The organism is Actinomycetospora callitridis (genome assembly GCF_028737265.1).
GTDB lineage: Bacteria > Actinomycetota > Actinomycetes > Mycobacteriales > Pseudonocardiaceae > Actinomycetospora > Actinomycetospora callitridis.
In genome coordinates, this window is record NZ_JAQZAK010000007.1 from 57,672 (window position 1) to 115,342 (window position 57,671).

Sequence of the window (57,671 nt, forward strand, 5' to 3'; positions counted from 1 at the left end):
ACGCCGACGCCGCGGTCGAGCTCGCCGACCGGCTGACGAGGGTCACCGAGACCCTCGGGGGCGACGCGACGTGACCACCTACCCGTCCGACGGCCTCGGCTGGCAGCGCCTCGACCGCCGGATGCTCGTCGTCCACCCGGCCGTCGACCTCGCCAAGCTCCTCCCGGTCCTGCTCGTCATCGCGATCACCGGCGGCTCCAGCGACGATCGCTGGCGCCTCGGCGGCGGCATCGCGCTCGCCGTCGCAGTGCTCGCGTTCGGGATCTCGCGCTGGTTCACGACGTCCTACCGGATCGGCACCGACCGCGTGGAGCTGCGCACGGGCCTGCTGCGCCGCCACCACCGCAGCGTGCACCGCGACCGCATCCGCACCGCCGACCTCACGGCCAACCCGGCGCACCGCCTGTTCGGGCTCGCCGTGGTGCGCGTGGGCACGGGACGGCGCGAGGGTGGCGACGACGCCGAGCTGACCCTCGACGCCGTGCGCCGCGTCGAGGCCGAGCGGCTGCGCGCCGTGCTGCTCGGCGAGGCCCCGGCCGACGCGGCCGCGCCGGTGCCCGAGCTCGCCCGCCTGCGCTGGACCTGGGTGCGCTTCGCCCCGCTGACGTTCTCGGCGATCGCCGTCGTCGGCGTGGTGTGGCTCGGTCTCTTCCGCCTCGCCGAGGAGTTCTCGCTGCGGGCGCCGGTCACCGAGACCCTGCGCGAGGGCGCCGGACGCGCGCCGGTGTGGCTCGGCGCGGTGGCCCTGCTCGCGACGGCGGTCTTCGGGGCGGCCGTCGTGTTCGTCGAGGGCTGGTGGGGCTACCGCCTCACGCGTGCCGACGACGGCGGCCTCGTGCTGCGCCGCGGCCTGCTGACCCGCCGCACCCTGTCCCTCGAGGGCCGGCGCCTGCGCGGCGTCGAGCTCGACGAGCCGCTGCTGGTGCGCCTCGGCCGGGGGGCGCGCCCGCTGGCCCTGACCACCGGTCTGCGCGCCGACGGCCAGGGCGAGCACGTCGGCGCCGTCGGCCCGGCGATGCCCCGGCGCCGGGCCCACCAGGTCGCCGCCGGCGTGCTCGGCGTGGGCGAGGAGGAGGGCACGCGCGCCCCGCTCGTCCGCCACCCGCGCGCGGCCGTCGTCCGCAGGCTGACCCGCGGCGTCGGTCCGGTGCTGGTCGTCTGCGCCGTGCTGCTCGTCCGGCCCGAGGCCCCGGCCGACGCCGTCGTCGTGCCGATCCTGCTCGGCGCCTCCGTGCTCCTCGCCGTCGACCGGATCCGGTCGCTGGGACACGCGCTCACCGGCACGCACCTCGTCAGCCGCCACGGCGCCTGGGTGCGGCGCACCGTCGTCCTGCGTCGCGGCGGGGTGATCGGCTGGCGGCTCACCCAGTCGCTGACCCAGCGCCGCGCGGGGCTCGTCACCCTGCACGCCGTGACCGCCGCCGGCCGCGGGCGCTACGAGGTGCTCGACGTGGGCGCCGACCGCGCCCTCGAGCTGGTCGAGGACATCACCCCCGGCCTGCTCGCACCCTTCGTGATCGACGGCCGAGGGGCCGGTCGGCTCGTGCGCCGTTAGGGTCGACCGGGTGAGTGCCCGTCTGGTGTGGATCGACTGCGAGATGACCGGACTCGATCTGCGGAACGACGCGCTGATCGAGATCGCGGCCCTGGTGACCGACGCGGACCTCGTCCCGTTCGGTGAGGGAGTCGACGTCGTCATCCACGCGTCCGACGAGTCCCTCGACAACATGCCGGACGTCGTCCGCGACATGCACGCCAAGTCGGGCCTGACCGACGAGGTGCGGCAGTCGACGGTGACGATGGCCGAGGCCGAGAAGCTCGTCCTCGACTACGTCCGCGAGCACGTGCCCGAGGGTCGCTCGGCGCCCCTGTGCGGCAACTCGATCGCCACCGACCGCGGCTTCCTCGCCCGCGACATGCCCGAGCTCGACGGCTACCTGCACTACCGCATGGTCGACGTCAGCTCGATCAAGGAGCTGTGCCGGCGCTGGTACCCGCGCATCTACTACTCGCAGCCGGAGAAGGGGCTCGCCCACCGCGCGCTGGCCGACGTCCGCGAGTCGATCCGCGAGCTCGAGTACTACCGCCGCACGGCCTTCGTGCCCCCGCCCGGCCCGACCACCGACGAGGCCCAGGCCGCGGCCGCCTCGGTGGTCGCCGACGACCGCGCCGGCGTCAACGCCGCAGTGTCGACCGAGGCCGGCCCCGCCGGCGGCCAGGCACCCCCGCCGGGCGCCTGACGCGGTTTCGGACACGGCCCCGACCGGACATCCTGCGCCGTCCGCCTCGAACCCGTGGGCGCCGCTCGTCGTCCGCGTTCGAGGAGGCCACCGTGCAGCTCATCACGACCGTCCAGGACCAGGGCTGGGAGACGTGGGACGACCCCGTCCGGGGTTGCCTGCGGTGGTGCCTGCTCGCCGACGGTGCGGACCCCACGCCCGAGTCCGTCACGACCGGGGTCGCCGAGCTCACCGCCCACGGCTGGATGGGACGGCACCGCCACACCGCACCGGAGGTCTACTACGTCCTCGAGGGCAAGGCCGTCGTCGCGCTCGACGGCCAGGAGGTGACGGTCGGGGCCGGGGCGCTCGTCCGCATCCCGGGCGACGTCGAGCACGGCGTCCGCGCCGTCGGCGGGCCGGCGCGCGTCCTGTTCGTCTTCCCGACGACCGCCTTCGACGACGTCGACTACCGGTTCAGCGCGGACGCCCTCGCGTGAGGGCTCCCGGTCGCAAGCCGCTCGCGCCCGGCTTGTAGGCTCGTACGCGACTCACCGGGGCCTTCCCGGAGAGGCCAATGGTGGGTGTAGCTCAGTTGGCAGAGCACTGGGTTGTGATCCCAGGTGTCGCGGGTTCAAGTCCCGTCACTCACCCGGACGGCAGTGGTCCACCCGCTGTCGGATCGGACCGCTGGCTTTGCTAGGGTTTCGATCACGCGCCGTTAGCTCAATGGGCAGAGCAAGTGACTCTTAATCACTGGGTTCGGGGTTCGAGTCCCTGACGGCGCACCCTTCTTGCAGGTCATAGCTCTACGGAGCGATCTTAATGTGACTCCAGCCGTATCCAACGGGCCGTTAATCCCGGAGCATCGGGCTCGGAATGATCGACTACCGCGATCACTGACTCCGCACCGTCGGGTCCGGCGACGGGGCCACCTCATGGCCGGGTACCTCGGCGATCAGGGCGCAGGGAGTTGTCCCGGTGAAATCAGCAGGTTCACACCGAGGGTCTGCCCGGACTGGTGATCGGGCCCGGTCGGGCGGCCGTAGGTGTTCGCGCCACAGATGATCGCGCAGGTGCCTCGGCGGTTCACGGTGACCTAGGGAGACCCGACCGAGCGTCGAAGGCTGCACGCCAGGACGGACACATGAGCCCCGATCAGTCGGCGGCCGCGTGGGTGACTGGCTCGACGTGGACCTCGGCGCCGACCACGGCAGGCTGGATGCCTGCGCCGGGCAGGTCCAGTCGGTAGACCCAGTGCACGTCGACTACCCGGTAGCGGCCGGCGCGCTCGTCGTTGGTACGGGGGCTGGCGTTGCATAGCCACAGCGTCTGGCTGATGGCCGGCACCTCGGGTGCATCGCCGAGCCACAACGCCGTCTCGTCGTCCGGGCTGGCTAGGAACACCGACACCGCAGTCATGTCGGCTCAGTTCCCTGCGTGCTCGTCGGTGCTTGAGGGTGTGCGGGACCCGGGAGCCGGGGTCCTGGTCCTGGCCGTCGGTGAACACGACGAGGCCGTGCCGGCCCCACAGCCTGCTCGCGGTCACGGGGACGGTGGACATACCCTGCTCGCTCGCGGTCACGGTGCCGGTGACGATGCTCGAGGGCCCGCAGGTCGGCGGCGGTGAAGCCACGGTCCACGGCGAAGGGTTGCCCGTCCTCGACGAGCAGGGTGGTGGTCATTGGGGCGCCCCTCTCGGGTCAAGGATGGGTCCCGCGAGCGTGCTCTCGTCGGTCGGTCATCCCGCACCACTGAACCGATGATTTCGCATTGAGGCTCGGCGTGAGGGCAGTCCGCCCGCCCCGTGACCGAGCCACCAGGTCACGCATGCGGGCGGCACGGTGATGCCGGCGATGTCGTAGGGATTCTCAGCTCCCGCAGCATCCGGGTCGAGGGCGCTCGCTGACGCAGCCGGTGTGCGACCGCGCGTCGCGAGTGATGAGCGGGGACTGATCCGAACCTCGTCCTCACGCGAACATCCCCGGTAAGCCGCGAGGCCTCTACCCATACGTCGGTGGCGTGGGGACCTCTCGCGGGATCTGCGACGACGTCGCGGCAAAGGGCTACGAGGTGTTCGAGCTCAGCCGTTCTGGGGCCGCGGCCGTGGTGTGAGCGCCGAGCCCGGTCCCATCGCCGGCCGAGGTGTGAGCGGGGCCGCGGTTCGATCGGCGGCTCCGGTCTGATCGCTGCCGCGGGTGGGCGGGCACGCGCTCTCCGGCGGCGCCGAGTGCAGGCAGCTCCGGGATTGCCTCCTCCGACTCGGCACGCGGCCACCGCCGCGACTCAAACGTGTCCAAGCTCGACCGCGAATCGTGCTAGCCAGGTCGGTCGCGGGAGCGGACGGTCCGGGGCGAGCACATCTCGAGTACGCCACGACACAGGGAGGACGACCGCCTATGACCGCCGGCCCTAGGAGGCGGCGGTGGCGGGGCGCGAGAGAGCCAACATTCAAGAAACTCACCAGGAGGAACCCATGCCAGGACGAGTGCTCGACCCGCAGGTCGAAGCGCTGCTGCAACAGATGCGCGAGGCCGGGCAGCCGCCCTTCGAGCACATGAGCGTGCCGCAGGCCCGGCAGGCCGCGGCGGTGTTCGCCGACCTACAGGGACCCGGGCCCGAGGTCGCCTCCGTCCAGCATCGCTTCATCCCGGGACCGACCGCTGACCTGCCCGCGCGGATCTACACGCCGCAGGGTGAGGGCCCGTTCCCGGCGATCTTGTACTACCACGGCAGCGGCTGGGTGATCCTCAACATCGAGATCTGCGACGCAACGATGCGTGCGCTGGCGAACGACACCGGCTGCGTCGTGGTCGCGCTGAACTACCAGAAGGCACCCGAGCACAAGTTCCCGGTGCCGTTCAACGACGCGTGGGCCGGCTTGTGCTGGCTGGTCGACCACGCGTCCGAAATCGACGTCGACCCGGCGCGGATCGCGGTGGGCGGCGACAGCGCGGGCGCCAACCTCGCGGCGGCCGTCGCGATCAAGTCACGCGACCAGGGCGGCCCCGCACTGGCCTACCAGCTGCTCGTCTACCCCGCCGTCGAGCGCGACGTCGACAAGCCGTCGGCGGTCGAGAACGCCGAGGGCTACCTGCTGCAGCGAGAGTCGATGCGCTGGTTCTGGGGCCACTACCTTGACGGCGCGACCGACGAGCCGGACTGGCGGGCGTTTCCGTTGCAGGCGGCGAGCCTGGCCGATCTTCCCCCCGCGCTGGTGGTCACTGCGGAGTTCGACCCGCTGCGTGACGATGGGCGGCTCTACGCCGAGCGCCTGCGCGCCGAGGGGGTGAAGGTGACCTACAGCAACTACGACGGCATGATCCACGGGTTCTACTGGATGCAGGCAGTGCTGGACGGCGCCCGGGAGTTGCACGCAGAGATCGCGCGGGAGGTGCGGGCCGCTCTGCATACCTCCAGCTCCTGAGGCACCGGAGCCGCCCTGAGGCCCCGGCGCTCGTCGCACCCCTCGAGGTGGAAGAGAGCAGCTAACGGCACACAGGGTTGGGTCCGGCCGGGGGCTGTCATCGCCGTTGCTCAGGAGCGTCACGGCGGAGGCACAGTGCGAACAATTTCGGTCGCGGCAGGTCTGCACGCCGTGTCCCGTGTGCCGCGCATCGGGCAGTGTCGTGGGTCACAGCGGGTCGGCGACGGTCGGGAGCGTCCGCGCCGGACGAGGAGGTCCGTGGACATGACGACGGCAGAGAGGACGGCGGAGTCGACGTCGGGAGGGCAGGACGTCGACGTCGACGCCGTGATCATCGGGGCCGGGTTCTCCGGGCTCTACATGCTGCACACACTGCGCAACCGGATGGGCCTGCGGGCCCGCGTGTTCGAGCGGGGATCGGGCGTCGGCGGCACCTGGTACTGGAACCGGTACCCGGGCGCACGCTCGGACTCGGACTCGTACATCTACGGCTTCACCTTCGACCGCGACCTGTGGCTCGAGTGGGAGTGGAGTGAGCGCTACCCCGAGCAGCACGAAATCCGGGCCTACCTCGAGCACGTCACTGAGCGCTTCGACCTCGCCCGCGACATCACCTTCTCCACGAACGTCCTGGCCGCGACCTTCGACGAGTCCACCGACACCTGGGAGGTCGCCACCGACACGGGCGAGACGGTGCGGACCCGGTACCTCATCACTGCGGTCGGGGCGCTCTCCGCGTCGAACACGCCGCCGTTCGTGGGTGTCGACACGTTCGCCGGCGAGACTTACCACACCGGGCACTGGCCGCACGAGGGCGTGGACTTCAGCGGCAAGCGCGTTGGTGTCATCGGCTCCGGTGCCTCCGCCGTCCAGGCGGTGCCGCTGATCGCGCAGGAGGCGAGCGACCTCACGGTCTTCCAGCGCACCGCGAACTACATCGTTCCGGCCAACAACGGACCTGTGGCCCCGGAGGTCAAGGAGGCCCGGAAGCGGGACTGGGAAGGCATCCGCGAGCGGATCCGAGCGTCGAACTTCGGCTTCGAGTTGGAGTTCGAGGAGAAGGGGGCACTGGAGGTCTCCGACGAGGAGCTGCGGGAGCAGCTGCAGAAGCGTTGGGACGAGGGCGGCTTCGGCATCTGGCTCGGCGGATACGTCGACATGTTCTTCAGCGATGAGGCCAACGCCCGAGTGCGCGAGTTCCTGCACGAGAAGATCCGCGAGAAGGTCGACGACCCCGAGGTGGCCGAGCTCCTGGTGCCGAAGGGCTATCCCTTCGGCGTCAAGCGCAACCCGCTCGACTCCGGCTACTTCGAAACCTTCAACCTGCCGCATGTGCACCTGGTGGACGTCAAGGCCAACCCCATCGCCGAGATCACCGCCACCGGGGTCCGACTGGCCGACGGCACTCGATTCGACCTGGACGCAATCGTCTACGCGACCGGGTTCGACGCCATGACCGGACCGCTGGCCCGCATCGACATCCGCGGCCGCGGCGAGGAGCTCCTGCGCGAGAAGTGGGGCGAGGGGCCACGCACCTACCTCGGACTCATGAGCGCCGACTTCCCGAACCTATTCATGATCACCGGTCCACAGAGCCCGTCGGTGCTGTCGAACATGCCCGTCTCCATCGAGCAGCACGTCGAGATGATCGCGCGGGCCATCGGCGACCTGCGCGAGCGCGGCGCGTCGCGGATGGAGCCGACCCGGGAGGCCGAGGACGCCTGGGTGACCCACAACCAGGAGGCCGCCAACGCGACCCTCTTCCCAAAGGCTGACACCTGGTACATGGGCGCCAACATCCCCGGCAAACCGCGGGTGTTCATGCCCAACCTCGACTTCGTCGGACCGTACCGCGCCAAGTGCGCCGCCATCGTCGAGAACGGATGGGAAGGCTTCGCCATCGACGGCGAGGCCGTGCCGGCCCGCGAGGAGGTCTTCGCATGAGTGCGGTCAACGATGCTCTCGGCCACCTCGGGCTGTTCTTGTCAACCCCGACTACATGCCCCAGGTCGACCGCCATGTGTCCGAGTTGCTCGGCACCGACGTGACACTTGACCCCGGCGTGACTGGCCTCGCGCGACGACTCCGTGAACAAGTCGGCCAGCCGGCGCGGTCATGAGCACCGGGGGTTTGAGCGACCTTGTCCGCCCTCGTAGGAAGGACGCCGATCGTGAGCGATCGCAATCTCGCCACCGTCGTCGACGGGTACACGTTCCTGGAAGGGCCGCGGTGGCACGACGGCCGGCTGTGGCTCTCGGACTTCTACACCCACCAGGTCTTCACCGTGGCACCCGATGGCAAGACCGAGAAGATCGTCACTGTCCCCGGCCAACCCTCCGGGCTGGGCTGGCTGCCGGACGATCGGCTCCTCGTGGTCTCGATGAAAGACCGCAAGCTGATGCGCCTCGAGGCCGGCGAGCTCGTCGAGCACGCCGACCTGTCGACCACGTCGGGCGGACACGTCAACGACATGGTCGTCGACGCACAGGGCCGCGCCTACGTCGGCAACTTCGGGTTCGACCTCATGGGCGGCGGGGCGTTCCGTACCGCGCCAATAGTGCGCGTCGACCCCGACGGCACCCAGCGCGTCGTCGCTGAAGACTTGATGTTCCCCAACGGCTCCGTGATCACCCCGGACGGCACAACGCTGATCGTCGACGAGACCCTCGGCAACCGAGTCTCCGCCTTTGACATCCTCGCCGACGGCACCCTCGGACCCCGTCGCGACTGGGCGAACTTCGGGCCCCTGCCCGACACCGACGACGTCAACACGCTGCTCGCCGCGGCCTCCATCGGCCCGGACGGCAACACACTGGACGCCGAGGGCGCCCTGTGGGTCGCCGACGCCATCCACCACCGAGTGGTCCGGATCGCCGAGGGCGGCTCGATCCTCGAGGAGATCAGCACCGGGGACGAGGGCGTGTACGCCTGCATGCTCGGCGGGGACGACGGGCGGACGCTCTTCCTCTGCGTAGCGCCGAACTTCGACGAGGGCGAGCGCTCCACCACACGACTCGGCCGACTCGTGGCCACCGGCGTCGACGTGCCGCACGCAGGCACTCCCTGACTCGGCCGGCGAGCACCGGAACCGCGCCTCGATCCGGACAGGGTCCGGTCCGACACCTCGACCCTTCTCCGAACAGCCTTTCCCGGCTCTCGCGCTGACCTTTCGATTCATCACGGCGTCACCAGGAGGAGTGAGCCACTATGACGACCGCCGTCGACAATGCCATCGAAGAGCTCGACGTCCTGTTGGTCGGAGCTGGCTTCGCCGGCGTTTACCAGCTCGATCGGCTGCGCCGGCTCGGCTACTCGGTCAAGATCTATGAAGCCGGGTCCGACCTCGGTGGCATCTGGTACTGGAATTGCTACCCCGGCGCCCGAGTGGACACAGAGGGACCGATCTACCAGTTCTCCCGAGAAGATCTCTGGACGGACTGGGAGTTCTCCGAGCGCTACCCGGGCTGGCGGGAGGTGCGCCAGTACTTCGACCACCTCGAGCACAAGCTCGACATCAAGAAGGACGTCCGCTTCGACACCCGCGTCGAGGGCGCCGACTTCGACAGCGAGCGCAACCAATGGGTCGTGCGCACCACAGACGGCAGGACCGCCCGCTGCACCTTCCTGGTGCCATGTCTCGGGTTCGCCTCACGGCCTCACATCCCGGACATCCCGGGCCTCGACTCGTTCCGAGGCGAGTGCCACCACACCGCCTGGTGGCCCCAACAGGGACTCGACTTCACCGGTAAGCGGGTCGCGGTCATCGGCACCGGCGCCAGCGGGGTGCAGGTCATCCAGGAGGCGGCCCGCGACGCCGCGGACCTCACGGTCTTCCAGCGCACCCCCAACCTCGCGCTGCCCATGCACCAGAAGACCCTCACCCCCGAGGATCAGCAGACGATCAAGGCCAGCCTGCCGCGGCGGTTCGAGGACCGGATCAGCACCTTCGCCGGCTTCGACTTCGACTTCCTGCCGAGCAATGCGGTCGACCTCTCACCGGAGGAGCGCACCGCGGGCTACGAGCAGGCCTGGCAGTACGGCGGCTTCAAGTTCTGGCTCGGTGTCTATCAGGACACGCTGTTCGACCCGGCGTCCAACGACCACGCGTACGCATTCTGGCGCGACAAGGTCCGGGCCCGGATCAAGGACACTGAGCTCGCCGACAAGCTCGCCCCGATGGAGGCACCGCACCCCTTCGGCGTGAAGCGGCCATCGCTCGAGCAGAACTACTACGACCTCTACAACCAGGACAACGTGCACCTCGTCGACGTCGCCGAGAACCCGATAGACGCAGTCACCCCGGCCGGCATCCGCACCCGCGACGGCGTGGAGCACGCGGTCGACGTCATCGTGCTCGCGACCGGCTTCGACTCCGTCTCCGGCGGACTGACCCAGCTGAACCTGGTGGGCACCGACGGCACTCTCCTGCGGGACAAGTGGGCCGACGGGATCGACGCCCACCTCGGCATGATGACCGCCGGCTTCCCGAACATGATCTTCCTTTACGGCCCGCAGAGCCCATCCGGCTTCTGCAACGGCCCGACCTGCGCCGAGCTGCAGGGCGAGATGGTCATCGAGATGATCGAGCACGTCACGAAGTCCGGGAAGGCGCGCATCGAGCCCACCCCAGACGCCGACGAGGCCTGGAGCCAGCACGTCCGCGAGCTCATCGAGCCCACGCTCTTCCCGCTGGCCAAGTCCTGGTACATGGGAGCGAACATCCCAGGCAAGGCGATCCAGAGCCTCAACTACCCGGGCGGCCTCATCTCCTACCGAACGAAGTACGCCGAGGCGAAGGACCGCGACTACGCCGGGTTCATCGTCTCCTGACCTCGCGTGCCGCTCGGGGCCGGTCGTCCACGGCCGACCCCGAACGGCCGACCGTGCCCGTGCACATCCCCGGGTCCTCGGACAGAGCGCGGCCCAGGGAGGAGCTAGCTATCTGGATCTTCTCGGTCCAGCTCGAGATCAAACCCTGGAGCCGCCATCGCGATGTCACACCGGATCGTGCTGAGCGGGACTACCGACCGTTGACGTAGTCGCGCGAAAAAAGCACTCACCGCCTTCAGGATTTCGTTGGCTCGGCGACTTCCTTGCGCAGCCGGCGCAGCTCCTCGACCGGATGCCAACCGGCAACCTCGCCCCACAAGCCTCCGGCTACTGGGGCCTGGTCAACATCAACATCACTCCCGCCTCCTGAGCGAGCCAGCCCTACCGGTTGGGGTTCGACGTCACCGGATGTGCCCTGCGCGGAGCTGCTGGAGGTCGCCGCGGCCGGGGTGATCCTGCGGGACGGGCCGGACCGGCTGAAGGTCGGCGCCGGCTCCTCCGAGCGCTCCCGGTTGCTGGAGATGTTCGCCATTACGCACGGGGGCGCGTCGTCACCAGCAGTGATCTGGCGGCCGACCGGTTGCGGTCGGTGGGCTCGGGGTCCTGTCGGCCCAGGCTGGGCAGCACCCGGTGGTGGGCGGGAGCCACGGCACCGGGCCCGGGCAGCCGTGGTCGCACCAGCGGGGCCCTCGCGACGGTGCGCTCGCACCGGTGTCGTTCTGCACCCGCCGCGGGAGGTGTAGGTCGGCCGACCGCGGCGATGGTCGACATCCTGGACGAGCGAGTCATCGCGCCTGGCGGCGTTGACAGCGATCGGCTCACGGGCCAATCGTGGGACCCGCTCAGGTGGGGCTGAAGGCTGGAGGGAAGAAGGCGAGATCGTATGCGGGGCAACGTGGGAGACCGGATCATTCAACACAGTCGGCGAGTCGATCAGGCTGATCGGGTCGGCACGATCGTGGAAGTGCACGGTCAGGACGGCCCGTTCCTGGTGCGCTTCGAGAGGCGGGACCCGTGCCTGGTGTTTCCAGGACCGGACGCCGAGGTCGTCGTGGTGGACGATCCCTCATCATGAGCGTCAACGGTCAGGTGTCGTGTCGTTCCCCGGTCCCGACCCTCGGTGGGCAGTCTGTCGCGCGGGCTCCGAGGCTCGGGCTGGGGGCTCTCGGGAGATGGCATGGGTCGGCGGCGTCGGGTTGCTGAGGTTCCTGACCTGCACGGCCTGTCGGTGCCGGATGCCGAGAACGCGGTGCTCGACGCCGGCCTGCTGCCCCGGCGAGTGTCGCAGGGCTCGGACCTTCCGTGCGCTGGCCGTCAGGACGGTGCGCTTGTTTGCGGGCAGGACCCGCGCCCGCACGCGCGCATGGTCGCCGGTGGGCAGGTGTGCTTCTGGTGTGCGCCCACGGGAGACGACCCGCCCGGCGGCGGACGTGGGGGTTCCCGGCTGCCGCGAGGTCCCCGGCCGTTGTCGCCCACTGGCTCCAAGCCGTTCTGAACCGGCGACCCGGCTCGCGGGCCGCCTTGCGGCCACCGAGCTTCCCGCGTGCCAGCCCGGCGCATCGCCTCAAAGGAGCCCGAAGACCGCCCTCCGCACGAGGGAGCGCCGGTGACCGGCTTCTATGTCGGCATCAGGCGCCTTTCGAGGCGCCGTCGACGATGGTCTCGTCGTGGTGCTGCTCGAAGTACTCAAGATCGCTCCGGGGCCGCGCAACCCCGGACGATTTGACACTCGGAGATCGTCTACGCAGTCGGTGCGCGATCTCTGTATGGCCCCCTTGATGCGCTCGCATCGGACGTGACCCGGGGGAATCGTGAAGCTGGGGGTGGGCCTTCGCCATGCACGCAGGCGATCGCGTTGTCGAGGACTCAGGACGGCCTGCATCCGCTGATCCTGCGATACCTTGCTCTCAGCGGCTCCCAACTAGGTCGGTAGCCGCGCGGTGAGGGATGTGGCGAAATGATCGTTACCCTTGCGCTCTGCGCCGCCGTTCTCCTGGTGGCCGCAACACTGGTCGGGACGAGCGTGCGGATCATCCGCCAGTACGAGCGCGGAGTCGTGTTCCGTTTCGGCAGGGTGGAGCCCGGCACGACGAGAGCGCCCGGGATCGTCCTGCTCTGGCCGATCGCGGACCGGATGACGAAGGTCAACATGCAATCGTGACCCTTCCCGTCCCGGCGCAGGACGGGATCACTCGCGACAATGTCACCGTTCGGGTCGACGCGGTCATCTACTTCCGGGTGGTCGATCCCGTCCGCGTCGCGGTGGACGTGCAGGACTACATGTCCGCGGTCGGGCAGCTCGCCCAGACGTCCCTGCGGTCGATCATCGGGAAGAGCGACCTCGACGACCTGCTCAGCAATCGCGAGAAGCTCAACCAGGGCCTCGAGCTGATGATCGACACTCCGGTGATGGACTGGGGTCTGCACATCGACCGCGTCGAGATCAAGGACGTATCGCTGCCCGAGTCGATGAAGCGTTCCATGTCGCGCCAGGCCGAGGCTGAGCGTGAACGTCGCGCCCGCGTGATCACCGCTGACGGCGAACGCCAGGCGGCGGCGACGCTCTCCCAGGCCGCGGAGACGATGTCGGACCATCCGGCCTCACTGCAGCTCCGTCTCCTGGAGACCGTCGTGGAGGTGGCGGCCGAGAAGAACTCGACGCTCGTCCTCCCCTTCCCCGTCGAACTGCTGCGGTTCCTCGAGCGCATCACCCCCGAGGAGGACCGGCCCCCGACCGCCGTGGACAAGGCCGCACGGGAGTCGGCGCCGCCCCTCGCCCCACGGGACCGGCTCGGGTCCATGGCGCGCCCCCGATCGCCCCTCCGCACGTCGCTCCGCTCGATACCCCGCTCGAAGCCTCAGCCACGACCTCGGCCACGATCTCGGAGGAGAACGACGATGCGAGCGACGCGGCGGTGACACGGCTCCGACCGCGCGGGTACCCCCGGCGTGATCGCCCATCGGCCGTCCTCGAGCCCGTCGGGCACCACACCTCCCAGCGGGACCGGGCGCGATCCGCAGCCCCATGAATCGCGGGTCCTCGCCGTCGACGGCGCCGACCTGCGCGCCGAGCGGTCGGGCGACGGGGGCGTCAGGTCGCAGGCCGGCGACCGTTCAGGATGACCGTCCACGAAGGTGACCTGCAGGATCGGGACGAGGCCCTCGCGTTCGATCACGGGAAAGACCACCTGCCCCGTGCCTGCGGGGGTGCCCCGGCCGCCCGCTCACGTCGGTGTTCGCGGTCGAGTCCGACCCAACCCCCACCGAGAACGTCCCCGGGCAACCCATGCGACCGAGCGAGCTGACAGCCCGTCCGAAGTGGACCCGCTTTGGGTACCGCTTACGTCACACCATGGCGGTCCGCGGTAGCTCACCAGTGATGATCGACAGAAGACCGCACCTTCCCCGAGCAGCACAGATGGGTACGAGACAGTACCGTCACGTCCGTGACTCTCGTCCACTGGGTTCGGGGTTCGAGTCCCTGACGGCGCACCCTTCTTGCAGGTCACAGCTCTACGGAGCGATCTTCGATGTGATTCCAGATCGTTCTGAGGCACGCTTACTCCAGGACGACCGCACCCGTAGAAGATCGTTAAAGAGTCCACTCCAGCCTCCTCGCCGCCATCTACTCCCCTCGTGCTGGTACGGCGGCGAGGCCCGGACAGCCCTTGACGGCACGGAGAGCGTTGGCTGCGGAACCTGTCGATAACGCCGGGGCTCGAGACGTTGTGCAACGGATATGCGCCGGCGCCGCGAACGCCCCTCGACAGCGGACCTGGCGTGCAACCCTCGTGAGCCGGGGGGTGCAATGAGCCAGGACGATGATCAAGAAGCCCGCGTTCCGGCGTGGGCTGAACGTGCACGGAGAGAAGCCTTCTCCCGGTCCGCGCCGCCGCGGGCCGCGCCAACGTCTGGGCTTCACCGCTGGCTCGACGAGCCATGGCAGGACCTCGCGAACAACCTCCCCGGTGCAGGACTTCTGGCGACCGCAGCGGCCCAGCGGCACGTCGGGGAGTCCGATCTGTCGTGGCGGGTCGGCGCGGACGGCGAGGACATCCTGGCTAACGCGCTCGCGGAGCTGACCCACCCGCGGCGCATCACGCGATGGCTACGCAGTTCAGCGAACGACGCTCCCTGGCTGGTTCTCCATGGCGCGAAGATCGGCGCGAGTGCTCGCGCCGATCTCGACCATGTCCTGATCGGCCCACCAGGGGTCGTCGTGATCAACACGAAGAAGCTCGACCCTCGGTACCGCGTGACCATTGACGACGGCGAGATCCACACAGGCCGGTTCTCGACCGACTTCGTCGCCAAGGCCTCGCGTGACGCAGAGCGGGCCTGGTGGCTGCTCGCGAGCGCGGCCCAGGCGGTCGTGTCTCGCCGTGCCCGTGGCGACCTACCGCCCGATTGGGACCTGTCGCCGTACTGGGCAGCCGTCGAAAGCATCGCTGCCCAGGCCAGCAGCACCCACTCCAGCTCGAGCGCCGCCAACCGCTGGCCCCCGACCATTCCGGCGCTCGCGTTCGTCGGCAGCGGCTCGGTCGAGGAGCGGCTACCTTCCCCGGTGGTGGCTCGCGCGTCGACGATCTGCGCCACGCTGCGCCAGCACCGTGCAGCCCTGGACAGGTGTCACGTCCTCGCGCTCTACGAGATCGCGCGACGCTCGACGACGTGGACTCGAGACACCCCACCGAAGCCATGACGAGCCGGCACGCGTCTCAACATCAGTTCTCGAAGCCCCACGTTCGGCCGTCAACAACCGCATCGATCGCCGCCTACCGTCGAACGTGCCGATGGGGGGACGGGTGGCGGATCGTGAACGGGACCGGTTGCGGCACGACATTCAACAGGCCCAACGCACTCGCCGTGAGCGGCTGATCGCCGATGCGGAAGAGGCAGCGCGCAACACCCCCGCCGGCCGACGAGAGGAGGCTCGTCGCCAGCGGGAACTCCTCGAGCAGCACCAGGCAGCGCGCCAGGACGAAGCCGAGCAGCTGACGAAGAACGCCGAGGATCGCACCGCCGAGCTCGACGCCGTGCTCCTCGATGGCCTTCGCAGCCCGGTCGTCCTCGACATCGCTCACGATCCACCTCGGCCCGCGCCGAGGCCCTTCGCCCCGAGCGTCGAGCTCGCTCACGGCACGCCCGCTCCCGAGTGGGCAGACTTCGCGCCGCCTCCCCCGGGCCGGCTCGCGCGCGCCCTCGGGCTCGGCGCACCGCGCGTGGAACAGGCTCGACAAGAGGCCCAGGCCGCGTTCGACCGCGCCGCAGCCGACCATCGCCGGCAAGAGCAGGCTCGGGTTCAGGCGGTCGAGGCCGCGCGAGCCGACCTCGCGAGACGCCAAGCCGATCTCGCGGCGGAAGCCTCCGCGCGGGAGGACGAGCTAAGGCACCGTCGATGCGCGTTCACCGCCGGCGAGCAAGCGGCGGTGGAGCAGACACTCGCTGCGGCACTCTCAGCACGCGCGCTACCGGATGGAGTGCCCAGCGAGGTCCAAATCGGCTACCGCGCCGACAGCGGTCAGGTCCTGGCGATCCGCGAACTCCCCCGCCCCGACGTGGTGCCCACCGAGCTGACGTTCCGCTACGTCAAGACCCGCGACCTGATCGACCACACAAACCGCAAGCCCGCCGAGATCAACAGTCGCTACGCGCGGCTGCTTGCCCAAGTCGCGCTCCTCACCCTGCACGACGTCTTCACCACCACGACGTCGGAGCAGGTCCGCGAGGTCACGGTGACCTGTGTGCTCGACGCCAGAAGCCCAGCCACCGGGCAGATGGAGCGCCAGTGCCTGGTCAGCGTTGCCGCAACCCGCGACGAGTTCGACAGCTTGATCCTCGCTGAAGTCGACCCGATCCGGTGTATGACCGGCCTCAACGCTCTCGTGTCCCCCAACCCCTACGACGTCGAACCCGTCCGACCCATCTTCGAACCCGACCTAGGCCGCTTCCGCACTATCAAGGCGCAGGAGGTCGCGGCTCGGCTTGATCATCGAACAGTGCTCATGCGGCTCACGCCCAGCGAGTTCGAGCACCTCATCCGGGAGCTCTTCGAAGCCAGGGGCATGACCTCCTGGGTCACCCAGGCCTCCCGCGACGACGGGGTCGACGCGGTCGCCTACAACACCGACCCCGTCCTCGGCGGACTCTGCGTCATTCAAGCCAAGCGCTACGCCTCGGTCGTCGGCGCCGACGCTGTGCGCGCACTCTGGGGCGTCATGGAGGACAAGAAGGCCGGCACCGGCATCCTGGTCAGCACCTCCTACTTCGGGAAGGCCACCCACGAGTTCGCGCAGCGCAACGAGCGGGTGCGCCTCATCGAGGGACCTCACCTCAAGCAACTGCTCCAAGAGCACCTCGGTCTCGACGTGCTGACCGGGGCGAAACCTCCGCCCGCGTCACAACGCTGGCGAACTGAGGCCTGAGGCGGCGTACTGCTTACCCGATGTAGAGCCGGACAAGAGCTCATCGACCCGCGCACGAGCCGCATGGGACATCAGTCCGTCTCGAGTGGCGGCCCGCATGCGACCGACAGCAGACGTAATCGGTGGAGACGGAGCTGATAAGTGGTGGCACTCGGACCGGAGAGAGATTCGACTGAGGATATTGTCGACGCCATCGCGGAGTCCGCGCTGGCAGCGTTCGAGTTGCTCATGCGCGAGCACGGGGCTGTCGCCCCTCCGACAGTACACATTTTTGTCGAGGAGTTCCCCAGCTTCTATGTTGGCTTCGCAGCCACGAGGGCCTTCTACCGAGGCGAGGACGCCGCCAGCGCCATCGCCCGACTGGGCCTGCTTCCAGCGTCAATGGTGGCAGATCGAGTACTTGTCTGCTGGGAGAACGAAGACCTCTACGCAGCCCTGAAGGGGCCCGGCAGTTATCAGAACGCGGTGATGATCCTGGACGCCAGGCTAGACGGAACGCAGACCCTCCGCTGGCATCCTTTCACCTCTCAGTGGGGCCCTGATAGCGAGCTCGGTTTCCCGACGGTGCTCCCTCGGTGGTCCAGTCCGCACAGGACGAAAGGACAAGCTCTACCTGCTCCCATACGAGCGATCCTGCACACGTGGCGGTTCGAAGCAGGCAATCACGAATTCGGAACGACGGTTGACCGCCTGCAACACGAGGGTTATCGCATCAATTTCAGGACTCTAGATGGCTGAGCTATACGACTTCGCTCCCACATCGCCCTACGCCGCGCTCCCCTCCTCCTTCCGCTCCTCGAGGCGTAGCCAGCGAGGCGATCACCGGGCGAGCAAACAGACCGGCAGCTCGTCTTGACGATCACGAGAAGTCGCTGCTGGCCGCGGGGCACCTCGGGGTGATGCCGTGATCGAAAGACTCGAGCCGCAAGCTCATCCCTCGCTAGCGAATCGCGTGAACCCTGTGCCAACACCGCCACGAGAGGTATCAGTGCGAGCCACGTGCCTCTGGAGCGCTTGCGGCGGGCTCTTGCCGCGGTCCTTCGGAAGTTCGATGCCCAACGCGACCGTCGCATCAAGATCGCCGTAGTGGTCCCGCTTTGAGGCCCACTTACGTCACACCAGGGCCGATTTCGGAGGGTCACCGCGGATGATCGATACTCGACGACACGCTTGCTGACCAGCATTGACGCGCACCAGGCGTCACCGCTGAAGCCGTGACTCTCATCCAGTGGGTTCGGGGTTCTCCCTGACGGCGCACCTCTTCCGCTGGTCACAGCCCTGCAAAGCGATCTTCCACGGTGACTCCTTTTACTCTCGGGCACGCTTACTCCTGCGCGATCACCTCCCCAGCGGTCGTCTGGAGATCGTTAAGGCCGACCTGCATCGCAGGTCATGTCGGGCAGGCGGCTCTCCCTCGACGGACCAACGCGGACGTAATCGATGTTCTCGCCGGCCTCGACGGCCGGCAGCCTGCCGGCTGGCACCGTCGGACAGGCCCGCTGCGAGGATCGGAGTCGAGCCATGGGAACTCCATGCTCGTCGTTCGGCACGGACGCGGCCAACGTGAGGGCTCTCATGCGCCCTGAAGGGTCTTCCATCACGACGTCACGGTTGCGCTTCGGGCATGAGAACCACGTCTCACAAGAGGGGACCGTTGCAGTCAGACGCGCGTCCACCGCAGCATCTGAGTGAAAAGCTGTTACGAACCAGTAATGATCGAGGGTCACGGACCGACGGTCTGGTGGAGTTGAGGGACGCGCACGAGTCTGGGCAGGGGGCGCTGTGGGAGCCTGGGTGTGGGTTATCGTACTGCTAGGGACGGCCTGGGCCGTAGCCCCGTGGGTGGTGATCGCCCGCCGGCGGACGAGAGAGCCACAGACCCTCGACGCCTGGCACGGGTTCGCAGGGACACCGAGGCAGCATCGATAGCGACCCAACAGGCTCAATCGCCAGGATCCGACGGCACGGCCCCAGCCATTGGCGAGACGGCGTCGCGAGTGGCCATAGCCGCGAGAGCGCGTTTCCGACGCTCTGCCACTCCACGATGCTCCTCTTCAGGGATGCCGAGCCCAGCGCGCAGACGACGCGACATCTCGAGCCAGAAATCGAGACACCGTGAAGGCTCTGCTTCGGCGTCCCTGAGTTCCGCAGCGCGCTGCCGCGCGATCGGCAGCAGTGCGTCGAGCGTGTCGCTGCGCACCGAGATTACTTCGTCTCGGAAGTAGCCATCGGCATTCCTACTGAGACGCTTTAGTTTCCCAGGGTCGTCAGCTGCGAGGAGTACCTGCGGATCCTCCTGGAAGGTCGGGAAAGTGTCCTCGACAGCACCCAGGCCCCATCTGCAGCAGAATTCATCGGCCTCCTTGAGGAGCGCCATCCGGGTCTGCCAATGGCGGTCGTGCTCCACGTAATCAGCGACGAGGGAGGTGACCGGTGCCTCGAGCATCAGTTCATCGGCCACACCACGCTCGATTGGCTCGTCGGTGTGGCGATACCAGAACTGGGCTCGCCGGTCACAGAAACTAGTCAATAAACGGGACGTATGCATAGACATCACCAGCTTGACCAGCTGAGACTGAGGCCTTAAGACGCGGGGTCCCTGATTTGGGAAATAGCGGTCGAGAAAGTCCACGAACTGTGGTGTGTTGCGTAACGGGTTGAGGTCCTGATCCCCGGTAGATAACCACTGTGCGTATCGGCTGACATAACCGCTATCGGTACTACTCACTGCGCGCTCAAGATGGCGGACGGCCTGAAATGCCAAGATCGTAGCAGCAGTCTTGTCGACTCTAACGGCCCTATCGGTCGTATCAGTGAAACCTGGAAGCGCAATCGCAGTGATACAGGCGGCATTGTAGTACTCCTTCCAACTTCGCGCGAAGCCCGGCTTAAGGTAAAGCCGACGCCCGATCCGTGCATCCAACCGGCCCGGCTCGATTGGCCACCAGTTCGGGATAGCTTTCATGCAAATTGCGGATTTCGCTCGCCGCTCGTGGAGCACTGCAGCAAGACGCAGCAGCTGAACCGCTGTTTGGTTGATTGCGAGCCCCGGGATACGACGGCCGCGTGACCAGCGGTAATCGTCAGCCAGCGCCTCGGCCCGCGACGTCCCACCGTCTGGACCAGGTGGACGAGCCGCTCCTTCGAAGTCTCGTATTCGCCCACCCGGTCGTCGGTAGGTGCGAACGGCTCCGACCGCGGCACCCAAGGGTCATCGAGCTCGTAGATGCGAGCGTAGGAATTTAACCATACACGCAGGCGGAACTTGAGCGCCTCACGATCGGCGTGACGGCGACCATTTCTGAGCTGCAGAGGGCGCATCCACTGGTCCTGCAATTGAGCGGCCGCTCCGAGGCGCGAGCAGATGCGGTAGCGCGCAATCAAGAGCGCGTCGCGCCCGTTACGTGTGTTGGTCACTCGGGCTGGCGGAGCGCCGGTCGTGTTGTCGCCGAGGATTCCACGCAACCGTCTCCAGAGGCGACCGTCGAACCACGACTCGACGGCGATAATGTCGGCGTACGTAGCCACGGCATCGAGGTACAACCCAGCCTGCTCCTGGACCTGACCCAGGTCAATCCGCAGGTACGGGTTCTGGGGATCCTCCTTGAGCGCGCGGTGCAGCGCGTCAAGGGCCCTCTCATACCGGCGTTCCCGGACCCAGCGGGCCGCCAGCTGGCTCTGATGAAAGAGCTCCGTCGGCATCTCGATTCCGTGCCATGCCAACCACGGCGCATGGCGGGACAACCGGCTACGCGGTACCAAGTAGGCCCCTACAACGTGGGCGGCGCGCTGAGCGGCGACCCGCCAATCGTCCTCCCAGACGGCCTCCACCTCACCACGTCCGCTCGGTAAGCGAGCCACATGCACGGACAGCCCGCAACGACCGTCGGTCGATGACAGGACCTGCACTGAGACGCGGTAAGCGTGCCGTACGCGCAACAGAGAGACCACGAGCAGGAGCGCCGCCACGAAGGGTCCGCGATTCCCGTCGAACGCTGTACGAACGTCGTCGACAACTCCCCTGGCCGACGGTTCACTCGGCACAGGCTCAGGCGCGGACAGGCTCATCTCCGCCAACGTGCGACGAAACTCGGCGAGGAGGTCAAGCCTTTGGTAATCGGCGCCAGCGGGCGGAGCGCCTACGAACGACGAGATCTCAAGAGGTCCAGGCCGACGCGCCAAACGCGCGTAGAGTGCACGACGCAGCGGAGGAATCGCCGCTAACGCAAACACGGCAGCCGCCACCTCGGCAACCGAATTACTTCCGATCGTGAACGTCTGGCCGGCGATGCTCACGTCACCCCTCGGCCCAGCGACCGCGATCATTACGGCCACTAGGAGGAGCACGAGGGCAGCGACCGCCCACAACACCGGGTGCGGTCGCGACACCCGGGCCGCAAGCGTCGGTCGGCGGAACCATCGCAGCTTCACAACGACGTCCCGTCCGCATTTTTGGGATGCGCACCTGCGCTGCCGTCTTCCGCGCCGGTGTCTTCCGCGCCGGTGTCTTCCGCGCCGGTGTGTTCGGCGCCGGTGTCTTCGGCGCTGGTGTTGTACGTGCCGTTGTCGTCCGTGGCGCTGTCTAACATGTTGGTCCCCGCATCGATCCCTCCCGTGAGCTGGCTTTCCTTCCGCCCGCCCGACCGGGGCCACTGGTCCCTGAGCAAGGCGTAAGCAACTGACGACGCCGCGGCAGTCCCAACCGCCAGCCAACCGATGTACTCACGCACCTCCGGCCATATCAGGAATAGGTAGAGCAAGCCGAGGGCTCCGAAGGTCTGCCATCCAAGGGGCATGGCCACCCGCTTATCCGCGCGAAGCCCGAGATAGAGCGAAGCAACAAGTGCCCCGACGCCGGCGCCGATAAGCACGCCGACCGGTGGCGGCACTAGGTCGACGAAGCCTTTGGGTAGTGGACCGAACGAAGTGACGGTGTGCAGCCCGAGCACCAAGGCGAAGAACGCCAGCAGGCCGGCCCAGAATCCGCCGTACGCCGCAGACCTCGCCCTTGGCCACACCTGGCCCGCGCCGATCCCCGCGGAAAGGACTCCGATCACGAGCAGCACCGGCACCACCCCGAATCGGACGGCCGACTCCACCCACTCCTTGACCGCCAATGATCCTCCGCCCGGCGGGCTGGGCCCCCTCGCGCCAGCCGTCCCGTCAGTGATCGCTGCAGCCGACGAGGATAGAACGCTCGTCGATGAGGAACACCGGATCGGAGCAGCGCGATCACTCCGCCGGCTTAGTGCCTTGTACCTGGTCGCGGGCGGTTCCCAGGCTTTCGCAGCTCCCCACGCGTCGAGGGACGCCTGTTCATCGACAAGCGCCGCATCAATGGCATCGACCTCGCCGCAGGCCTCAACGGCCACCCGATGAGCGTCAAGCGTGCAGCCTGAGACGCTCACGATCGACGAGGTCCCCGCGCTCCGGCCTTCGAGCCGTCACCGGCGTCGCGTGCGCCACCACCGCGTCGAGCGCGGCGCGCCGTACGGTCGCAACGAGCCGCGGCGTCCCGGCCGGACGCACTCCGGCTTCGCCGGCACGACCGGCCCCGGAACGGACGGGTCGGTTGTCGGCCCGGGTCGCTGCGGCGACGGCGGCAGCTCGTCGACGCCGAGCTCCGGTCCCTCGACGAGCTCGACGAGCAGCCAGTCGCCGGCGAGGCGGCGGATCTCGATGTCGGTGACTCCGAAGGCGGCGGCGAGCCGGTCGTCGACCGCGAGCAGGTCGGCCAGAAGCTGGCCGGGGCGGAGCTGGACGGTCAGCGTCGTGGGCGGGCCGAGGCGGATGCGGCCGAGTCGCGGGGGCTCGAACGAGCCCGTGCCGGTGGGCACCACACGGCGCGCCAGGTGCGCGCCGGAGCACACCTCGTTCCAGATCCAGCGGATCTCTCCCCGGGCCCGCGCCTCTGCGGCCGCGTGCCAGCGGCGCTCGCCCCGGCCCGCGTGCTCGGGCACGGGTGGAAGAGCCCATCGGTGCGGAGTGAAGCTCATGCGACGACCTCCGAGTGTGATCGACCCCCGGGAGCCGACCCCTCCGCGTGGTGCGGACGGGACCGGGACCCTCACCCGGTGAGCGTCCCTCTCAGACAGTTGTCTGTCAACCGTATGCTGTTGTCCGACAACTACTCGGTGGTTGGTGAGGCGGCGACTGACGACCAGGGCGTGGCGCGCAGACACAGCCATTTTGCATCGTCCCGTGTCTGTCTGGGGACAAATGCTGTCTGACCACGACCTGAACTGATACTGTCGGGGCCTTAACGCCCTCTAGGCGGCACCACAGGAAGCTCGGGCGAGCCGGCGGCGACGCGCCCCCACCTCCGGGGAACGGAGCGGCGATGACCAACCCGCGTCGCGCGACGGGTTCCGACGGTGACGACGGCCCACGATGGGCGCTCGCACCCGGGGCCCGCAAGCCAGTGCCCGACCTCATTGGTGATCACCTGCTCGAGATGGTGCGCAGCGAGGAGCTCAAGCCGGGCGACCGTCTCCCCTCAGAGCCGGAGCTGGCGCGCATGATGGGAGTGGCCCGCAGCTCCGTGCGCACGGCCCTGCAGCGCCTCGAGGCGCGCGGCGTCGTCGAGGTCAACCGGGGACGCGGCTGGGTCGTCTCCACGAGCGCCGACCGGTCGGCCGCCGACCTAATGCTGGACCGCCTGGCTGGGCAGCAGTTCGACCTCGCGGACGTCATGGAGGTGCGGATTGCCCTCGAGAGCCTCGCGGTCGCGCTCGCCGCCACGCGGGCGCCGTCCGGGACGCTCGAGGGGATCGCGAAGCTCGCGCGGGACGACCGGGAGACCGACGCCGACGACCGCGCCACCCTGCTGCGCCAGGACGAGGAGTTCCACGGCGAGATCGTCGCCGCGGCCGGCAATGACTACCTGCGCGCGCTCTACGAGATGCTCACCCCGCTGGTCGCGGAGTGGCGCGAACGGAGCTTCACCAGCACCGAGGTGCACGACCGCTCGGCCGCCGACCACAACCAAATCGCGACGCTGCTCCGTCGCCGCGACGAGGTGGCCGCGCGTCTAGCCATGTCGGCGCACCTGCTCGGGCAGTACCGCGGCATCGCGCGGGACCGGTCGGCCGAGCGTGGCGACGACCTCCCGCCCGCCACGTCGACCACGTACGTGGACCTAGACGACGTCCCGATGTTCCATCCCCACGCCAAGGACGGTGACGGACGGGCGTGACTTGTCCTCCGGCGGGGTGAGTCCTCAAGATTGAAGGATGGCCGACGGGGGAGGCTCTGACGACGAGCGCCCGCGTCCGCTCCCCCTTCGTTCCTGGATGACCATCGGGATCGTGGCCGGCGCCCTCGGCGCCCTCGGTCTCGTCCTCGCCTCGCCCCACCCGTTCCTCGCGCTCGGGGCGGTCCTGCTGCTCGTGGGTGCTCTAATCGTCGTCACCGCGACGGTGGCCGGCATCGTGCGCCACCAGCTGCGTCGGCAGGCCGGGTTCGTGACCCGCACGGTCGAGCGCGGCATGCTCGACGCCCTCCCGCCCGGCGCCGTGCTCGAGCACCTGCTCGACCGCGTCTACGGGCCGTCGCCCTCCAACCGCGGGCTGGTCACAGCCGTGCTGGGCGGCGAGGGCGCGGCTCACGATGGCAGCGACCTGACGATCAGCGACCACACCGAGGTCGACCTCCAGCTCAGCTGGATCGACGAGACGACCTACCGCATGGTGATGGAGCAGCGGTACCGCTTCCGCAGCCGCGTGCCGTCGGCCCTGTTCGTCATCTTCGCGACCTCCGACTACGAGCTCCGGGACCGCATCATCGCGGGCTGCCGGGTGCCGCTGTTCGACATGTGGTTCGTCGGTGCCGACCAGGCCGACGACTATTTCGACGATTCCGTCGAGAGCATGCGGGACACCGTGCATCTCGGACTGCACTACGTCGACGCGGCCGACGAGAAGCACGCCGTCGCCGCGCGGGCTCCCCAGCAGCACGTTGAAGAGGTCCAGCTCAGTGACTGGGGGCGGTATCTAACGTTCTTCCGCACGGACCTCCCCGCGGGGCAGCGGCTCGACCGCCGTGAATACATGGACAAGCTGCGAATCTTCGCCTTTTCCCTGCAGCCGATGGCGGAGACATCGAGCCCGATCGCGACAGTCCAGCGACTGTCGGTGCGCTACACGATGCTGCAGCGGCTGGGCTCGGGGTACTGCTACTGGGAGGCCCCGTTTCCCTGCCACATGGAGCGCATGAGCTTTGACACCACCCGCATGACCGGCGCCGACCTGCAGTTCCACCTCAAGCCGTTCACCTTCGGTGCACCCGCGAGTCCCGTGCCGTGGAAGACGGGCGACCCGGTCGTCGAGGTCCCCGTTGGCAACTGGATCCTGCCTGGTCAGGGGGTGGCTCTGATGTGGCGCGCCGCCTGAGGAAGATCAGGCGCCGGTTGTGCGCCGCGGGCCGCCGCCGCCCGGGGCCTCGACGATACGGGGGCCGCCACCACCGGGCAGCTCGACGATGCGGGGACCCCCACCGCCGGGGAGCTGAACGGCGCGCGGGCCGCCACCGCCGGTAGCCTGCCGGGTGGAAAATCGATGGGACACGCCTGGGATCGACGTTCCGCCATCAGCTCGCTTCGACGGCATCCCGCCGTCGAACCCCCACCCGCGCATGAACCGCTCCTCACCAGAGTCCGGTTGAGCGGGTCCGCCCCGCTCGATGGCGGAACGGTAGCGGGTGCAGGCGGAACCTGAGAACTCAGACCCACCGAGGGACTGAACACTCCCACCGGTCGACTGAACACTTTTGCGCGCCGCACTCATGCCCGGCCCTTTCGTCGCCTCAATTCGACCGTTCATCGCTACGCGGCGGTAACAATAGCTATTCGAGCAACCTCCGCACCGCTCATGCGTCGGCGCTACCTACGGAGCGGACCCTACTCGCGCTCCGACGACGCGGCGCTGGCGACCACGGTCCACTCGCCGAGGAAGTGACCGACCAGCGGTCCCGCCGAGCACCACGCCGCTGAAGGCCACGCACCAGGAAAAGATCATGAAGATGACCCCGAGCGGCCCGTATTGGTGGTCGTGGTGCACGATCTTCGGCGACCCAGAAGACGCTGGCGAGCAGCCGCAGCTCCACCAGACCGACGCCGAGGATCACCGCTCCGGGCATCAGGCGGCGCCACAGCACCCGGCACCGAGCAGGATGTGCTTGGTCCACCAGGCCCAGAGGGGTGGCCAGCGGGACACCGACAACCACGAGGACAACGATCCGCACCTACCCACCCACCCACTTCCGAGCTCGGCGCTCCCGCTCCAGCGCGGCAGCCTCCGCCTGCGCAAAGCGCTCCTGCTGCAACCCACCAGTTCGACTGCCTCCGGCCACGCCGTCACCCTGAGACACCACGCTAGGAAGCCGCTGCTCCAGGCCGCACCAAGGTCACCAGGCAGGCCAGCACCAAGAACGCAGGCGGAGACCGGCACACAGGATCCCGTCGCTCGGCCCGCGAGGAGGTGTGACCGGCTGAGACGGACCCGCTTAGGGGACCGCTTACGTCACTCCATGGCCACACTCGGCTCGGCACCGCTGATGATCGACACTCGTCGGCACCGTTGCTGATCAGCACGAACGCTCACCAGTACGCACGGCACCACACGTGACTCTCGTCCACTGGGTTCGGGGTTCGAGTCCCTGACGGCGCACTCTTCTTGCAGGTCAGGTCCTTGGTGTCGTGTGTTGCGAGCGACGCAGGCCATGAATTACCCATGAAGTTCGTCCTCCTGGTCGTGCCACGCGTCGAGCGCGGCGGCAGCGCTGGGGTTCGCGATGCGCCGGCCGAGATAGAAGTTCTGGGTCATCGAGACCTGGGCGTGGCCTAGCTGATCGGCGAGGGCACGGGGGTGACTAGCCGGACTGGTCGAGGATCGTGGCGCAGGTCCGGCGGAACACATGGCTGGTGACCCATGCGAACCCGTGGCCCCCCGCGCTCCCCGCAGCGCCCGCCGGGTGTTGGACGGGTCGCGCCAGCCACCGAGGGTGTCGGGGAAGACCGGTTCAAGGGCGTCGCCGTCGGGGTTCCGCGCCTGCAATGTCGTGATCACGAAGCGCGGCAGGGTCAGGATGCGCTCGCCGGTTCGGTCTTGGTCGACTTCCAGATCAGCCCGACACCGGTGAGCCGGATCAGGGTGCGGGAGACGTCGACGGTGCCGGCGGCCAGATCGACCTCCGGCCACGCGACCGCCAGGGCCTCGCCGATGCGGACCCCAGTGCCGATCATGAACCGGCAGAGGTCGGGCAGGTCCTTGTCGCGGCAGCCTCGTCGGCGTCGAGCTGGGCGAGCCAGGCGCGGCACTCGGCCGGGGTCAGCGAACGGGTCGTCTTGCGCCGGCCGGCGTGGATGCGCCCGAGGTCGCGCACCGGGTTCGTCGGGATCGCGACGCGGTGCCGCGGTGCACCTGGACGGTCTGGATGAAGCTGTCGAGCAGCGGGACGGTGGCCTCCCGGACCCGCAGCTCCCCGACCCCGGGCAGGACCACCACGTCGAGCTGGCGACGGTACTGCTCGGTGACCGCCGGCGAGCCATTCCGGGGCGATCTCGCGGATGCGGGTGTCGCCGTTGATGCCCGGTGGCGGTGCGCGCCCGGTCGCGCAGCGCGAGCTTCAGCGCGTCCTTGGCCTTGGTCTTGGTCGGGCCGCTGCGCTCGACCTGGCGTGCCTTGCCGTCGAGGTCGCGGAACCAGGCCCGCGCGCCGTAGTGGCCCGGCTCGCCGTTGACCCTGATCGTTCCGTAGGTGCCGACGGCAGTGGGCGGACGAGGCACCGCGGCTCACCCGGCCTGCGGGTCGGCGAGCCCGTCGAACCAGGCCCGGACCTCGTCGGGGTCGTAGCGCAGGTAGCGACCGACGCGGCGTCCACGCGGCCCGTAGCCCGTGCAGCGCCACTGGTAGACGGTGCTCAGGGCGATTCCGAGGTAGTCGGCGACGTCCTGGGCGCTCCAGCGCCGTTCCGGGCGGGCAGCGCTTGCCCCCGCACGGGCGGCCAGGCAGGGCAGAGCCCGCGCCGCCGAGGGAGAGACCCCGAAGCCTTGTCGTGCGTCGGACACGAGCCGACACGCGCCACGCCATCGAGCGCATGAGCCTGGCGACTGATGGACACGTCGTGATCTAGTACTGATCTAGGACCAGCTAAGGAGGTCGCGTGTCGTTCACGGACCAGGAGTGCGAGTTCATCCGATCGCAGGGAATCGGTCGTCTGGCGACCGTGGCGCCAGGCGGCCAGCCTGACGTGGTCCCCGTAGCGGTCGAGTTCGACGGCGAACACCTCTGGGTCGGAGGGCCGGGAGCCGTCGTGGAGACGCGGAAGTTCCGCAACGTCGCTGCCGGCTCCACCCGAGTATCGATCGTCTTCGACGACCTTCTCTCGATGGACCCATTCGTGGCGCGAGGTATCAGAATCTACGGAGAGGCAGAGCAGCCCTTCGAGCGTGTCGGCATGGTGGGCCCAGGGACGTACATGCGCATTGCTCCCACGACGTCCTGGAGCTGGAACCTGGCCGGGGAACCCGCGGGCGAAGAGTGGTACTCCGTCGCGCGTCGCGAGCACACCACGTAGGCGGCAGGCGCACGACCGCCCCGTTGGTGATCGGCCCATGACGTACGGTTTTCGCAGCTCAATGGGGGTGTGTGGTGGTCCGCGGTGACTCCGAGAAATTCACCGTCGAGAATCACTGGGTTCGGGGTTCGAGTCCCTGACGGCGCACCTCTTCTCGTTGGTCACAGCTCCTCCACGGAGCGATCTTCGAGGTGACTCCAGGTCGTTTCGGGGCACGTCACTCAGGACGACCACTTTCCTGGAGATCGTCTTCCTACGCGGCGACAACCGTCCGCCGCCGCTCAACAGCCCCCGGTGCCGGGGACGTCAGCGCTGTCCACGGTCGACCTCCGCTGGTGGCGCGATGCAGCGATTTCGCTGGCGTCCGAGGCCGGTGATCTCGGCGTCGATGACATCGCCGGGGACGAGCCAGCGGTTGCCGTGGTGGCCGGCGTTGCCCGCGGGTGAGCCGGTGAGCAGGAGGTCGCCCGGGCCGAGGAGGGCGGCGTGGGAGGCGTAGCTGACGAGCTGCTCGACGCCGTAGATGATGTCGTCGACGGTGTCGTCCTGCATCACCTCGCCGTTGACCGACAGCGTCAGGCGGAGCTTCCGCGGGTCGGGGACACACTCGCGCGGGACCAGGTAGGGGCCGATGGGGAAGAACGTCGGGCGGCTCTTGCTCATGATGAAGTCGGTCATGGGCAGGTCGGGGCGTGTCATGACGTCGCGGGTGCTGATGTCGTTGCCGATGACGTAGCCCGCCACGACGTCCATCGCGTCCTCGGGAGCGAGGTCGAGGGCGCGGCGGCCGATGACCACGCCGAGCTCGAGCTCCCAGTCGTGCTCGACGCCCGGTCCCCACAGGACGACGTCGTCGTGGGGACCGGTGACGGCGCTCGGCAGACCGGGGAAGAGGAACGGCGTGCCCGTCGCGGCGCGGGCGTGGGCGATCCGGTCGGCCTCGGCATGCAGGTCGTCCTCGCTCCGCTCGTCCCCGCTGTTGCGCAGGGTGCTGGCGACGATCTGCCGGACGTGGCGGAAGTAGTTCGCGCCGGCGCACAGCAGCTGCCGCGGTCGCAGCGGCGCGAGGACGCGGAGGTCACCGAGGGCGGTGGACGGCAGGTCGCCGGCCTCCTCGGCGAGGTCGTGGAGGACCGCGAGCGTGGCGTCCCAGTCCTGCAACAGCCCCTCGACGGTGGTGCCGTCACCGAAGGATGGGCGCAGGTCGATGACGGCATCGTCGACGACCAGCCCCGGGAACGCCGTGCCGTCGGCGTCGAAGGTGCCGAGGGCGAACCACATCAGCGCACCGCCTCTCGCCCGGCGTGGAGCGCGGCGGCACCGGCGTAGTCGGCGCCCTCGCCGAGCTGGGCCTCGAGCTGCAGGAGCCGGTTCCACTTGGCGGTGCGCTCGGAGCGCGTGGTCGACCCGACCTTGATCTGGCCGGTGCGCCAGCCGACGGCGAGGTCGGCGAGCCAGTCGTCCTCGGTCTCCCCGGAGCGGGCCGAGAGCACGGTGGTGTATGCGGCGTCGTGCGCCCGGCGCACGACCGCGCGGGCGTCGCTGAGGGTGCCGATCTGGTTGGGCTTGACCAGGACGGCGTTGGCCACGCCGTCCTGGATGCCGCGCTCGAGGCGGGCAGGGTTGGTGACGAACAGGTCGTCACCGAGGAGTTGGCGGCCGCGCAGCACCTGGGTGGCGCGGGTCCAGCCGACCCAGTCGTCCTCGGCGAGGGCGTCCTCGATCGAGACGAGGGGGTAGCGCTCGCACCACGACGCGAGCTCGTCGACCAGGCCCACGGCATCGAGCTGCCGGCCGCCCTCCGCGGCCAGGGTGTACTGCCCCTCCCCCGTCGCGAACTGGGTGGCGGCGACGTCGACGGCGATCCCGACATCGGAGCCGGGCTGCAGGCCGGCGCGCTCGATGCCCGCGACGAGGACGTCGAGGGCGCTGCGGTTGTCGGGCAGCACCGGCCCGAGCCCGCCCTCGTCCGCGACGAGTGCCACGGGCAGCCCACGGTCGGCGAGGACCGCCGCGGCGCCGGCCCGGACTCGCGCACACCACTCGATCGCCTCGGCGAACGACGCCGCGCCCACGGGCACGGCCAGGAAGTCCTGGACGTCGATGCTCCGCCCGGCGTGGGCGCCGCCCGAGATGATGTTGACCATCGGCAGGGGCAGCAACGGGCGTGCGCCCGGCTCGGCGACCGCGGTGTGCAGGGCCACACCCTGCGCGGCCGCGACGGCGACGGCGGTGCCCACCGAGACGGCCAGGACCGCGTTCGCCCCGAGCCGGCCGAGGTCCTCGGTGCCGTCGGCGGCCTGCAGTGCGCGGTCGACGCCGGGTTGGTCGGTGGCCTCGAGCCCGCGGACGGCGTCGGCGAGCTCGCCGGTCACGTTCGCGACCGCACGGCGGACCCCGTAGCCGCCGTACCGAGTTCCGCCGTCGCGCAGTTCGCGCGCCTCGTGGCGGCCGGTGGACGCCCCGGAGGGGACGGTCGCTCGGCCCCGCGCGCCGCCTGCGAGCACCACCTCAGCGGCGACGGTGGGACGGCCGCGGGAGTCCAGCGCCTCCCACGCATGCAGTTCGGCGATGGCGGTGCCGGTCACGGCAGGTCCTCCCAGGCGTCGGTGACGGTGTCGGGGGTGTCGACGAGCAGCCGACGCCCCAGCTCGCGGGTGCGCGCCGCGGCGTGGTCGTCGAGGTAGCCCGCGGGGCTGGTGCCGTCCACGCGGGCGAGCAGCAGGCAGGCCGTCTGCCGGACCAGCTGGGCGGGGTCGAGGACGACGGCGCCGTCGAGGGCGGCCTCGAGTGCCGTGAGGAACCGCCGGGCGGCTGCCGCGTACTCGGGCGCTGCCCCCGGGCGGTGCATCGTCTTGAGCAGCAGGTGGCCCACGGTCCAGGCCGGGTCGAAGGTCGGGTCGCCGACGTGGGCGACCTCCCAGTCGATCACCCACAGCCGGTCGGGGTCCTCCGTTCCGGGTCCGACCATGACGTTCTTGGGCGTGTAGTCGCCGTGCACCAGGCAGACGTCGGCCCGGTCCATGACCTCGATGGTCGTCTCGATCTGGTCGCGGAGCTCGGGATGGCGTCGGGCGATGGCGCGGTGGAACGGGTCGACGCGCAGCTGGGTGAAGGCGGTGCGGTCGCCGAACTGGAGGCGGGTCCAGGCGTCGTGGGCGGTGGCGCGCTGCCAGGTGCCCAGGAGCCGGCCGAGACGTTCGGCGATCTCGACGCGGACCTGGCCGGCGAGCAGCTCGTCCTTCCACGTGTGCCAGGACCGGGGCGCCCGCTCGATGACCAGGTAGCCCTCGTGCAGGTCGTAGACCTGCGGCACGGCGCCCGGCGCCAGGCGACCGGCCAGCTGTAGCGCCCGGCCCTCGGTGTCGATGCGACCGGGGTCGGCGAGCCAGAGCTGCTCGACGCGCAGCTGCCCGAGGGCGCGCTTGACCACCGCGTCGACGCCCGGGGCGCTCACGGCGAGCACGTCGTTGGAGACGCCGCCGGGTAGCGCCTCGAGTTGCACCTGCGCGTCGTGGGCGATCAGACGGCGCCGGCGCAGGAACGCGGTGATCGCCGCTGCGTCGACCGGGGCAGGATCGGCGGTCATCGGGTCGCCGCCGGGGACACCCGCAGGGTGAGGCGGGTGAGCACCTCGGGGTTGACGATGCTCGCGGGCACGCGCCCGGCCAGGACCTCGACGACGTTCTCGGCGGCCCGCCGGGCCAGCTCGGTCAGCGACCCGTCGGAGGCGAAGGCGGAGTGCGGGGTGAGCACGACGTCGGGCCGCGACCGCAGCGGGTGCGCGGCCGGCAGCGGCTCGGGGTGGGTGACGTCCAGCGCCGCCCCGGCCAGCTCTGCGCGCTCGAGGGCGTCGAGGAGGGCGTCGGTGTCGACCAGCCCACCTCGGGCAGTGTTGATCAACCAGGCGTCGGGGCGCATCGCCCGCAGCGCGGCCGCGTCGATGAGCCCGGCGGTCCCGGCGGTCAGCGGAAGGTGCAGGGACACCACGTCGGCTGCGGCCAGCAGGTCCTCGAGACGGTCGACGACCTCGATCCCCGGTGTCTCGCCGCCGGACCGGCGCAGCGCGACCACCCGCATCCCGATCGCCACGGCACGCACGGCGACGGCCCGGCCGATGGCACCGAGCCCCACCAGGCCGAGGGTGCGGCCGCGCAGCCGCCGGGACGTGCCCGGCACGCCCGCGCCCCACCCGTCGGCGGTGACGTTGCGGTTCAGCGGCAGGAGCCGCCGGGCCAGGGCGAGGATCATCATCAGGGTGTGGTCGGCGACCTCGTCGGTGCAGTAGTCGACGACGTTGCTGACGACCATCCCGAGCTCGGTGGCGCGGGCGACGTCGATGTTGTCCAGACCGACCCCGTAGCGCGCGACCGTCCGGCACCGCGGCGCCGCGTCGAGGACCTCGGCGGGCACCCTGGCGAAGCAGGTCAGGATCGCGTCGACGTCTCCGGCAAGCGCGACGAGCTCGTCGAGGTGGCCGGTCTCGGCCGCCACGAGCTCCGCGTCGGCGGCGGCGAGCACCGCGGTCTCGACGTCGAGGTGGGGCCAGGCATGGTCGGTGACCAGGACCCGAGCGGTCACGACGCCACCTCCTCCCTGTCGTCGGCCACGCTAGGTCGACGACGCTGGGGTGCGGAAATGCCGTTCGTGGACAGCTGCCATCCGCCCCGCAGATGGCGCCCGCCCTTGCCGCGGCGACGCCGGCCCGGTGAGGTGGGCCGTCGACGTCGAGTGGGACGGTGAGCGGTGAAGCTCGGGCAGATGGACCTCAACCTCCTCGTGGTCCTCGATGCCCTCCTGCGCGAGAAGAACGTGACCCGGGCCGCGGAACGCCTGCACATGTCCCAGCCGGCCATCAGCACCGCCCTGGCGCGCCTCCGCAAGACCCTCGATGACCCCTTGCTGGTGAAGAACGGGCGTTACCTGCAGCTCTCCCCGCGAGCCGAGACGCTCGTCGATCCGGTGCGCGACATCATCGCCCGGATCGAGCAGACGGTGATGCGGCCGACGGACTTCGACCCGGCCTCCGACACGCGCGCCTTCTCGGTCATCAGCAGCGACTACGTCGGTGTGGTCCTCCTCCGCCCTCTCCTCGGTGCCATCGGCGACCTCGCGCCCCGCCTCCGGCTGGACCTCACCCCGGTCGCCGAGGACTTCCGCACCGCGCTGCGTCGCGACGAGATCGACCTCGCCGTGCTCCCCGATCCGCTGCTGGACGAGCAGACCCGGGCCATCTGCTCAGCGATGCCGGTGATCTCCGACCGGTTCGTGGGCGCCGTGTGGACCGGTCACCCCGCCGCCGCGACCGGCGGGTTGACCGCGGAGGTGTTCTCGTCCTCGCCCTATCTCCTGTACTCGGCGAACGGGAACCGTGGTGTGTGGGAGGACGAGCTCGACGACCAGCGCATCGTGCGCAACGTGGAGGCCACGGCCAGCACGTTCACCACGATGCCGTTCATGCTGGCGGGCACGCGACTCGTCACCGTCCTGCCCGAGCGACTGGCCCGCCGCGTCGCCGGCGCCGCGGACATCACCGTGCTCGAGCCCGCGGTCGACCTACCGCCGCTGCGGCAGTCCGCGGTGTGGCACTCCCGCCGTGACGACGACCCCGGCCACCGGTGGTTGCGCGACCAGCTCGCCGGTGTGGCCGCCTCGCTGCGCGGCACGGCCTGAACCGTCTGTGACCCCGATCATGCACGGGGTGGATCGCAGGGATCGCGACGACGCATTTCCGGGCGGGACCGCGGCTCCCTAGCGTTGGTGACGTCGCCGCACGAGGCCGGATCACCAGGCCGGGCGCGACGCCCTTTCCCCCGCGGACAGAGGAGTCCCGCCATGCCTGCTGTCGGCACTGCGCTCGTCGTCGGTGGCGGAGCCGCCGGCGCGGCGACCGCCATCCTGCTGGCCGACGCCGGTGTCGCGGTCGACCTGGTGGAGGTCCAGCCCGAGGTCTCCGCGCTCGGCTCCGGGATCACGTTGCAGGGCAACGCCCTGCGCGTCCTCCGTCGTCTCGGCGTGCTCGAGCAGTGTGCGTCGCTGGGGTACGAGTGCTCCGGGCTGCTGGTCCGTGCTGCCGACCCCGTCGCCACGGTTCTCGCGCAGCTCCCGGATCTCCGGTTCGGCGGACCCGATCTGCCCGGGACGATGGGGATGTACCGACCCGACCTGGCGCGAGTCCTCATGGCCCGCGCCGACGAGGTCGGCGTGACCACCCGCTTCGCCACCACGGTGAACGCCCTCGAGCAGGACCCCGACGGGGTGGACGTCCGCTTCTCCGACGGCACGCAGCGCCGCTACGACCTCGTCGTCGGGGCCGACGGCGTCCGGTCCGCGACGCGGCGCCTGCTCGACGTCCCGCTGGACACCCGCGCACTCGGGATGGGCGCCTGGCGGATGGTCGCTCCCCGACCCGAGGAGGTCACCACGGCCCAGCTCTTCTTCGGCGGCCCGTGCTACATCGCCGGCATCACCCCGACCGGCCCGGACACCGCGTACTGGTTCCTCGTCGAGGACGCCCAGGACCGGACCGCCCAGTCCCCGGCCGAACAGCTCGACGCCTTCCGCGAACTGTCCCGCGCCTACCACGGCCCGTGGGACGAGGTCCGCGACCGGTTCGACGATCCGACCCGGCTGAACTACACCTGGTTCGAGACCCACCTGCTCGACGCGCCCTGGCACCGCGGGCGCGTGGTCCTCGTCGGGGACGCCGTCCACGTCTGCCCGCCGACCATCGCCCAGGGCGCCGCGGCCGCCCTCGAGGACGCCGAGGTCCTCGGGGACCTCGTCGCCACCGGCGACACACTCGACGACGCCCTGACGGCCTTCACCGCCCGCCGGTACGACCGCGTCCGCACCGTCGTCGAGGCCTCCCTGCAGATGGCCCAGTGGAACCTCGACCACGTCCAGGGCGACGTCCCCGGCCTCACCCGCCGCATCGCCGAGCTCGTCGCCGTCCCGGCGTGAGCACTCCCGAGGAGACACCGATGTCCTCTCCCGATTCCGCACGCCGCGGACGGGTCGCCGTCCTCGGCGGCGGCCCCGCAGGGATGGCCACCGCCCTGTCGGTCCACCAGGCCGGCCACGACGTGGTGATCTTCGAGCGCTACCGCGAGGCCCGACCGGCGGGCAACGTGCTCAACCTCTGGCCACCGCCGCTCAAGGCCCTGCGCCTGCTCGGGGTCGACACCGACGACCTCGGCGCCCCGTGCCGCTCCCAGTTCCGCAACAGCCGGGGCCGCGTCCGCGCCGACGTCAAGAGCGACCCCGAGATCGAGGCGCAGTACGGCATCGGCGGCGGCTTCATCGGGCTGCCGCGCCCCGAGCTCTACGAGCGGATGCTCGCCGCCCTGCCCCCCGGCGTGCTCCACACCAATCAAGCCGTCGAGCGCATCGAACAGGACGACCCGGCCAGGGACGACGCGGGGGTCACCCTGCACTTCGCTGACGGCACGACCCACGAGACGGACGTCCTCGTCGGCGCCGACGGCATCGACTCACTGGTCCGTCGCACCCTGTGGGGCGACACCCCCAAGCGCGAGCACCGGCTCCACGTCATCGCCGGCTTCACCTTCGTCGACGATGTCGCCACCGAGCCCAACACCTGCGTCATCGGCCACGGCCGTGAGGTCCAGGGCAGCTGGACCTCGATCCGCTACCAGGGCCGCGCCGGGCACCAGTGGTGGGTGCTCGAGGCCACCGACCCCGACGCACCGGCGCCGGCCGACCTCCTGGCCCGCGCCAGGGAGCTCGGCCGGGAGTTCGTCGACCCGCTGCCGTCGCTCATCGAGCACACCGAGCCCGCCAACGTGCAGCGCTGGGTGCTCCGGGACCGCGGCTACCTCGATCGCTGGTCGCAGGGGCGCGCCACGCTGGTCGGAGACGCCGCCCACGCCACCTCTCCCTACGCCGCCTACGGCGCCGGCATGGCCATCGAGGACGGCTACTTCGTCGGCCGCGCCCTGCGCGGCGTCGACCTCACCGACACCGAAGCCGTCGCGCGCGCCCTGGCCGCCTACGAGGACCCGCGCCGGGACCACACGAAGTTCCAGGTCCGCATGGCGTACATGAACGGCCAGATGTTTCACCACACCCCGCGCGTCCTGCAGCCACTGCGCGACCTCGTGTTCGACCACACGCCCTTCCTGCAGAAGGTCGTCGGCGACACCAACCCCGCCGAGATCAACAAGCAGCTCGCCCTCATCACCGACTGACCCCTCCGACCCGAGGAGCACCCCATGACCGAGGTCCTGGTCTCCCAGCTCGCCCACGTCCAGATCTTCAGCCCCCGCCCCGCCGAGACCGTCGAGTGGTTCCGGAACGTCCTCGACCTCGAGCAGTCCGGCCAGGAAGGCCAGAGCGCCTACCTGCGCGGCTGGGCCGAGTGGTTCCAGCACTCCGTCGAGGTCACCGAAGGCCCCGAGCCCGGCCTCGGCCACATCGGCTGGCGCGCCCAGGGCCCCGGCGACCCCGACACCGTCGCCCGCAACCTCCCCGAGGGAGAGTGGTCCGACGGCGGCTTCGGCTACGGCAAGACCTACCGGTTCCGCGGTCCGGGCGGTCACCTCAACGAGCTGTTCTGGGAGGTCGAGCGCTACCAGGCGCCGCCGGAGCTGGCCACCGACCAGCCCGACCGCCCCCAGGCCCTCAAACCCCGCGGCATCGCCGCCCGCTACATCGACCACGTCACCATCGGCACCGACGACCTGGCCCGCGACGTCGCGTTCTACAAGGAGGCGCTCAAGCTGCGCCACACCGCGACGATCGAGGCCGAGCCGGGCTTCAAGGTGTTCGCCACCCTGACCTCCCACGTCACCCACGAGATGGGCCTCGTCCCCGACTTCTCGGGCATTCGCGGGCGGGTCAACCACCTCGCCTTCGGTCTCGACCAGCGCTCCGACGTCCACACCGCCGCGCAGGTCCTCATGGGCCACGACACCCCCATCGAGTTCGGCCCGGGCATCCACGGCATCGACGAGATCACCTACCTCTACGCCCGCGAGCCCGGCGGCATGCGCATCGAGATCAACGCCGGCGGGTGGCGCAACTACATGCCCGACTGGGAGGCCCCGAACTGGACCCCCGCCCAGGGCGGCACCAACATCTACCGCACCCACGGCATGCCCGACTCGATGATGGAGAGCTTCCCCCGTACCCAGGAGGCCGCCGAGCAGATGCACGCCACGGGCATGTTCAAGTGAGTCCTGCTCCCACGGTGGACGTGCACGCCCACCTCGCCGTCCCCGCGGTGAACGCCCTCATCGCCGACCAGCCCGGACTGCGCCGGCAGCAACAGATCGACGCCGCCGCGCTCGGCCCCGCGTCGTCGGCGCTGAACCAGGCGCAGATCGCTGAGATCGGGCCGCTGCTCACCGACCTCGACCTGCGGCTGGCCACGATGGACCGGGCCGGGGTGGACATCCAGGCCGTCTCCCCGATGCCGCTGCCCCACGCGTGGGCCGACCGGGCGCTTGCCGCGAGGATCGTGGCCGCGACCAACGACGGCGTCGTGGCCTTCTGCGACCGGGCCCCGTCTCGGCTGGTGCCGATCGGGGCCGTGTCACTGCAACACCCGGACCTGGCCACGACCCAGCTCGTCACCGCGATCCGCGAGCTCGGCATGCGTGGGGTCCAGATCTCGACCGCTGCGGGGGCGGACGTCGAGCTGGACCACCCGTCGCTGGCCGAGTTCTGGGCCACGGCCGAGGAGCTGGGAGCGGCGATCCTCATCCACCCGTGGGGCTGCTCACTGGGCTCCCGCCTCGGCGACTACTACCTGTTCAACACCGTCGGCAACCCCACCGAGACTGCACTCGCCCTGTCGCGGCTGGTGTTCTCCGGGCTGCTCGAGCGGCACCCCCGGCTGCGGGTGTGGTCCGCCCACGGCGGGGGCTACCTGCCCAGCTACGTCGTGCGCGCCGACCACGCCTGGCACGCCCGCAGCGACGCCCGGACCACCGAGCTCCCGCCCAGCGCTCTGCTCCGGCGGACCTTCGTCGACTCGCTGGTCTACACCCCTGAGCAGCTCCGGCACCTGATCTCGGTGATGGGCGCAGGCCAGGTGACCCTCGGCAGCGATTACCCCTTCGACATGGGTGTCGAGGACCCCCTCGACCGGCTGCTCGCCGCCGATCTCGACCCCGAGACCATCACCGCCATCCGCGGTGGCAACGCCGAACGTCTGCTCGGCCCGCTGCCCGCGGTGCTCACCTGAGGAGGACCCGTGCGACTCGCCACGGTCGGGTACGAGGGCGCTGTCCGCGCCGGCGTGGTCCGAGACGGCCCCGCGGGCGAGCCCGCGGTGCACCTGCTGCCGCCCGGCACCACGGTCATCGGGCTGCTGGCCGAGGGACGAGCCGCGCAGGACCAGGCCGACCGGGCCGCGGCCGCCGCGCCGGCCGTGCCGCTCGCGCAGGTGCGGCTGCTGCCGCCGCTCGCTCCGCCGACGGTGCGGGACTTCGTGGCCTTCGAGGAGCACGTCGAGGGCGTGCGGAAGTCGGTGTCCGACGAGGCCGGCGTACCCGACGCCTGGTACGACGCGCCGACGTTCTACTTCACCAACCCCTACGCGGTGATCGGCGCCCACGACGACGTCCCGGTCCCGCCCGGCTCGCGCGTGCTCGACTTCGAGCTCGAGGTCGCCGCCGTCATCGGCCGCGAGGGCAGCGACCTGGGCCCCGAGCAGGCCCGCGACCACATCGCCGGCTACACGATCTTCAACGACTGGTCCGCGCGCGACCTGCAGTCGCGCGAGATGCAGGTCGGCCTCGGTCCCGCGAAGGGCAAGGACACCGCGACGACGCTCGGGCCGTGGATCGTCACCGCCGACGAGCTCGAGCCCTACCGCGACCCCGACGGCTTCCTCGCCCTCGCCCTGCGCGCCGAGGTCAACGGCGCCGTGGTCGGCGAGGACCTGCTGTCGAACATGGGCTGGCGCTTCGAGGACCTCGCCGCCTACGCCTCCCGCGGCACCGCCGTGCGCCCCGGCGACGTGCTCGGCTCGGGGACCTGCGGCAACGGCGGCTGCCTCGGCGAGCTCTGGGGCCGCGGTGTCTCCCGCGACGAGCTCTCACCCCTGGCCGTCGGCGACGTCGTCACCCTGACCGTCGAGGGCATCGGCACCGTCGCCAACCGCGTCGTCGCCGGCGCCGACCCGGTCCCGATCCCCCGCGCCCGCCGGCGTCCCCGGTCGCGACCCGCGACCGCTGTCCTGTCCCCCCGGAGGAACCCGTGAGCAAGCCGCTGGTCGACCCCGATCCCAGCCACGCCCCGGTGGCGGCCCACCTGCATGAGGTCGCCGACGGCGTCTTCGCCTACGTCCAGCCCGACGGCAGCTGGATGATCAACAACACCGGGTTCCTCGCCGCCCGCGACGGCGTCAGCGCCATCGACGCCTGCTCCACCGAACGACGCACCCGCGCGTTCCTGGACACCATCTCCGGTGTCACCGCCGCGCCGCTGCGCACCCTGGTCAACACCCACCACCACCCCGACCACACCGCCGGCAACGGACTCTTCTCCGGTGCGGCGATCGTCGCCCACGAGCAGGCCCGCCCCGAGATGCGCGCCCTCGGGCTGCCGCACAACTCCGGGGTGTGGACCGATGTCGACTACGGCGACCTGGAGCTCGCCCTGCCCTTCCTCACCTTCGCCGACCGCATGACGCTGTGGGCCGACGACCTGCGCTGCGAGCTGCGCTACGCCGGCGGACCGGCCCACACCACCAACGATGTCGTCGTCTGGATCCCCGAACAGTCGGTGCTCTTCGCCGGCGACCTGCTCTTCCACGGCGGCACCCCGTTCCTGCTCTCCGGCTCGGTGCTCGGCGCGATCGACGTCCTCGAGAACTTCCTGCGGCCCCTCGGCGCGGAGACCATCGTTCCGGGCCACGGCCCGGTCGGTGGGCCGGAGATGATCGACGACGTCCTGGGCTACCTGCGCTTCGTCCGCGACCTCGCCCGCGAGGGTCACGCGGCGGGCGCGACACCCCTGGAGCTCGCGCGGGGCGCCGACCTCGGCGCGTTCGCGGACTGGACCGACACCGAGCGCATCGTCGGGAACCTGCACCGTGCCTATGCCGACCTGGCAGTGCCGTCGGCCGAGCGCGGCGGGCCGATCGACTTCACCGGCGCGCTGGGCGACATGGTCACCTACAACGGCGGCCGCCCACTGACCTGTCTGGCCTGATGCCGCGCCGGACCAGCAGACCCACATCCGTCGACCACCACCTCGTCGCAGGCGCGGCCGCTGGACGATGAACTGAACGCCCGCCTTGATGACGTGACCAAGCGCGCTCCGATCCATCACCCCGTGCGAGCAGGGCGACGCGTTGCGGCCCGACAACGCCCGGGACAAGGTCGGCACCGCATCCGTGGGGTGTGCGGTGCTGAGATGATCACGACGAGTGATTCGCCCATCTCGACAGACCGTTATGACCCCGGCGCGGTCAGATGAAGATCAGGCCGATGGGATGCGCGCCGTCGACTACCGGCCCTGCGTCGATGAGCAAGAAGCGCTCGAGGCGTTCGATCCACTCGGGAGGCCGACCGGTCCGGCAGCTACCCACGAGCACGTTCGCAAGCGACCACGACGATCCTCAGGGCGTGCCCGTGACGGTGGGCGGCGCACGTCCTTGTCTGTGACACTGGGTCATGGCCGAGGTGAGTTGGGACGAGCTCCGGGTCGAGGTCCAGGGGCGTCCGGTCTTCGTCCGCAGGGGTCCGCGGGTTCCCGGCTCGGTCCCGATCGTCCACGTGCACGGCTTCGCGGTCTCCGGCAGCTACCTGCTCCCCACCGCCGCGGCGCTCGCACACCGTGCGACGACGTTGGTCCCCGATCTGCCGGGCTATGGACAGAGCGCGGCCCGGGATCACGTTCTGGGACTCCCGTCGCTGGCACGGGCGCTCCTCGAGGTTCTCGACGCGCTCGATCTCGAGCGCGTGGTCTTGGTCGGCAACTCCATGGGCGGGCCGGTGTGCCTGGAGGTCGCACATGGCGCACGCGACCGCGTGGCTGGGGTCGTGCTCGCCTCGCCCGCGGGCGGGATGCACAACCAGCCGCTCCCCCGGGCACTCGTGCAACTCGCGCGCGACGTGTGGCGCGAGAGCCCGCGCATGGCTCCCGTGGTGCTCCCCGACTATCTGCACTTCGGCCCTGTCAACGCCCTGCAGCTGTTCGGCGAGCTCGTGCGATTTCCCTCGCTCGAGCGCGTCCTGCGGACGCCCGTGCCCACGCTCGCCGTGATCGGCACCCGTGACCCGCTCATGCCGCCTCGGTGGCGGGTACAGGAGCTCGGCCGCCTGGCGCCGCCTGACCTGACGATCGCGGTGATCGAGGGCGCGGCGCACGCGATGAACTTCAGCCACCCCCGCGAGCTCGCCCACGTGATCGGCTCCTGGCTCGATGGCCGAGAGATCGCCGATGACCCGGAGGAGCCAGGCCTCGCACAGGTCCTCGAGATCCGACGTGGAGACGGGTGAACCCTGAGCTGCCGGAGCATTCCTCCCCGATGAACGGCCCGGCATAGCCGCGGACACCGGCCTGCGGTCCGGACGATCTGCTCGGTCTGGAGGTCCGCGCCGACCATCCAGGGCGGGTCCTGTGCAGCGCGGCGGACGGAGGCGCGCTCCGCGTCGTCGGGCCCGGCGGCCGGGATGGTTGCGGGTGTCGTCATCGGTCGGGATGTGCTGTGTACTACGCCCCCGCAACGCGGTCGCGATCGTCCGTGCGGATGCGTAGGAACGGCGCGCAGTTCGTGCAGTCGGGCCATGGGCACTGTGGGTGATCTTCGACCGGTCCCGCCGAGGCGGACGCGTGACATATGGGTTTCGGCGTCTCCCGGCTCGATTCGGCCCTCGGGCAGCGGGTCACGTTCGACTCTCAGCCCCCGGAGCCACCGGCTCGCCACTCGTTCAGATCACGAGATCAACTCCTGCAGGTCGGCGCATGGGATGCCAGAGGGCAGCAGGTTCCGTCTCTGTCGATAGTCTCTGACCATGCTCCTGCTCGGAATCATCTTGTTCGGGATGCTCGTCGGTGCCGCTGCGCAGCTCATTGTCGGCCGATCGGCCCGGGGTGTTGAGTGGGGGAGCGCCCTCGTCGCAGGAATTCTCGGGTCGTTCCTCGGTGGTCTTCTCGCCAGTCTGATCGCCGGTGATGGTCTGGCCTTCCGTCTCAGCGGGATCATCGGTTCGTTGGTCGGTGCGATCATCGTGGTGCTCGTGCTGCAAGGGTGGCGTGGGCGCAAGGTGGTCTCGCGTCGTTCACCGTCGGGCTGACGGGCGAATTCGCCGTTCGCGAGCTCCTGAACGCGCGACCCGAGCGCGGCCTGCGCATCATGCAGACCTGGACGGAACACGAGGGCGAGCACGTGCGTCGAGCCGGGCCAGGAGTGCCATGGCGGCGTCGAACTCCCGCGTCGACGCGGCGTCGAGTGCTCGTCGAGCGATGAACTCCGTCGTGGGCCAGATCATCCACCCGTCGAAACGCGGCTCGTCCAGCACGTCGAGCACCACGCGCTCGGCGGCGGGGAACCCGGCCGGGACGTCGCTGAGCAGAGCATCGCGGACGATGTCCACCCGCTCTCGGAGGCGGACACCCCGTACGGCACCTTCCGCCCGGACCAGCGCGGGGAAATCGCCGGTGGGCGCGACCGCCTCCAACGCAGCCCGCAGCCGTGCGACGACGACCGGGCTGATCAGTTCGCCATGGCGCCCACGGCGACTCCTCTCCGGGTGGTGGACGTGCAGTGGCAGCCGCCTAGATCGCCGGGACGGTCCCGCCGTCGATCACGTACTCGGCACCGACGATCGCCGACGCCTGGTCGGACACCAGGAAGCTCGCGAGATCGGCGATCTCCTCCGTGCTCGCGAAACGGCCGAGAGGCACTCCGCCCAGGGAGTCGAGGATTCTCTCCTTCGCCCCGTCCCGGCTCAGGCCGTTCCCTTCCGCGATCCGGTCCACGAATCTCTCGTAGGCCTCGGTCTCGATCCCACCGGGACTGATCGCGTTGACCCGCACACCGTGCGGCGCGAGCTCGTTGGCCAGGCCCTTGCTGTACGTGCGCAACGCGGCTTTCGCGGATGCGTACGCGAGAGACGCGTCGTACTGCGGCATCTGCCGCTGGATGGACGTGAAGTGGAGCACGACGCCGTGCCCGGACCGGATCATCGACGGCAGCAGCGCGCGATCGAGACGCACGGCGCCGAGGAAGTTGAGGTTCAGCTCGATCATCCACTGCTCGTCCGTGATCTCCACGAACCCTCCGGACGGCGTCGAGGCACCTCCGACGACGTGCACCAGGCTGTCGACACCGCCGGCCTCCTCGACCCGCGACGCGACGAGCGCCGTGCCCTCGACGGTCGAGGTGTCGGCCGCGATGAAGCGGTCCGGGAACTCGTACCCGTCGGGCATCGTCCGGGCCGTGACGTACACGTCGGCGCCGAGCTCGCGGAGCCGTTCGGCCACGGCTCGGCCCGATCCCTTCGACCCGCCGGTGACGAGCGCTCGACGCCCGTCCAGGCGCCCGCGATCCGTACTCCCCATCTCTCTCCTTCGTTCTCGACCGGCGGACGCCACGTGACCGGGCGGCATCGTCACAGCGCGATGACGAGCTCTGCGATGGCGTCGCCGTCCATCACGAAGCGGTAGCGGAGGTCGACGACGCCACCGGGGAAGTCGCCCTCCAGGTGCTTGGTGGCGACCCAGTGGGCGTCGCCGCCGCGCTGCGCGCCGACGAGGGTGCTGGTGTACGTGAACTCGGATCCCGCCTTCGCCAGGAAGGCGCGGATCTCCTCGGTCCCGCGGTAGGTCACGCCGTCGTCGACGACGACGGCGGTGGGCGTGAAGGCGCGCAGCGCGGTGTCCGTGTCGCGGGCGTCGTGCGCGGCGAGGTAGCCGCGGATCGTGGCCGGGAGCTGGTCGGGCTGGATGTCGGTCGGTGCGGTCATGACCCCACGGTGCGATCTCCCGGACCGGGAGGGTCAAGCGCTGGACCCTCCCCCGGGGGGAGCGTGCACGGTGGGGGCGTGCTGACGATCGGTGAGTTCTCGCGGCTGAGCCATCTGAGTGTGCGGACGCTGCGCCGATACCACGATGCGGGTCTGCTCGAGCCTGCGTCCGTGGACGACGCGACCGGATACCGCCACTACGGCGTCGACCAGATCCCGACCGCCCAGGTCATCCACCGGTTGCGGGAGCTCGACGTCCCCCTGTCCGACGTCCAGCGCATCGTCCGCTCCGGCGACCCGGAGATCCGCGCCACGCTGGTCGCGGACCACCTGCGGCGGCTCGAGTCCGAGCTGGAGCGCACGCGCGGCGCGGTGGCGTCGCTGCGCCGGCTGCTGGAGCCGGAGCCACCACCGCTGGACGTCGAGCTGCGCGCGGTCCCGGCGACGACGGTGGCCGCGGTCGAGGACGACGTGGCGTACGACGAGGTACTCGCCTGGTACGCCGGCGCCATCGCCGAGCTGGACGCGGTGGTCCACGACCCGACCGGCGTCCCGGGAGGGCTGTACGACAACGCGCTGTTCGAGGACGGCCGCGGGCACGCACTCCTGTACCGGCCGACGGCGCACCCGCCGCGCAGCGGCCGGGTGCACCCGGTGACCCTGCCCGCCGTCGAGCTCGCCGTCACCACCCACGTCGGCGAGCACGGCGACATCGAGGTCACCTACGGCGAACTGGGCACCTGGGTGGTGGGCAACGCACTCGCGGTGGCCGGCCCGGTGCGGGAGACCTACGTGGTCGGCCCCCGCGACACGGCCGACCCGTCGGCCTGGCGGACCGAGATCGGCTGGCCGGTCTTCCGCGTGGGCCCGCGTTGACGGTGCCCGCGGCTCCCTGACGTCGTGCGGCTGGGCCACCCCGCCGACCTCGGGCCTCGCTCGCGCAGCTCGCGGCTCAGGAGCCCCCGGCGAGAAGGGCCTTGTGTCGCCCGACCGCCCGGATGGTGCCGTCGGCATCTGCGGCGGCGATGGCGCTGACCAGGCCGCGTGGACCTCGAACCGCGTCTCGAGGTGGGCGCGTTCGTCGGCGGCCGTCTCGGCGTCGGCCCGACTCGGCCGGCAACTCGCTCGCGCGCATCCGAAGCGCCTGAATCTCACCGAGATCGGGGCTTGGCCGTCCGCGGCGGCTGGTAGGTCGGCGGCCCGTCCGAACTCAACGCCGCGCGCACCGTGTTCGCACCGCCGTGGTGCTCCCACTCTCGCGCACCTGGAGCCCCGGGTGTGGGGGCCGCTGTGGGTTCTCCCGTCCCGATGCCAGCCGGAGGGTGGCGTGGTGAGGACACCGCCCAGGTGCGCGGGGCCCCGAGCGCGGAGGAACGTGGATGATCATCGATCAACGGGCGAGGAACGACCACGGCGCCCGCACCAGGACGGGCGTCCCGGGCCCACAGGCCGCGCGTCGGGGGCTTTCCTCGGTCCCACACCTCTTGACCACCGAGCCCACGGCCCGGGACGAGTTCGACGCCGCGTCGCCTCCGGCGGGGGACGACACCGCGCGGAAGGCGATCCGTCGAACCGCGGCCGCACTCACCGCCCTCGGGGACGGTGCGCGTCCCGACACCGGTTCGTTCCTCGACGACTTCCCCTCCCTCGGTGTGCCGACGTCGTCCGGAACATCGTCGTGACGGCCCCGAGAGATCACGACCACCAGGTCGAGACGGAGGGTCTCGGCGTTCAGAAGCTGCACGCCGACCTCGCGGCGTGCCGCCGGGCGCTCGGACCCGATCACCCCGACTCCCTGCGGCTCTCCGACGCCCTCGCTCATGCCCTCGAGCAAGCCGAACGCCTGGCCGAGGCGGTGGTCGGGTTCGAGGTGACGCTCGGGGCCCGTCGACGTGTCCTCGGCGACGACCACCCGGACACCCTGCGCTCGGCCGACGATCTCGTCCGCTGCTACGCGAGTGTGGGACGGGACGCCGAGGCTGAAGCGTTGTCCCGCTCTACCCTCGGTGTCCGCAGCCGACGTCCGCTCGCCGACGAGGACGCTCGCACCGATGACCGGACGTGAAGTCTGGAGACGATCGGGGCGTTCCTGCCGGTGGCCGTGTGCTGCCCCTGGTCGCTCCTGGTCGTCATGGTGCCGCGGGCAGGACACCCCGCAGTGACCAGACCGAGGACCTGCGGGCCGACGACGACGCCACCGACACCAATGGGGTCAGGGGTCCACCGCCGAGGGCCCGAACAGCTCGCGGTAGGCGCCGTACCCCTCGGCATCGAGGTCGTCGACGGGGACGAAGCGCAGGGCAGCCGAGTTGATGCAGTAGCGCAGGCCACCGCCGTCGACGGGACCGTCGGAGAACACGTGACCGAGATGGCTGTCCCCCTCCGCGGACCGCACCTCGACGCGCACCATTCCGTGGCTGTTGTCGGCCCGTTCCACGACGTTGCCCGGAGCGACCGGCACCGTGAAGCTGGGCCACCCCGTGTGACTGTCGTACTTGTGGACCGAGGCGAACAGCGCTTCACCCGACACGACGTCGACGTAGAGCCCTGCCTCGTGGTGGTCCCAGAACTCGCTCCGGTACGGCGGGCCGGTGGCGTCCTGCTGGGTGACGCGGTACTGCTCGGGAGTCAAGCGCGACAAGGCGTCGGACATGGTGGCCGCTCCTCTCACTCTGGGCACGCCAGCAACCTTCGCGGCCCCACGGGAACCGGAACACCCACAGCGATCCCCACACGTGCGTCGTGGAGCTCGCGCTCCTCGATCTGTGACCGCCGCGGTGCTGTGTCGTCCCGGAGTGCCGTCCGAGAGTCCACGTAGTCTCGACTGGTGACCGAGGCGCGAGCGGTGACCGACGCCGCCGCGCCCGAGCCGATGCTCGCCGGGTCGCGGCTGCTCGCCACCAAGCTGTGCGCTCCGGTGCGGCGCGACCTGATCCACCGGCGACGGCTCGTCGAGCAGCTGTCCGGAGCGACCGAGCACGTCCTGACGGTGCTGAGCGCCGCGGCCGGGTGGGGCAAGACCTCGCTGGTGAGCGACTGGAGTCGATCCGCAGAGGGCCCGGGCACGGTGGGGTGGCTGTCGCTCGACCCGCAGGACGATGACCCACTGCGCTTCTGGACCTACGCCGTGGCGGCGTTGCGGGCGGTGGTCCCCGGTCTCGGGGAGCACGCGTTCCAGACCCTCGCCTCCGCCGGGCCCGCCCTCACCGAGGCGGTGCTGCCGCCGCTGATCAACGAGCTGGCGGCCGTGTCCCGGCCGGTCGTCCTCATCCTCGACGACTACCACGTGATCACCAATCCGGTCGTCCACCGGTCCGTGGACTACCTGCTGCGCCGGGCTCCCCCGAACCTGCACCTCCTCGTCGCAGGCCGCACCGATCCTCCCCTGGCGACGGCGCGGCTGCGTGCGGCCGGCGACCTGCTCGAGCTCCGCGCCGCGCAGCTGGCGTTCACCGACAGCGAGGCCGCCCAGCTGCTCGACGGACTGGAGCTCGGCCTCGGCGACCAGGACACGCACCGGCTCAGCGTCCGTACCGAGGGCTGGCCCGCCGGGCTCTACCTCGCGGGCCTCTCGATGCGGCACCACACCGATCCGCGCGCCTTCGTCGAGGCCTTCACCGGCAACGACCGCTACGTGCTCGACTACCTCGGCGCCGAAGTCCTCGCCGCTCACACCGACGACGAGCGGTGGTTCCTGGCCCGCACCTCGATCCTCGCCCGCCTGAACGCCGAGCTGTGCGACGCGGTCACCGGTCGCGCCGACAGCGCCGCCCTGCTGGCGCGGATCGAACGCACCAACGGCTTCGTGGTGACACTCGACGACCACCAGCAGTGGTTCCGCTACCACCGACTACTCCAGGAAGTCCTCCGCCAGGAGCTCACACTCCGCGAACCCGAGCTGGTGCCCCGGCTGCACCACCGCGCCGCGACATGGTTCCGCGACGCCGGTGCCGTGCCCGAGGCCATTGAGCACTCCCTCGCCGCCGGCGACCTCGATCAGGCGGAGGAACTGGTCCTCCGGCACTGGTCGCCCTACTTCAACGTCGGTCTGCTGGCGACCGTGGATCGGTGGCTCGAGGCGTTGCCGACCGAGCGGCTCGCGGCGAGCACCAGCCTGTGCGTGGCGCGGGTCTGGATCCTGCTCGACCGGGGGCAGCTCGACGCCGCCGAGGAATGGGTCTCGCGAGCGGAACGGGCGACGGCCGACTCCGCCGACGCGCGTGACGCTGCCCTCGTCGGAGCGGTCCTCCGCTTCAAGAGCGGCGACGTGGCCGCCGGTCACGCGGCCGCACGGCGCGTCCTCGAGGTCGGGGCGGACGGATCGGGCTTCGCCGGTTCCGTCGCCCGCTGTGTGCTGGGCCTGACCTTCTTCTGGCAGGGCGATCTGGGCGCCGCGATCCGCGTCCTCACCGAGGCCGTCAGGCTCGCCCGCATCTCCGGCGTCCAACTCGCGGTGGTCTACGCACTGGGCTATCTCGCTCTGGCGCACCTCCACGCCAACTCGCTCCCCGAAGCTCGACGTGTGGCGGACGCGGCGCTCGAACAGGCCCTCGAGCCGGCGGTCGCCGAACACTTCGTCACCGCGCTGGCGCACGCGGCGCACGCCGCGACCCTCGCCGCCGCCGGCGAGCCCGGGGCTGCCGCACCGTCCGCCGCGCGGGCGGTCGAGCTGGCGGGCCGCGGCGCCGGTCGGGTCGAGCTCGGGTTCGTCCTGGCGACCCGGGCGCGCATCGAGATCGCCGGTGGACAGGACGCGACGGCGTCACTCGCCGCCGCCCGCGAGATCGTGCGCGCCTGCCGGGATCCCGGGTGGCTCCCGGAGTGGCTGGCCGGACTGCAGCGCTCCGCGCGGGTGGGCAGCTCCGGGCAGCAGACCCGCACCTCGGGCGACGCGTCGGCCGGACTGACCGACAGGGAGGCCGAGATTCTCCGGCTGCTGGCGGGCACGCTGTCGCTGCGGGAGATCGGAGCGGCGCTGCACGTCTCGCTGAACACGGTCAAGACCCACGGTCGGGGCCTGTACCGCAAGCTGGGCGTCTCGTCCCGCGCCGAGGCCGTCCGGCGTGCCCGCGAGCTCGGACTGGTCTGTGACGCTCCCGCGGCGGGCGGGTGAATGCCGAGGCCGCTGTCCGTTTCACCCGGGTGACGGTGGCGCGGGAGGCTGACCCCGTCGCGCTCCCACAGCAGTCTCGTCGTCGTGTTCCCGGGACCGACGAGCTTCGCGATCCTCCTACGGCGTCATCGGCTCGCGCGGTCGCTGACCCAGGAACAGCTGGCCGAGCGAGCCCATGTCACGGCGAAGGCGGTGGGTGCGCTGGAGCGCGGCGAGCGGCGGCGGCCCTATCCGCACACGGTGCGCTCGTTGGCCCGCGCGCTGGACCTGGGCGACGGCGAGCGCGCCGAGTTGGAGAAGGCGGTCCCGTTCCGTGTCGCCCCTCGCGGGGAGGTGATCCCGCCCCGGAGCGGACCGAACCAGGACCGCGACCTCCCGACTCCCATCGGCCCGGTCCCGGGGCGCGACGACGAGGTCGACCTGGTCAGCGACCTTCTGCGCGCCGGGGAGCGGCGGCTGATCACGCTCGTCGGGACCGGAGACGTCGGGAGGACCGCCCTCGCCCTCGTGGCCGCGGCCGCGACGCGGTCCGAGTTCCCCGGCGGGGTCGTGATGGTGGAGCTCGCCGGCGTCTCTCGGGGGGACGACGTCGTCCCGAAGATCCGGGCCGCGCTCGGCCTCCCCGGGGCAGCGTTCGACGGGACCCTTGCGGCGCCGGCGACGTACCTCTCGGGGCGCCGGACGCTCCTGGTGCTGGACACCGTGGAACACGTCCTGTGCTGCGGCCCCGAGATCGCCGGTCTCGTCGTCTCCAGCCCGGACCTGGTGGTGGTGTGCACCAGCCGCGCACCGCTGAGCGTCCGGGTGGAGCACCAGGTGCAGGTCCGGGTCGTTCCACTGACGCCGGAGACCGCGATCGAGCTGTATCGGGACCGCGTCGCCGCTGCCGGGCGCGCCCTCGAGGAGGACGACCGGACGCAGCAGGCGGTGGCCGCCCTGTGCGCGAGGACGGACGGGCTGCCGCACGCCGTCTAGAGCCCGCGTCCGCCACAACGCGGTAGGGGACGACGCCCGAGCGGGCAGGTCGCGGTGGACGCGACGGCCGCGGACGGGCGTCCCTCGAACTGTGGGGGCCAGTGTGGGTGGGTCGGAGCCCCGCGAGCGATGAAGAGTTCTCTGTGCACCCGCCGTCCGGAGAGAGGGACAGCACGATGGAGGTCCCCGCGACCCGCGGCTTCACCGGGCGTCGGCAACCGGCGGAGACGGAGGCCCGTGTTCCGCCCGGCCAACACGTCGTCGCCGACTTCCCCGTGCTGACCGCGGGCGCGACTCCCCGGGTCCTCCCCGAGACGTGGACGCTGACGCTCTCGGGAGAGATCGACGAGCCCGTGACGTGGACCTGGGGGGAGTTCCTGGAGCTCCCGGACGAGGACGTCACCTGCGACATCCATTGCGTGACGTCGTGGTCGAAGCTCGGCACCGGGTGGCGAGGCGTCGCGATCGACACCCTGCTCGAGGGCGTCGACACCGCGGCCGAGTACGTCCTCGCCCACTGCGACGGGGGCTACACCACGAACCTCCCGCTCGAGGATCTCACCGACGGGCGATCGTGGATCGTCCACGAGTACGAGGGCTCTCCGCTGAGCACCGATCACGGCGGCCCTGCGCGGCTGCTCGTGCCGCACCTGTACTTCTGGAAGTCCGCGAAGTGGATCCGTGGCCTGCAGCTGATCGCCGAGGACCAGCCCGGCTTCTGGGAGTCCAACGGCTACCACGACTACGGCGACCCGTGGCTCGAGCAGCGCTACCAGGGCGATTGAGGATGACACGCCGGCCGCCGCGTGCCCGCGGCACCCAGACCTCCGTCGAGACCGGCGTCGCCGCGTCGAGCCCGAGGGGTCGCTGGATCGTCGCAGCGGCGGTCCTGGGTTCGGGGATCGCCTTCCTCGACGGGTCGGTGGTCAACGTCGCGCTGCCCGCGATCGGACGGGAGCTCGGCGGCGGGTTCTCGACCCTGCAGTGGATCCTCGACGGTTACCTCCTCACCCTCAGCGCCCTGCTGCTGCTCGGCGGCGCCCTGGGGGACCGGTACGGACGCCGCGCGGTCTTCTTGCTCGGGCTGGTCGTCTTCACCGTCGCGTCGGTCGGCTGTGGGCTCGCCCCGACCGGTCCGGTGCTGATCGCGGCGCGGCTTCTCCAGGGCCTCGGTGGCGCCCTGCTGATCCCCGGCAGCCTCGCGCTGCTCAACGCGGCCATCCGCCCGGAGGACCGGGGCCGAGCGATCGGGACCTGGGCCGGGTGGAGCGGCGTCGCGTCGGCGCTGGGCCCGTTCGTCGGGGGCTGGCTGGTCGACGCCGCGTCGTGGCGATGGATCTTCCTCATCAACGTGCCCCTGGCGGCGGTCGCCCTCTGGATCACGCGGCGCCACGTGCCCGAGACCCGCGATCCCACCGCAGGCCGTACCGACGTCCTCGGCGCCGCCACGATCACCGCCGGCCTCGCCGGCGTCATCGTCGTGCTGATCGAGGTGCCGGTCCGCGGTTGGTCCCCGCTGTTCGTGGCGTGCCTGGGGGTCGGGATCGCGGCACTGCTCGCGTTCCCGGTCGTCGAGCGGCGGGCCCCGCAACCCCTGATACCCCTCCAGCTCTTCCGCTCCGCGCGGTTCAGCGGCGCCAACATCGTGACGCTGCTGGTCTATGGCGCTCTGGGCGGCGTCTTCTTCCTGCTCGCGTTGCAGCTGCAGCAGTCCATGGGCTACTCCGCGCTGAGCGCCGGGCTCGCCCTCCTGCCCTTCACGGTGATCATGCTCCTGCTCTCCGGCCCGATCGGGGCGCTCACCTCGCGCACCGGACCCCGCGCCGCTCTGATCGCCGGGCCGCTCGTGACCGGCCTCGGCGTCGGCCTGCTCGTGCTCGCCCGGCCGGGAGCGACCTATCTGACGGGCGTGCTGCCCGGCGTCGCGCTGTTCGGACTGGGCATGGCGGTGACGGTCGCCCCCCTGACCACGACGGTGCTGGCCGCGGTCGGCGAGGCGCAGGTCGGGGCCGCGTCAGGGGCGAACAACGCCGTCTCCCGGGTCGCCGGGCTCCTCGCGGTGGCGGTGCTGCCCCTGCTGACCGGCCTCGACACCGCGGGCTCCGGCCCGCTGGGACCCGGCTACGCCATGGCCATGCTCATCAGCGCCGCCCTGTGCGTGCTCGCCGCGGGCGTCGCCGCGATCACTGTGCGAGGCGCGGCGAGACCTGAATCCGCGCCCCTCCGGATCCATCCCGGACTCGAACAGGCTTGCGCCCCGCAGGCTGCGGCCACCTGAGGAGGACACATGGGTGCGGACGACAACGACGGCGCGTTCGGCGTCGACATCGACTCGGGCCTGCTCCAGCCGACCGAGAGCCTCGAGGCCCGCGGCCTCGGCGACGCCCTGGACGAGGGCTACTCGCCGCCCGATCACCCGTGGGCGCTGAACCCGTCCTTCGGCCCCGAAGGCCTCGCCCGACGGCTCTCGCGCGAGGTCCCGGAGGTGATGATCGGCCCCGCCGAGACCGCCGGGTCCGCCGGGTCCGCCGGTGAGCTCTACGACGACGAGGTCGGGACACGACGCGCCGGACGCCTCGCCGAGTACGAGGGGTCCTTCGACGACTACCAGTACCTCTACGCCGTCGACGTCGGCGTCGACGGTGGCTCGGCGAGCGCCGAGGAGGCCGCGGTCCACCTCGTCCTCGACCCCGACGAGCAGTGACGACCGACCTCGACCGGGCGACGGCTCTGGTCACCGTGACGCGACCCGTCGTGGTCATCCCCTGCCTGGCGCGGGCGAAGGCGCCCGCCGCGGCGCCGTGCCTCGAGGACGGGCGCCGCCTCCCACCGATCTCGTCGACGTGATGCGCCTCGTCGACACCGCGACCGGTGTCGCTCGACCACTGCGGCCGCTGAACGCCGGGCGCGTGACGATCTACGTGTGCGGGGCGACCGTGCACGGCCCGCCCCACCTGGGCCACCTGCGGTCCGCGATCACGTTCGACCTGCTCCGGCGGTGGTTGGAGCACCGAGGCCTCGAGGTCCTGCTCGTCCGGAACGTCACCGACATCGACGACACCATCCTGGCGAAGGCCGTCGAGGCGGGACGGCCGTGATGGGAGTGGGCCGCGACTCACGAGCGCGCGTTCACCGCCGCCTACGAGGCCGTCGGGTGCCGGCCCCCGTCGGCCGAACCACGGGCCACGGGTCACATCACCGAGGCCGTCGAGCTCGTCCGGCGCCTGGTCCACCGCGGGCATGCCTACGTCGGGCCGACCGGCGTCGGCGGCGGGCGTGACGTCTACTTCGCCGTGGCCTCCTGGCCCGAGTACGGCCGCCTCTCCGGAACGAGGACCGATCACGCGCTCTCGGACGTGGAGCTCGCGCGGGGGAAGCACGACCTACGCGACTTCGCCCTGTGGAAGGCGGCCAAGCCCGGCGAGCCGAGCTGGCCCAGCCCGTGGGGTCCGGGGCGACCGAGCTGGCACGTGGAGTGCTCGGCCATGTCGACCCGCTACCTCGGTCCGGCGTTCGACGTCCATGGCGGCGGGCGGGACCTGGTCTTCCCCCACCACGAGAACGAGATGGCCCAGTCGCGGGCAGCCGGCGACGGCTTCGCCGCCTCGTGGATGCACCACGGGTGGGTCACGGTGCAGGGGGAGAAGATGTCGAAGTCGACGGGCAATGCCGTGACCGCCGCCGACGCGCTCGAGCGGGTCCGCCCGATCGAGCTGAGGGCCTACCTGCTCGCCGCGCACTACCGGTCCACGATCGACTACTCCGAGGCCGCGCTGGCCGACGCAGCGGCGGGGTACCGCCGGGTGGAAGCCATGCTCGGCCGCCTCGTCGCCCGGAGCGGGCCGATCGAGGTCGGCGACGTGCCGGGTTCCTTCGCGGCCGCCCTCGACGACGACCTGGCCACCCCGGCCGCGATGGGAGTGCTGCACACGGCGGTCCGCGACGGGAACACAGCGCTCGAACGCGGCGACCTGCGCGGCGCTCGGGAGATGGCCGGCGAAGTGCGGGCGATGGCCTCGGTGCTGGGCATCGATCCGCAGGACCGGACCTGGGCGGACCACGGCGAGACCGACGCCGCGGGGCGCGCTCTCGAGGGCCTGGTCGCGGAGCTGCTCGACGAGCGCAGCCGAGCGCGGACCGGCGGGGACTTCGCCCGCGCCGACCGAATCCGGGAGCGGCTCGGGCGGGTCGGCGTGGACGTCGAGGACACCTCCCACGGGCCCCGCTGGGCCGTGGCGGTCACACGATCCCGCCCCGCGACACCCGAGGACAACCCGTGACCGAGCGGTGGTCCCGACGTGGAGTGACCCCTGCGACGAGCGCGCGTTCATGAGCTCGCCCGACCCTCCACCGGCGCCGACGGACCCCGATCCCCATGAGGCCGCCGATGCCCACGGGGTGGTCTGCCCCCACTGCGGGCACGAGCTGAGCATGTTCGCCGAGCCCATGGCCGATCGGGCCGAGACCGTCGCGTCGAAGGTGGCCGACGCTGTCGGCTCCTGGTGGTTCCTCCTCGTACTGATCATGGTGGGTAGCGGGTGGATCGTCGTGAACCTCGTGGTCGAGCCGCTCCAACCCGACCCGTCCGCGATGCTCGGTTATCTCGGCACGGCCCTCACCGCGGTCACGGCCCTCTACGGTCCGCTCATCCTGCTCGCCCAGCGCCGTAGCGCAGCTCGCGACCGCGCCCGCGACCGCGAAGCGCTGCTCGTCGCCACCCGTACCGAAGGTGATCTCCATGCGATCCTGGAGCGCCTCCGGACCGAAGTGGGGCCTCCGGACCGCTCGTGAGCCACGGACAGGGCGCCGGCCGTCGACTGTGCGCATCCCCGCTGCTGGGGCACGCCCTCGAACAGGTTCAGCAGACCTCTCACCGCGGGTGTTCGAGGAGGAGTGGCGCCGGACGAGGCGCTGGCCCCGACGACCTCGGGGAGATGGCCCGGACCGTCGAGTCCCGGGCTGTCCGCTCGTCAACCGGGCGGGGCGACGCGGACCACGATGTGGGGGCGCCTGTGGGTGTCCGCCGGCCACCTCGCTCGTCATGGTTGCCGTGTGACGAGGACGAGCCCCGATCCCGCCGCCGCGGTCGGACGAGCAGCGGACCAGCGCCGGGACCCCACGGCCGGGGGCGGGTGGACCTCGAGGCCCCCACCTCGCCTGCCCGGCTCCGGTCCTCCCCTGCGCCTGTACGACACAGCCGCCGGGGCCATGCAGACCACCATGCAGACCACATCGCCTTCCGGGGCGGCATCGATGTACGTCTGCGGCGTCACCCCCTACGACGCCACACACCTCGGGCACGCCGCCACCTACCTGGCGTTCGACCTGATCCATCGTGTGTGGCGAGACCTGGGCCACCGTGTGGACTACGTCCAGAACATCACCGATGTCGACGACCCGCTCCTCGAGCGGGCCGCTCGCGATCACCAGGACTGGCGGGCGCTGGCGGCGCGTGAAACGGCCGTCTTCCGCGAGGACATGTCCTTCCTCCGGGTCCTGCCCCCACGTCACCACGTCGGCGCGGTGGAGGCCATGGCCCTGATCATCGACATGATCGCCGAGCTGGTCGCCGACGGCGTCGCGTATCGAGACGACCGGTCCCCCCATCCGGACGTCTATTTCGACGTCGACGCGGGCGGGCCACTCGGCGTGGTGTCGGGGTACGAGACGTCCGCGATGCTCCGGCTGGCCGCCCAGGGGGACGGGGAGTCCCGACACCCAGGGAGGCGCCGTGTCCTGGACCCCGTGATCTGGCGCGCGCACCGCGACGGCGAGCCGGCGTGGGAGTCGGCACTGGGACCGGGACGTCCCGGATGGCACGTGCAGTGCTCAGCGATCGCACGCCACTTCCTCGGCGATCGGATCGACCTCGCGGGCGGCGGCCGCGATCTCGTCTTCCCTCACCACGACTGCAGTGCGGCGCACGTCGAGGCGCTGACCGGGGCGCGCCCCTTCGCCGCGTGCTGGACGCACACCGGGATGGTGGGGCTCGAAGGCGAGAAGATGTCGAAGTCGCGGGGCAACCTGGTCCTGGTCTCGAGCCTGCGAGCCCGTGGCGTCGACGCGGGCGCCATCCGCCTCGCCCTCCTCGACGGCCACTACCGGTCTGATCGGGAGTGGACCGAGGAGCACCTGCGCCGCGCGCAACGACGACTCGACCGCTGGCGCTCCGCGATGACACGACCGGCAGGACCACCGTCCGGGGAACTGGCGGCGGCGGTGCGCTCGCGCCTCGCCGACGACCTCGACACGCCCGGAGCGCTGGCAGCGGTCGACGGGTGGGCCGATGCAGCCCTGGGTGGAGGGGATGGCGACCGAAGCGCTCCCGGAGAGGTCGGCGCGCTCGTCGATGCCCTGCTCGGGGTCGCGCCGCGATAGATCGCTGTCCCTCTCGACCCCTGTGGTCCGGCTTCGGGTACCGCGTGCGTCACGCTCTCGACCTGCAACCTCCACGTATCCAGGCCGGACAACGAGTGGGCGCCGCGTTGTCGCTGTGGGCGATAGCGCGCGAGGCGCCGTGGACGGAGTCTGGCGACCGCACACCTGACTCGCGTGGAGGACGTCGTGACCCAGGCTGGACGAGCCGGCGCGCTCGGGATGATCGAGACGCGGGGACTGGTCGGGGCCATCGAGGCCGCCGACGCGATGGTCAAGGCGGCCAACGTCGAGGTGGAGGGGTACCGAGCCCTGCGCAACGGCCAGGTCTCCGTCCTGGTGCGCGGCGATGTCGGCGCGGTCAACGCTGCGGTCGACGCCGGCAAGGTCGCCGCGGCCAAGGTCGGCGAGCTCTACGCCTCGCACATCATCCCGCGGCCCCACGGCGACACCGAAGGCATCATCGACGCCGCTGTGTCCCACATTCGCTAGCTCGCCGAGCTCCCGTCGCCGTTGAGCTGCAGCAGGCGGAGCGCGACGTCCGCGCGCATGCGGTCCTCGTGGCGGGAGAGGTCGAGGCCTGTGAGCTGCTTGATGCGCTCGAGGCGGTACCGCAACGTCTTGTGGTGCACGAAGAGCTTCTCGGCGGCGACACGCTGGGAACAGTCGGCATCGAAGAAGGCCCGCAGGGTGCGGACGAGCGATCCGTCGTTCTCACGGTCGTAGGCCACCAACGGCCCGGTGACGTCGTCGATGAACGTCTGCAGGTCCGGATCCGAGCCCGACCCC

51 protein-coding genes, 2 tRNA genes and 3 pseudogenes (2 of these 56 cut by a window edge) are annotated in these 57,671 nt (G+C 70.6%); 40 read left to right on the forward strand and 16 right to left on the reverse strand.

Annotated elements, in window-relative coordinates; translation table 11 throughout:
* The 6 genes from PH191_RS20750 to PH191_RS20775 form a co-directional block, all read left to right on the forward strand.
* Positions 1-74: the 3' end of a PH domain-containing protein gene (locus PH191_RS20750; RefSeq protein ID WP_274196533.1), read on the forward strand. Its footprint begins 433 nt before the window's first position; only the last 74 of its 507 coding nucleotides appear in the window; its start codon lies off the left edge, out of view; its stop codon occupies positions 72-74.
* Positions 71-1,555: a PH domain-containing protein gene (locus PH191_RS20755; RefSeq protein WP_274196534.1), complete on the forward strand. Its 1,485-nt coding sequence runs from the start codon at positions 71-73 to the stop codon at positions 1,553-1,555. The genes PH191_RS20750 and PH191_RS20755 overlap by 4 nt, the downstream gene beginning before the upstream one ends.
* Positions 1,556-1,565: 10 nt before the next feature.
* Positions 1,566-2,240: an oligoribonuclease gene (orn, locus tag PH191_RS20760; RefSeq protein WP_274196535.1), complete on the forward strand. Its 675-nt coding sequence runs from the start codon at positions 1,566-1,568 to the stop codon at positions 2,238-2,240.
* A gap of 92 nt (positions 2,241-2,332) precedes the next feature.
* Positions 2,333-2,719 (forward strand): cupin domain-containing protein, encoded by a 387-nt coding sequence (locus PH191_RS20765; protein WP_274196536.1) that lies wholly within the window; start codon positions 2,333-2,335, stop codon positions 2,717-2,719.
* Positions 2,720-2,799: 80 nt separating this feature from the next.
* Positions 2,800-2,872 (forward strand) — tRNA-His (locus PH191_RS20770).
* A gap of 62 nt (positions 2,873-2,934) precedes the next feature.
* A tRNA-Lys gene (locus tag PH191_RS20775) sits at positions 2,935-3,007 on the forward strand.
* Positions 3,008-3,377: 370 nt separating this feature from the next.
* Here the strand turns inward: PH191_RS20775 and PH191_RS20780 are convergent.
* Positions 3,378-3,641, reverse strand: a complete 264-nt coding sequence (locus PH191_RS20780; protein WP_274196537.1) for a hypothetical protein — start codon at positions 3,639-3,641, stop codon at positions 3,378-3,380.
* A 1,066-nt stretch (positions 3,642-4,707) separates the two neighbouring features.
* Between PH191_RS20780 and PH191_RS20785 the strand changes: the two genes are divergently transcribed.
* The 10 genes and pseudogenes from PH191_RS20785 to PH191_RS20825 all read left to right on the forward strand — a co-directional run bounded on the left by PH191_RS20785 (position 4,708) and on the right by PH191_RS20825 (position 17,639).
* Positions 4,708-5,646, forward strand: a complete 939-nt coding sequence (locus PH191_RS20785; protein ID WP_274196538.1) for an alpha/beta hydrolase — start codon at positions 4,708-4,710, stop codon at positions 5,644-5,646.
* A 264-nt stretch (positions 5,647-5,910) separates the two neighbouring features.
* Positions 5,911-7,590 (forward strand): flavin-containing monooxygenase, encoded by a 1,680-nt coding sequence (locus PH191_RS20790; RefSeq protein ID WP_274196539.1) that lies wholly within the window; start codon positions 5,911-5,913, stop codon positions 7,588-7,590.
* A 226-nt stretch (positions 7,591-7,816) separates the two neighbouring features.
* Positions 7,817-8,713, forward strand: a complete 897-nt coding sequence (locus PH191_RS20795) for an SMP-30/gluconolactonase/LRE family protein (protein ID WP_274196540.1) — start codon at positions 7,817-7,819, stop codon at positions 8,711-8,713.
* A 140-nt stretch (positions 8,714-8,853) separates the two neighbouring features.
* Positions 8,854-10,476: a flavin-containing monooxygenase gene (locus PH191_RS20800; protein WP_274196541.1), complete on the forward strand. Its 1,623-nt coding sequence runs from the start codon at positions 8,854-8,856 to the stop codon at positions 10,474-10,476.
* An 883-nt stretch (positions 10,477-11,359) separates the two neighbouring features.
* Positions 11,360-11,551, forward strand: coding sequence for a DUF1918 domain-containing protein (locus tag PH191_RS20805; RefSeq protein WP_274196542.1), 192 nt, complete (start codon positions 11,360-11,362; stop codon positions 11,549-11,551).
* Positions 11,552-11,653: 102 nt separating this feature from the next.
* Positions 11,654-11,971, forward strand: a complete 318-nt coding sequence (locus PH191_RS30140; RefSeq protein ID WP_420791833.1) for a PASTA domain-containing protein — start codon at positions 11,654-11,656, stop codon at positions 11,969-11,971.
* A 462-nt stretch (positions 11,972-12,433) separates the two neighbouring features.
* Positions 12,434-13,395: pseudogene (locus tag PH191_RS20810) on the forward strand (slipin family protein).
* Positions 13,396-14,284: 889 nt separating this feature from the next.
* Positions 14,285-15,178: a nuclease-related domain-containing protein gene (locus tag PH191_RS20815; RefSeq protein ID WP_274196543.1), complete on the forward strand. Its 894-nt coding sequence runs from the start codon at positions 14,285-14,287 to the stop codon at positions 15,176-15,178.
* Positions 15,179-15,269: 91 nt separating this feature from the next.
* Positions 15,270-16,901 (forward strand): restriction endonuclease, encoded by a 1,632-nt coding sequence (locus PH191_RS20820; protein WP_274196544.1) that lies wholly within the window; start codon positions 15,270-15,272, stop codon positions 16,899-16,901.
* 141 nt (positions 16,902-17,042) lie between these two features.
* Positions 17,043-17,639 carry a hypothetical protein gene (locus PH191_RS20825; RefSeq protein ID WP_274196545.1) on the forward strand — a complete coding sequence of 199 codons (597 nt, stop codon included), beginning with the start codon at positions 17,043-17,045 and terminating at the stop codon, positions 17,637-17,639.
* Positions 17,640-18,843: 1,204 nt separating this feature from the next.
* On the opposite strand, the gene PH191_RS20830 is transcribed toward PH191_RS20825, so the two are convergent.
* The 4 genes from PH191_RS20830 to PH191_RS20845 form a co-directional block, all read right to left on the reverse strand.
* Positions 18,844-19,629, reverse strand: coding sequence for a hypothetical protein (locus tag PH191_RS20830; protein WP_274196546.1), 786 nt, complete (start codon positions 19,627-19,629; stop codon positions 18,844-18,846).
* Positions 19,630-19,862: 233 nt separating this feature from the next.
* A complete protein-coding gene (locus PH191_RS20835; RefSeq protein ID WP_274196547.1) occupies positions 19,863-21,197 on the reverse strand; it encodes a tetratricopeptide repeat protein in 1,335 nt (444 codons plus the stop codon).
* Between the two features lie 131 nt (positions 21,198-21,328).
* Positions 21,329-22,018 (reverse strand): hypothetical protein, encoded by a 690-nt coding sequence (locus PH191_RS20840; protein ID WP_274196548.1) that lies wholly within the window; start codon positions 22,016-22,018, stop codon positions 21,329-21,331.
* Positions 22,019-22,345: 327 nt separating this feature from the next.
* Entirely contained in the window at positions 22,346-22,897 is a 552-nt protein-coding gene (locus PH191_RS20845; protein ID WP_274196549.1) for a hypothetical protein, read from the reverse strand.
* Positions 22,898-23,241: 344 nt separating this feature from the next.
* Here PH191_RS20845 and PH191_RS20850 point away from each other — a divergent pair, with 344 nt between their 5' ends.
* Positions 23,242-24,096 (forward strand): FadR/GntR family transcriptional regulator, encoded by an 855-nt coding sequence (locus PH191_RS20850; protein ID WP_274196550.1) that lies wholly within the window; start codon positions 23,242-23,244, stop codon positions 24,094-24,096.
* A 97-nt stretch (positions 24,097-24,193) separates the two neighbouring features.
* Complete coding sequence (locus tag PH191_RS20855) at positions 24,194-25,291, forward strand: hypothetical protein (protein ID WP_274196551.1); 1,098 nt, start codon at positions 24,194-24,196, stop codon at positions 25,289-25,291.
* Between the two features lie 1,688 nt (positions 25,292-26,979).
* On the opposite strand, the gene PH191_RS20860 is transcribed toward PH191_RS20855, so the two are convergent.
* Positions 26,980-27,141, reverse strand: coding sequence for a site-specific integrase (locus tag PH191_RS20860; RefSeq protein ID WP_274196552.1), 162 nt, complete (start codon positions 27,139-27,141; stop codon positions 26,980-26,982).
* A gap of 549 nt (positions 27,142-27,690) precedes the next feature.
* Positions 27,691-27,966, reverse strand: coding sequence for a helix-turn-helix transcriptional regulator (locus PH191_RS20865; RefSeq protein ID WP_337994086.1), 276 nt, complete (start codon positions 27,964-27,966; stop codon positions 27,691-27,693).
* A gap of 95 nt (positions 27,967-28,061) precedes the next feature.
* Here PH191_RS20865 and PH191_RS20870 point away from each other — a divergent pair, with 95 nt between their 5' ends.
* Complete coding sequence (locus PH191_RS20870; RefSeq protein WP_274196553.1) at positions 28,062-28,475, forward strand: PPOX class F420-dependent oxidoreductase; 414 nt, start codon at positions 28,062-28,064, stop codon at positions 28,473-28,475.
* A gap of 306 nt (positions 28,476-28,781) precedes the next feature.
* Here the strand turns inward: PH191_RS20870 and PH191_RS20875 are convergent, their stop codons facing one another.
* Genes PH191_RS20875 through PH191_RS20890 form a run of 4 tightly spaced genes read right to left on the reverse strand, consistent with a single transcriptional unit; the run spans position 28,782 to position 33,056 of the window.
* Positions 28,782-29,756, reverse strand: a complete 975-nt coding sequence (locus PH191_RS20875; protein ID WP_274196554.1) for a fumarylacetoacetate hydrolase family protein — start codon at positions 29,754-29,756, stop codon at positions 28,782-28,784.
* Positions 29,756-31,063: a phosphopyruvate hydratase gene (gene eno, locus PH191_RS20880; protein ID WP_274196555.1), complete on the reverse strand. Its 1,308-nt coding sequence runs from the start codon at positions 31,061-31,063 to the stop codon at positions 29,756-29,758. The genes PH191_RS20875 and eno overlap by 1 nt, the downstream gene beginning before the upstream one ends.
* Positions 31,060-32,064: a phosphotransferase family protein gene (locus PH191_RS20885; protein ID WP_274196556.1), complete on the reverse strand. Its 1,005-nt coding sequence runs from the start codon at positions 32,062-32,064 to the stop codon at positions 31,060-31,062. Before PH191_RS20885 ends, eno begins: the two co-directional genes overlap by 4 nt.
* Positions 32,061-33,056, reverse strand: coding sequence for a C-terminal binding protein (locus PH191_RS20890; RefSeq protein WP_274196557.1), 996 nt, complete (start codon positions 33,054-33,056; stop codon positions 32,061-32,063). The genes PH191_RS20885 and PH191_RS20890 overlap by 4 nt, the downstream gene beginning before the upstream one ends.
* A 180-nt stretch (positions 33,057-33,236) precedes the next feature.
* Between PH191_RS20890 and PH191_RS20895 the strand changes: the two genes are divergently transcribed.
* From PH191_RS20895 to PH191_RS20935, 9 genes are all read left to right on the forward strand, one after another.
* Positions 33,237-34,148 (forward strand): LysR family transcriptional regulator, encoded by a 912-nt coding sequence (locus tag PH191_RS20895; RefSeq protein WP_274196558.1) that lies wholly within the window; start codon positions 33,237-33,239, stop codon positions 34,146-34,148.
* Between the two features lie 162 nt (positions 34,149-34,310).
* Positions 34,311-35,438, forward strand: a complete 1,128-nt coding sequence (locus tag PH191_RS20900) for an FAD-dependent monooxygenase (protein ID WP_274196559.1) — start codon at positions 34,311-34,313, stop codon at positions 35,436-35,438.
* Positions 35,439-35,458: 20 nt separating this feature from the next.
* Positions 35,459-36,685 carry an FAD-dependent oxidoreductase gene (locus tag PH191_RS20905; RefSeq protein ID WP_274196560.1) on the forward strand — a complete coding sequence of 409 codons (1,227 nt, stop codon included), beginning with the start codon at positions 35,459-35,461 and terminating at the stop codon, positions 36,683-36,685.
* 24 nt (positions 36,686-36,709) lie between these two features.
* A complete protein-coding gene (locus PH191_RS20910; protein WP_274196561.1) occupies positions 36,710-37,672 on the forward strand; it encodes a VOC family protein in 963 nt (320 codons plus the stop codon).
* Complete coding sequence (locus PH191_RS20915; RefSeq protein WP_274196562.1) at positions 37,669-38,685, forward strand: amidohydrolase family protein; 1,017 nt, start codon at positions 37,669-37,671, stop codon at positions 38,683-38,685. The genes PH191_RS20910 and PH191_RS20915 overlap by 4 nt, the downstream gene beginning before the upstream one ends.
* 9 nt (positions 38,686-38,694) lie before the next feature.
* On the forward strand, positions 38,695-39,705 hold the full coding sequence (locus PH191_RS20920) for a fumarylacetoacetate hydrolase family protein (protein WP_274196563.1): 1,011 nt from the start codon (positions 38,695-38,697) through the stop codon (positions 39,703-39,705).
* Positions 39,702-40,658, forward strand: a complete 957-nt coding sequence (locus PH191_RS20925; RefSeq protein WP_274196564.1) for an MBL fold metallo-hydrolase — start codon at positions 39,702-39,704, stop codon at positions 40,656-40,658. Before PH191_RS20920 ends, PH191_RS20925 begins: the two co-directional genes overlap by 4 nt.
* 566 nt (positions 40,659-41,224) lie before the next feature.
* Positions 41,225-41,950: an alpha/beta fold hydrolase gene (locus tag PH191_RS20930; RefSeq protein WP_274196565.1), complete on the forward strand. Its 726-nt coding sequence runs from the start codon at positions 41,225-41,227 to the stop codon at positions 41,948-41,950.
* A 516-nt stretch (positions 41,951-42,466) separates the two neighbouring features.
* A complete protein-coding gene (locus PH191_RS20935; RefSeq protein WP_274196566.1) occupies positions 42,467-42,748 on the forward strand; it encodes a GlsB/YeaQ/YmgE family stress response membrane protein in 282 nt (93 codons plus the stop codon).
* A gap of 57 nt (positions 42,749-42,805) precedes the next feature.
* Here the strand turns inward: PH191_RS20935 and PH191_RS20940 are convergent, their stop codons facing one another.
* The 3 genes from PH191_RS20940 to PH191_RS20950 all read right to left on the reverse strand — a co-directional run bounded on the left by PH191_RS20940 (position 42,806) and on the right by PH191_RS20950 (position 44,419).
* Complete coding sequence (locus tag PH191_RS20940) at positions 42,806-43,048, reverse strand: hypothetical protein (protein ID WP_274196567.1); 243 nt, start codon at positions 43,046-43,048, stop codon at positions 42,806-42,808.
* 181 nt (positions 43,049-43,229) lie between these two features.
* Positions 43,230-44,063 (reverse strand): SDR family oxidoreductase, encoded by an 834-nt coding sequence (locus PH191_RS20945; RefSeq protein WP_337994087.1) that lies wholly within the window; start codon positions 44,061-44,063, stop codon positions 43,230-43,232.
* A gap of 2 nt (positions 44,064-44,065) precedes the next feature.
* Entirely contained in the window at positions 44,066-44,419 is a 354-nt protein-coding gene (locus PH191_RS20950; protein ID WP_274196569.1) for a nuclear transport factor 2 family protein, read from the reverse strand.
* A gap of 78 nt (positions 44,420-44,497) precedes the next feature.
* On the opposite strand from PH191_RS20950, the gene PH191_RS20955 reads away from it, so the two are divergent.
* Together PH191_RS20955 and PH191_RS20960 are read left to right on the forward strand one after the other, a co-directional pair.
* Positions 44,498-45,295, forward strand: coding sequence for a MerR family transcriptional regulator (locus PH191_RS20955; protein WP_274196570.1), 798 nt, complete (start codon positions 44,498-44,500; stop codon positions 45,293-45,295).
* A gap of 802 nt (positions 45,296-46,097) precedes the next feature.
* Positions 46,098-46,484: a tetratricopeptide repeat protein gene (locus tag PH191_RS20960; RefSeq protein ID WP_274196571.1), complete on the forward strand. Its 387-nt coding sequence runs from the start codon at positions 46,098-46,100 to the stop codon at positions 46,482-46,484.
* A gap of 147 nt (positions 46,485-46,631) precedes the next feature.
* Here PH191_RS20960 and msrB read toward each other — a convergent pair whose 3' ends face one another.
* The gene (gene msrB / locus PH191_RS20965) at positions 46,632-47,072 is read right to left on the reverse strand and encodes a peptide-methionine (R)-S-oxide reductase MsrB (RefSeq protein WP_274196572.1); all 441 of its coding nucleotides are present in this window, start codon (positions 47,070-47,072) and stop codon (positions 46,632-46,634) included.
* Positions 47,073-47,246: 174 nt separating this feature from the next.
* Between msrB and PH191_RS20970 the strand changes: the two genes are divergently transcribed.
* The 10 genes and pseudogenes from PH191_RS20970 to PH191_RS21015 all read left to right on the forward strand — a co-directional run bounded on the left by PH191_RS20970 (position 47,247) and on the right by PH191_RS21015 (position 57,374).
* On the forward strand, positions 47,247-49,532 hold the full coding sequence (locus PH191_RS20970) for a winged helix-turn-helix domain-containing protein (protein WP_274196573.1): 2,286 nt from the start codon (positions 47,247-47,249) through the stop codon (positions 49,530-49,532).
* 84 nt (positions 49,533-49,616) lie between these two features.
* Positions 49,617-50,507 carry a helix-turn-helix domain-containing protein gene (locus tag PH191_RS20975; RefSeq protein ID WP_274196574.1) on the forward strand — a complete coding sequence of 297 codons (891 nt, stop codon included), beginning with the start codon at positions 49,617-49,619 and terminating at the stop codon, positions 50,505-50,507.
* 176 nt (positions 50,508-50,683) lie between these two features.
* Positions 50,684-51,292, forward strand: coding sequence for a sulfite oxidase-like oxidoreductase (locus tag PH191_RS20980; RefSeq protein ID WP_274196575.1), 609 nt, complete (start codon positions 50,684-50,686; stop codon positions 51,290-51,292).
* Between the two features lie 2 nt (positions 51,293-51,294).
* Positions 51,295-52,785, forward strand: coding sequence for an MFS transporter (locus PH191_RS20985; RefSeq protein WP_274196576.1), 1,491 nt, complete (start codon positions 51,295-51,297; stop codon positions 52,783-52,785).
* A 9-nt stretch (positions 52,786-52,794) separates the two neighbouring features.
* On the forward strand, positions 52,795-53,211 hold the full coding sequence (locus PH191_RS20990; RefSeq protein WP_274196577.1) for a DUF5709 domain-containing protein: 417 nt from the start codon (positions 52,795-52,797) through the stop codon (positions 53,209-53,211).
* Positions 53,208-53,354: a hypothetical protein gene (locus PH191_RS20995; protein ID WP_274196578.1), complete on the forward strand. Its 147-nt coding sequence runs from the start codon at positions 53,208-53,210 to the stop codon at positions 53,352-53,354. Before PH191_RS20990 ends, PH191_RS20995 begins: the two co-directional genes overlap by 4 nt.
* Positions 53,354-54,787: pseudogene (cysS, locus tag PH191_RS21000) on the forward strand (cysteine--tRNA ligase). Before PH191_RS20995 ends, cysS begins: the two are co-directional and overlap by 1 nt.
* Before the next feature lie 151 nt (positions 54,788-54,938).
* Positions 54,939-55,298: a DUF1003 domain-containing protein gene (locus PH191_RS21005; protein ID WP_274196579.1), complete on the forward strand. Its 360-nt coding sequence runs from the start codon at positions 54,939-54,941 to the stop codon at positions 55,296-55,298.
* A gap of 342 nt (positions 55,299-55,640) precedes the next feature.
* Positions 55,641-56,885 (forward strand): annotated as a pseudogene (mshC, locus tag PH191_RS21010) (cysteine--1-D-myo-inosityl 2-amino-2-deoxy-alpha-D-glucopyranoside ligase); the annotation flags it as partial.
* A 186-nt stretch (positions 56,886-57,071) separates the two neighbouring features.
* Positions 57,072-57,374 (forward strand): BMC domain-containing protein, encoded by a 303-nt coding sequence (locus PH191_RS21015; RefSeq protein WP_337994088.1) that lies wholly within the window; start codon positions 57,072-57,074, stop codon positions 57,372-57,374.
* Here the strand turns inward: PH191_RS21015 and PH191_RS21020 are convergent.
* A protein-coding gene (locus PH191_RS21020) for a helix-turn-helix domain-containing protein (protein ID WP_274196580.1) crosses the window boundary here: on the reverse strand, positions 57,371-57,671 show its 3' end. 1,808 nt of this gene lie beyond the right edge of the window; only the last 301 of its 2,109 coding nucleotides appear in the window; the start codon falls outside the window, past its right edge — the gene reads right to left on this strand; the stop codon is at positions 57,371-57,373. The genes PH191_RS21015 and PH191_RS21020 overlap by 4 nt on opposite strands.

Excerpts from the sequence above, each read along its gene's own strand:
- PH191_RS20780 (WP_274196537.1), bottom strand. The coding sequence starts at position 3,641 with ATGACTGCGGTGTCGGTGTTCCTAGCCAGCCCGGACGACGAGACGGCG.
- PH191_RS20790 (WP_274196539.1), top strand. The coding sequence starts at position 5,911 with ATGACGACGGCAGAGAGGACGGCGGAGTCGACGTCGGGAGGGCAGGAC.
- PH191_RS20800 (WP_274196541.1), top strand. The coding sequence starts at position 8,854 with ATGACGACCGCCGTCGACAATGCCATCGAAGAGCTCGACGTCCTGTTG.
- PH191_RS20805 (WP_274196542.1), top strand. The coding sequence starts at position 11,360 with ATGCGGGGCAACGTGGGAGACCGGATCATTCAACACAGTCGGCGAGTC.
- PH191_RS30140 (WP_420791833.1), top strand. The coding sequence starts at position 11,654 with ATGGGTCGGCGGCGTCGGGTTGCTGAGGTTCCTGACCTGCACGGCCTG.
- PH191_RS20815 (WP_274196543.1), top strand. The coding sequence starts at position 14,285 with ATGAGCCAGGACGATGATCAAGAAGCCCGCGTTCCGGCGTGGGCTGAA.
- PH191_RS20820 (WP_274196544.1), top strand. The coding sequence starts at position 15,270 with ATGGGGGGACGGGTGGCGGATCGTGAACGGGACCGGTTGCGGCACGAC.
- PH191_RS20845 (WP_274196549.1), bottom strand. The coding sequence starts at position 22,897 with ATGAGCTTCACTCCGCACCGATGGGCTCTTCCACCCGTGCCCGAGCAC.
- PH191_RS20850 (WP_274196550.1), top strand. The coding sequence starts at position 23,242 with ATGACCAACCCGCGTCGCGCGACGGGTTCCGACGGTGACGACGGCCCA.
- PH191_RS20855 (WP_274196551.1), top strand. The coding sequence starts at position 24,194 with ATGACCATCGGGATCGTGGCCGGCGCCCTCGGCGCCCTCGGTCTCGTC.
- PH191_RS20860 (WP_274196552.1), bottom strand. The coding sequence starts at position 27,141 with ATGATCGGCACTGGGGTCCGCATCGGCGAGGCCCTGGCGGTCGCGTGG.
- PH191_RS20875 (WP_274196554.1), bottom strand. The coding sequence starts at position 29,756 with ATGTGGTTCGCCCTCGGCACCTTCGACGCCGACGGCACGGCGTTCCCG.
- PH191_RS20885 (WP_274196556.1), bottom strand. The coding sequence starts at position 32,064 with ATGACCGCCGATCCTGCCCCGGTCGACGCAGCGGCGATCACCGCGTTC.
- PH191_RS20895 (WP_274196558.1), top strand. The coding sequence starts at position 33,237 with ATGGACCTCAACCTCCTCGTGGTCCTCGATGCCCTCCTGCGCGAGAAG.
- PH191_RS20900 (WP_274196559.1), top strand. The coding sequence starts at position 34,311 with ATGCCTGCTGTCGGCACTGCGCTCGTCGTCGGTGGCGGAGCCGCCGGC.
- PH191_RS20905 (WP_274196560.1), top strand. The coding sequence starts at position 35,459 with ATGTCCTCTCCCGATTCCGCACGCCGCGGACGGGTCGCCGTCCTCGGC.
- PH191_RS20910 (WP_274196561.1), top strand. The coding sequence starts at position 36,710 with ATGACCGAGGTCCTGGTCTCCCAGCTCGCCCACGTCCAGATCTTCAGC.
- PH191_RS20935 (WP_274196566.1), top strand. The coding sequence starts at position 42,467 with ATGCTCCTGCTCGGAATCATCTTGTTCGGGATGCTCGTCGGTGCCGCT.
- PH191_RS20945 (WP_337994087.1), bottom strand. The coding sequence starts at position 44,063 with ATGCCGCCCGGTCACGTGGCGTCCGCCGGTCGAGAACGAAGGAGAGAG.
- PH191_RS20950 (WP_274196569.1), bottom strand. The coding sequence starts at position 44,419 with ATGACCGCACCGACCGACATCCAGCCCGACCAGCTCCCGGCCACGATC.
- msrB (WP_274196572.1), bottom strand. The coding sequence starts at position 47,072 with ATGTCCGACGCCTTGTCGCGCTTGACTCCCGAGCAGTACCGCGTCACC.
- PH191_RS20980 (WP_274196575.1), top strand. The coding sequence starts at position 50,684 with ATGGAGGTCCCCGCGACCCGCGGCTTCACCGGGCGTCGGCAACCGGCG.
- PH191_RS20985 (WP_274196576.1), top strand. The coding sequence starts at position 51,295 with ATGACACGCCGGCCGCCGCGTGCCCGCGGCACCCAGACCTCCGTCGAG.
- PH191_RS20990 (WP_274196577.1), top strand. The coding sequence starts at position 52,795 with ATGGGTGCGGACGACAACGACGGCGCGTTCGGCGTCGACATCGACTCG.
- PH191_RS21005 (WP_274196579.1), top strand. The coding sequence starts at position 54,939 with ATGTTCGCCGAGCCCATGGCCGATCGGGCCGAGACCGTCGCGTCGAAG.